This window comes from Streptomyces sp. NPDC037401 (assembly GCF_055602345.1).
Map to the genome: position 1 here is coordinate 119,938 of NZ_JBVJWO010000016.1, position 55,166 is coordinate 175,103.

Annotated in this window: 56 protein-coding genes and 7 pseudogenes (1 of these 63 running past the window's edge); 34 read left to right on the forward strand and 29 right to left on the reverse strand. The window is 69.4% G+C overall.

The features are described from left to right. Window positions 1-151 precede the first annotated feature (151 nt). Window positions 152-1,513, reverse strand: coding sequence for an NAD(P)-binding domain-containing protein (locus ACZ7H1_RS19365; protein WP_470788115.1), 1,362 nt, complete (start codon window positions 1,511-1,513; stop codon window positions 152-154). A 113-nt stretch (window positions 1,514-1,626) separates the two neighbouring features. On the opposite strand from ACZ7H1_RS19365, the gene ACZ7H1_RS19370 reads away from it, so the two are divergent. Beyond that, window positions 1,627-1,989 carry an ArsR/SmtB family transcription factor gene (locus tag ACZ7H1_RS19370; protein WP_393784781.1) on the forward strand — a complete coding sequence of 121 codons (363 nt, stop codon included), beginning with the start codon at window positions 1,627-1,629 and terminating at the stop codon, window positions 1,987-1,989. Continuing rightward, window positions 1,986-2,475: pseudogene (locus tag ACZ7H1_RS19375) on the forward strand (GNAT family N-acetyltransferase). The gene ACZ7H1_RS19370 and the pseudogene ACZ7H1_RS19375 overlap by 4 nt, the downstream one beginning before the upstream one ends. A 17-nt stretch (window positions 2,476-2,492) precedes the next feature. On the opposite strand, the gene ACZ7H1_RS19380 reads toward ACZ7H1_RS19375, so the two are convergent. The 4 genes from ACZ7H1_RS19380 to ACZ7H1_RS19395 all read right to left on the reverse strand — a co-directional run bounded on the left by ACZ7H1_RS19380 (window position 2,493) and on the right by ACZ7H1_RS19395 (window position 5,042). After that, the gene (locus ACZ7H1_RS19380; protein ID WP_393784783.1) at window positions 2,493-2,771 is read right to left on the reverse strand and encodes a type III secretion system chaperone family protein; all 279 of its coding nucleotides are present in this window, start codon (window positions 2,769-2,771) and stop codon (window positions 2,493-2,495) included. 72 nt (window positions 2,772-2,843) lie between these two features. Then, a complete protein-coding gene (locus ACZ7H1_RS19385; RefSeq protein WP_470788117.1) occupies window positions 2,844-3,899 on the reverse strand; it encodes an ArsO family NAD(P)H-dependent flavin-containing monooxygenase in 1,056 nt (351 codons plus the stop codon). Beyond that, a complete protein-coding gene (locus ACZ7H1_RS19390) occupies window positions 3,896-4,687 on the reverse strand; it encodes an aquaporin (protein ID WP_470788118.1) in 792 nt (263 codons plus the stop codon). The genes ACZ7H1_RS19385 and ACZ7H1_RS19390 overlap by 4 nt, the downstream gene beginning before the upstream one ends. A 40-nt stretch (window positions 4,688-4,727) precedes the next feature. Next, on the reverse strand, window positions 4,728-5,042 hold the full coding sequence (locus ACZ7H1_RS19395; RefSeq protein WP_393784786.1) for an ArsR/SmtB family transcription factor: 315 nt from the start codon (window positions 5,040-5,042) through the stop codon (window positions 4,728-4,730). A gap of 76 nt (window positions 5,043-5,118) precedes the next feature. Here ACZ7H1_RS19395 and ACZ7H1_RS19400 point away from each other — a divergent pair, with 76 nt between their 5' ends. Genes ACZ7H1_RS19400 through trxB form a run of 3 tightly spaced genes read left to right on the forward strand, consistent with a single transcriptional unit; the run spans window position 5,119 to window position 7,205 of the window. Beyond that, the gene (locus ACZ7H1_RS19400) at window positions 5,119-5,748 is read left to right on the forward strand and encodes an arsenate-mycothiol transferase ArsC (protein ID WP_470788121.1); all 630 of its coding nucleotides are present in this window, start codon (window positions 5,119-5,121) and stop codon (window positions 5,746-5,748) included. Between the two features lie 48 nt (window positions 5,749-5,796). Further along, window positions 5,797-6,216, forward strand: coding sequence for an arsenate reductase ArsC (locus tag ACZ7H1_RS19405; RefSeq protein ID WP_013000197.1), 420 nt, complete (start codon window positions 5,797-5,799; stop codon window positions 6,214-6,216). 5 nt (window positions 6,217-6,221) lie between these two features. Next, window positions 6,222-7,205: a thioredoxin-disulfide reductase gene (gene trxB / locus ACZ7H1_RS19410; protein WP_470788123.1), complete on the forward strand. Its 984-nt coding sequence runs from the start codon at window positions 6,222-6,224 to the stop codon at window positions 7,203-7,205. A gap of 37 nt (window positions 7,206-7,242) precedes the next feature. Here trxB and ACZ7H1_RS19415 read toward each other — a convergent pair. Beyond that, window positions 7,243-7,394, reverse strand: a pseudogene (locus tag ACZ7H1_RS19415) (amino acid permease); the annotation flags it as partial. Between the two features lie 8 nt (window positions 7,395-7,402). Next, on the reverse strand, window positions 7,403-7,879 hold the full coding sequence (locus tag ACZ7H1_RS19420; protein WP_443299801.1) for a cupin domain-containing protein: 477 nt from the start codon (window positions 7,877-7,879) through the stop codon (window positions 7,403-7,405). Between the two features lie 80 nt (window positions 7,880-7,959). Here ACZ7H1_RS19420 and ACZ7H1_RS19425 point away from each other — a divergent pair, with 80 nt between their 5' ends. The 11 genes and pseudogenes from ACZ7H1_RS19425 to whiG all read left to right on the forward strand — a co-directional run bounded on the left by ACZ7H1_RS19425 (window position 7,960) and on the right by whiG (window position 17,631). Continuing rightward, a complete protein-coding gene (locus ACZ7H1_RS19425) occupies window positions 7,960-8,112 on the forward strand; it encodes a hypothetical protein (protein ID WP_470788125.1) in 153 nt (50 codons plus the stop codon). A 392-nt stretch (window positions 8,113-8,504) separates the two neighbouring features. After that, window positions 8,505-8,861, forward strand: a complete 357-nt coding sequence (locus tag ACZ7H1_RS19430) for a hypothetical protein (protein ID WP_470788126.1) — start codon at window positions 8,505-8,507, stop codon at window positions 8,859-8,861. 378 nt (window positions 8,862-9,239) lie between these two features. Continuing rightward, window positions 9,240-9,611, forward strand: a complete 372-nt coding sequence (locus ACZ7H1_RS19435) for a DUF7144 family membrane protein (RefSeq protein ID WP_470788207.1) — start codon at window positions 9,240-9,242, stop codon at window positions 9,609-9,611. 123 nt (window positions 9,612-9,734) lie between these two features. Further along, a complete protein-coding gene (locus ACZ7H1_RS19440) occupies window positions 9,735-10,061 on the forward strand; it encodes a carboxymuconolactone decarboxylase family protein (RefSeq protein WP_470788127.1) in 327 nt (108 codons plus the stop codon). Between the two features lie 125 nt (window positions 10,062-10,186). Continuing rightward, window positions 10,187-11,617 (forward strand): DUF2252 domain-containing protein, encoded by a 1,431-nt coding sequence (locus ACZ7H1_RS19445; protein ID WP_470788129.1) that lies wholly within the window; start codon window positions 10,187-10,189, stop codon window positions 11,615-11,617. Between the two features lie 562 nt (window positions 11,618-12,179). Beyond that, complete coding sequence (locus tag ACZ7H1_RS19450; RefSeq protein ID WP_470788130.1) at window positions 12,180-12,359, forward strand: Rieske 2Fe-2S domain-containing protein; 180 nt, start codon at window positions 12,180-12,182, stop codon at window positions 12,357-12,359. 386 nt (window positions 12,360-12,745) lie between these two features. Next, a complete protein-coding gene (locus ACZ7H1_RS19455) occupies window positions 12,746-13,939 on the forward strand; it encodes a hypothetical protein (RefSeq protein ID WP_470788131.1) in 1,194 nt (397 codons plus the stop codon). Window positions 13,940-14,315: 376 nt separating this feature from the next. Next, a pseudogene (locus ACZ7H1_RS19460) lies at window positions 14,316-14,860 on the forward strand (IS5 family transposase); the annotation flags it as partial. A gap of 61 nt (window positions 14,861-14,921) precedes the next feature. Further along, entirely contained in the window at window positions 14,922-15,437 is a 516-nt protein-coding gene (locus tag ACZ7H1_RS19465) for a GNAT family N-acetyltransferase (protein WP_470788133.1), read from the forward strand. A 542-nt stretch (window positions 15,438-15,979) separates the two neighbouring features. Further along, complete coding sequence (locus ACZ7H1_RS19470; RefSeq protein WP_470788135.1) at window positions 15,980-16,531, forward strand: RNA polymerase sigma factor; 552 nt, start codon at window positions 15,980-15,982, stop codon at window positions 16,529-16,531. A 266-nt stretch (window positions 16,532-16,797) separates the two neighbouring features. Then, window positions 16,798-17,631: an RNA polymerase sigma factor WhiG gene (gene whiG / locus ACZ7H1_RS19475; RefSeq protein WP_470788208.1), complete on the forward strand. Its 834-nt coding sequence runs from the start codon at window positions 16,798-16,800 to the stop codon at window positions 17,629-17,631. 82 nt (window positions 17,632-17,713) lie between these two features. Here whiG and ACZ7H1_RS19480 read toward each other — a convergent pair whose 3' ends face one another. From ACZ7H1_RS19480 to ACZ7H1_RS19505, 6 genes and pseudogenes are all read right to left on the reverse strand, one after another. Further along, window positions 17,714-18,067: a hypothetical protein gene (locus ACZ7H1_RS19480; RefSeq protein WP_470788137.1), complete on the reverse strand. Its 354-nt coding sequence runs from the start codon at window positions 18,065-18,067 to the stop codon at window positions 17,714-17,716. Between the two features lie 727 nt (window positions 18,068-18,794). Next, complete coding sequence (locus ACZ7H1_RS19485) at window positions 18,795-19,010, reverse strand: hypothetical protein (RefSeq protein WP_470788139.1); 216 nt, start codon at window positions 19,008-19,010, stop codon at window positions 18,795-18,797. A 190-nt stretch (window positions 19,011-19,200) separates the two neighbouring features. After that, window positions 19,201-19,437 (reverse strand): annotated as a pseudogene (locus ACZ7H1_RS19490) (hypothetical protein); the annotation flags it as partial. Window positions 19,438-19,947: 510 nt separating this feature from the next. After that, window positions 19,948-20,163: pseudogene (locus ACZ7H1_RS19495) on the reverse strand (DUF6431 domain-containing protein); the annotation flags it as partial. 160 nt (window positions 20,164-20,323) lie between these two features. Next, on the reverse strand, window positions 20,324-21,103 hold the full coding sequence (locus ACZ7H1_RS19500; RefSeq protein ID WP_470788141.1) for an alpha/beta fold hydrolase: 780 nt from the start codon (window positions 21,101-21,103) through the stop codon (window positions 20,324-20,326). 734 nt (window positions 21,104-21,837) lie between these two features. After that, a pseudogene (locus ACZ7H1_RS19505) lies at window positions 21,838-22,050 on the reverse strand (CorA family divalent cation transporter); the annotation flags it as partial. A 389-nt stretch (window positions 22,051-22,439) separates the two neighbouring features. Here ACZ7H1_RS19505 and ACZ7H1_RS19510 point away from each other — a divergent pair. The 8 genes from ACZ7H1_RS19510 (at window position 22,440) to ACZ7H1_RS19545 (ending at window position 31,546) form a co-directional block, all read left to right on the forward strand. Next, the gene (locus ACZ7H1_RS19510; RefSeq protein WP_470788143.1) at window positions 22,440-23,837 is read left to right on the forward strand and encodes an alanine racemase; all 1,398 of its coding nucleotides are present in this window, start codon (window positions 22,440-22,442) and stop codon (window positions 23,835-23,837) included. A 47-nt stretch (window positions 23,838-23,884) separates the two neighbouring features. Then, on the forward strand, window positions 23,885-24,865 hold the full coding sequence (locus ACZ7H1_RS19515) for an ornithine cyclodeaminase (RefSeq protein WP_470788144.1): 981 nt from the start codon (window positions 23,885-23,887) through the stop codon (window positions 24,863-24,865). After that, the gene (locus ACZ7H1_RS19520) at window positions 24,862-26,295 is read left to right on the forward strand and encodes an MATE family efflux transporter (RefSeq protein WP_470788145.1); all 1,434 of its coding nucleotides are present in this window, start codon (window positions 24,862-24,864) and stop codon (window positions 26,293-26,295) included. Before ACZ7H1_RS19515 ends, ACZ7H1_RS19520 begins: the two co-directional genes overlap by 4 nt. Continuing rightward, complete coding sequence (gene hisC / locus ACZ7H1_RS19525) at window positions 26,292-27,434, forward strand: histidinol-phosphate transaminase (RefSeq protein ID WP_470788147.1); 1,143 nt, start codon at window positions 26,292-26,294, stop codon at window positions 27,432-27,434. The genes ACZ7H1_RS19520 and hisC overlap by 4 nt, the downstream gene beginning before the upstream one ends. Continuing rightward, entirely contained in the window at window positions 27,431-28,414 is a 984-nt protein-coding gene (locus ACZ7H1_RS19530; protein WP_470788148.1) for a PLP-dependent cysteine synthase family protein, read from the forward strand. Before hisC ends, ACZ7H1_RS19530 begins: the two co-directional genes overlap by 4 nt. 221 nt (window positions 28,415-28,635) lie before the next feature. Further along, window positions 28,636-29,622, forward strand: a complete 987-nt coding sequence (locus ACZ7H1_RS19535) for an ABC transporter substrate-binding protein (RefSeq protein WP_470788149.1) — start codon at window positions 28,636-28,638, stop codon at window positions 29,620-29,622. 80 nt (window positions 29,623-29,702) lie between these two features. After that, on the forward strand, window positions 29,703-30,731 hold the full coding sequence (locus ACZ7H1_RS19540; protein ID WP_470788209.1) for a FecCD family ABC transporter permease: 1,029 nt from the start codon (window positions 29,703-29,705) through the stop codon (window positions 30,729-30,731). Beyond that, window positions 30,731-31,546: an ABC transporter ATP-binding protein gene (locus ACZ7H1_RS19545; RefSeq protein WP_470788150.1), complete on the forward strand. Its 816-nt coding sequence runs from the start codon at window positions 30,731-30,733 to the stop codon at window positions 31,544-31,546. Before ACZ7H1_RS19540 ends, ACZ7H1_RS19545 begins: the two co-directional genes overlap by 1 nt. 720 nt (window positions 31,547-32,266) lie before the next feature. Here the strand turns inward: ACZ7H1_RS19545 and ACZ7H1_RS19550 are convergent. From ACZ7H1_RS19550 to ACZ7H1_RS19565, 4 genes are all read right to left on the reverse strand, one after another. Then, window positions 32,267-32,527: a hypothetical protein gene (locus tag ACZ7H1_RS19550; RefSeq protein WP_470788152.1), complete on the reverse strand. Its 261-nt coding sequence runs from the start codon at window positions 32,525-32,527 to the stop codon at window positions 32,267-32,269. After that, window positions 32,524-32,829: a DUF6247 family protein gene (locus ACZ7H1_RS19555; RefSeq protein WP_470788210.1), complete on the reverse strand. Its 306-nt coding sequence runs from the start codon at window positions 32,827-32,829 to the stop codon at window positions 32,524-32,526. Before ACZ7H1_RS19555 ends, ACZ7H1_RS19550 begins: the two co-directional genes overlap by 4 nt. Before the next feature lie 218 nt (window positions 32,830-33,047). After that, window positions 33,048-33,269 (reverse strand): hypothetical protein, encoded by a 222-nt coding sequence (locus ACZ7H1_RS19560; RefSeq protein WP_470788220.1) that lies wholly within the window; start codon window positions 33,267-33,269, stop codon window positions 33,048-33,050. A 303-nt stretch (window positions 33,270-33,572) separates the two neighbouring features. Beyond that, window positions 33,573-34,028 carry a DUF3592 domain-containing protein gene (locus ACZ7H1_RS19565; protein WP_470788153.1) on the reverse strand — a complete coding sequence of 152 codons (456 nt, stop codon included), beginning with the start codon at window positions 34,026-34,028 and terminating at the stop codon, window positions 33,573-33,575. A gap of 535 nt (window positions 34,029-34,563) precedes the next feature. Here ACZ7H1_RS19565 and ACZ7H1_RS19570 point away from each other — a divergent pair. Next, complete coding sequence (locus tag ACZ7H1_RS19570) at window positions 34,564-34,695, forward strand: hypothetical protein (protein WP_470788155.1); 132 nt, start codon at window positions 34,564-34,566, stop codon at window positions 34,693-34,695. On the opposite strand, the gene ACZ7H1_RS19575 is transcribed toward ACZ7H1_RS19570, so the two are convergent. The 3 genes and pseudogenes from ACZ7H1_RS19575 to ACZ7H1_RS19585 all read right to left on the reverse strand — a co-directional run. Further along, window positions 34,673-35,140 (reverse strand): hypothetical protein, encoded by a 468-nt coding sequence (locus ACZ7H1_RS19575; RefSeq protein ID WP_470788157.1) that lies wholly within the window; start codon window positions 35,138-35,140, stop codon window positions 34,673-34,675. The genes ACZ7H1_RS19570 and ACZ7H1_RS19575 overlap by 23 nt on opposite strands. 852 nt (window positions 35,141-35,992) lie before the next feature. After that, on the reverse strand, window positions 35,993-36,643 hold the full coding sequence (locus ACZ7H1_RS19580) for a hypothetical protein (RefSeq protein ID WP_470788158.1): 651 nt from the start codon (window positions 36,641-36,643) through the stop codon (window positions 35,993-35,995). Between the two features lie 600 nt (window positions 36,644-37,243). Next, a pseudogene (locus tag ACZ7H1_RS19585) lies at window positions 37,244-37,451 on the reverse strand (IS701 family transposase); the annotation flags it as partial. A gap of 186 nt (window positions 37,452-37,637) precedes the next feature. On the opposite strand from ACZ7H1_RS19585, the gene ACZ7H1_RS19590 reads away from it, so the two are divergent. Then, window positions 37,638-38,504 carry an NmrA family NAD(P)-binding protein gene (locus ACZ7H1_RS19590; RefSeq protein WP_470788211.1) on the forward strand — a complete coding sequence of 289 codons (867 nt, stop codon included), beginning with the start codon at window positions 37,638-37,640 and terminating at the stop codon, window positions 38,502-38,504. A gap of 461 nt (window positions 38,505-38,965) precedes the next feature. After that, window positions 38,966-39,502: a hypothetical protein gene (locus tag ACZ7H1_RS19595; protein WP_470788160.1), complete on the forward strand. Its 537-nt coding sequence runs from the start codon at window positions 38,966-38,968 to the stop codon at window positions 39,500-39,502. 138 nt (window positions 39,503-39,640) lie between these two features. On the opposite strand, the gene ACZ7H1_RS19600 is transcribed toward ACZ7H1_RS19595, so the two are convergent. From ACZ7H1_RS19600 to ACZ7H1_RS19615, 4 genes are read right to left on the reverse strand one after another with little or no spacing between them, the layout of a single operon-like run. Continuing rightward, window positions 39,641-40,966 (reverse strand): diacylglycerol/lipid kinase family protein, encoded by a 1,326-nt coding sequence (locus ACZ7H1_RS19600; RefSeq protein WP_470788212.1) that lies wholly within the window; start codon window positions 40,964-40,966, stop codon window positions 39,641-39,643. Between the two features lie 46 nt (window positions 40,967-41,012). After that, window positions 41,013-41,303 carry an SHOCT domain-containing protein gene (locus ACZ7H1_RS19605; protein WP_470788162.1) on the reverse strand — a complete coding sequence of 97 codons (291 nt, stop codon included), beginning with the start codon at window positions 41,301-41,303 and terminating at the stop codon, window positions 41,013-41,015. Window positions 41,304-41,361: 58 nt separating this feature from the next. Next, a complete protein-coding gene (locus ACZ7H1_RS19610) occupies window positions 41,362-41,787 on the reverse strand; it encodes a DUF6325 family protein (RefSeq protein WP_470788213.1) in 426 nt (141 codons plus the stop codon). 57 nt (window positions 41,788-41,844) lie between these two features. Continuing rightward, entirely contained in the window at window positions 41,845-42,210 is a 366-nt protein-coding gene (locus ACZ7H1_RS19615) for an amphi-Trp domain-containing protein (RefSeq protein ID WP_470788164.1), read from the reverse strand. Between the two features lie 259 nt (window positions 42,211-42,469). Here ACZ7H1_RS19615 and ACZ7H1_RS19620 point away from each other — a divergent pair, with 259 nt between their 5' ends. Continuing rightward, entirely contained in the window at window positions 42,470-42,922 is a 453-nt protein-coding gene (locus tag ACZ7H1_RS19620) for a DUF7144 family membrane protein (protein ID WP_470788165.1), read from the forward strand. Window positions 42,923-43,370: 448 nt separating this feature from the next. Next, window positions 43,371-44,462, forward strand: coding sequence for a carboxylate-amine ligase (locus ACZ7H1_RS19625; protein WP_470788167.1), 1,092 nt, complete (start codon window positions 43,371-43,373; stop codon window positions 44,460-44,462). Window positions 44,463-44,501: 39 nt separating this feature from the next. Here the strand turns inward: ACZ7H1_RS19625 and ACZ7H1_RS19630 are convergent, their stop codons facing one another. Beyond that, the gene (locus ACZ7H1_RS19630; RefSeq protein WP_470788168.1) at window positions 44,502-45,842 is read right to left on the reverse strand and encodes a DUF2252 domain-containing protein; all 1,341 of its coding nucleotides are present in this window, start codon (window positions 45,840-45,842) and stop codon (window positions 44,502-44,504) included. Between the two features lie 215 nt (window positions 45,843-46,057). Between ACZ7H1_RS19630 and ACZ7H1_RS19635 the strand changes: the two genes are divergently transcribed. Further along, window positions 46,058-47,671 carry an MFS transporter gene (locus ACZ7H1_RS19635; protein ID WP_470788169.1) on the forward strand — a complete coding sequence of 538 codons (1,614 nt, stop codon included), beginning with the start codon at window positions 46,058-46,060 and terminating at the stop codon, window positions 47,669-47,671. A 26-nt stretch (window positions 47,672-47,697) separates the two neighbouring features. Here the strand turns inward: ACZ7H1_RS19635 and ACZ7H1_RS19640 are convergent, their stop codons facing one another. The 3 genes from ACZ7H1_RS19640 to ACZ7H1_RS19650 form a co-directional block, all read right to left on the reverse strand. Further along, on the reverse strand, window positions 47,698-48,111 hold the full coding sequence (locus ACZ7H1_RS19640) for an SHOCT domain-containing protein (protein ID WP_470788170.1): 414 nt from the start codon (window positions 48,109-48,111) through the stop codon (window positions 47,698-47,700). Between the two features lie 121 nt (window positions 48,112-48,232). Next, window positions 48,233-49,069, reverse strand: a complete 837-nt coding sequence (locus tag ACZ7H1_RS19645; protein ID WP_470788171.1) for a class II glutamine amidotransferase — start codon at window positions 49,067-49,069, stop codon at window positions 48,233-48,235. 218 nt (window positions 49,070-49,287) lie between these two features. Next, window positions 49,288-49,509: a hypothetical protein gene (locus ACZ7H1_RS19650; protein WP_470788173.1), complete on the reverse strand. Its 222-nt coding sequence runs from the start codon at window positions 49,507-49,509 to the stop codon at window positions 49,288-49,290. 546 nt (window positions 49,510-50,055) lie between these two features. Between ACZ7H1_RS19650 and ACZ7H1_RS19655 the strand changes: the two genes are divergently transcribed. The 4 genes from ACZ7H1_RS19655 (at window position 50,056) to ACZ7H1_RS19670 (ending at window position 54,201) form a co-directional block, all read left to right on the forward strand. Continuing rightward, window positions 50,056-50,406: a three-helix bundle dimerization domain-containing protein gene (locus ACZ7H1_RS19655; RefSeq protein ID WP_470788174.1), complete on the forward strand. Its 351-nt coding sequence runs from the start codon at window positions 50,056-50,058 to the stop codon at window positions 50,404-50,406. Between the two features lie 516 nt (window positions 50,407-50,922). Continuing rightward, window positions 50,923-52,206: a cation:proton antiporter gene (locus ACZ7H1_RS19660; protein WP_470788176.1), complete on the forward strand. Its 1,284-nt coding sequence runs from the start codon at window positions 50,923-50,925 to the stop codon at window positions 52,204-52,206. 440 nt (window positions 52,207-52,646) lie between these two features. After that, a complete protein-coding gene (locus tag ACZ7H1_RS19665; RefSeq protein ID WP_470788178.1) occupies window positions 52,647-53,048 on the forward strand; it encodes a flavoprotein in 402 nt (133 codons plus the stop codon). A 538-nt stretch (window positions 53,049-53,586) separates the two neighbouring features. After that, on the forward strand, window positions 53,587-54,201 hold the full coding sequence (locus ACZ7H1_RS19670) for an HdeD family acid-resistance protein (protein WP_470788215.1): 615 nt from the start codon (window positions 53,587-53,589) through the stop codon (window positions 54,199-54,201). A 263-nt stretch (window positions 54,202-54,464) separates the two neighbouring features. On the opposite strand, the gene ACZ7H1_RS19675 is transcribed toward ACZ7H1_RS19670, so the two are convergent. After that, window positions 54,465-55,166 carry the 3' portion of an alpha/beta fold hydrolase gene (locus ACZ7H1_RS19675; protein WP_470788180.1) on the reverse strand. 144 nt of this gene lie beyond the right edge of the window, so only the last 702 of its 846 coding nucleotides appear in the window; the start codon falls outside the window, past its right edge — the gene reads right to left on this strand; the stop codon is at window positions 54,465-54,467.

Consider the following 55,166-nt stretch of genomic DNA (forward strand, 5'->3'; position numbering starts at 1 on the left):
ACAAACGATCGCAACCAACTATCCCCCCCTACACCCCCCCCCCCACCCACCCCTCCCCCCCCCCCCCCCCCCCCCCCCCCCCCCCCCCCCCCCCCCCCCCCCCCCCCCCCCCCCCCCCCCCCCCCGCCGGCCTGGGTGTTGGGCACGGTGGTCAGCAGCCGCCGGAGACGGTGGCGGGGGCGCCGATGGTGAGGGTGGCCGGGGCGGCGCAGCAGCCGCCGGTCTCTTCCGCGGCCTCGGGCTGGTCGAAGAGGCCCGCGCCGCCGCACACGCCGGTCTCGGGAAGGGTCAGCTCCACGCGCTCGGCGGCCTCGAGGTCACCGGCGAGGGCGGCGGCGATGGAGCGGACCTGCTCGTAGCCGGTCATGGCGAGGAAGGTCGGGGCGCGGCCGTAGGACTTCATGCCGGCGAGGTAGACGTCCTTCTCCGGGTGGGAGAGCTCGTTCGCGCCGTGCGGGTAGACCGTTCCGCAGGAGTGCTGGTTGGGGTCGATCAGCGGCGCGAGCTCGACCGGCGCCTGGAGGCGCTCGTCGAGGCCGAGGCGCAGCTCGTCCAGGAAGGTGAGGTCGGGGCGGAAGCCGGTGAGGACGATGACCTCGTCGACCGGATCCAGGCGGCGGCCGTCCTCGCCCACCAGGACCAGGCGGCCGTCTTCGGTCTTCTCGATGGCGTCGGTGCGGAAGCCGGTGACCGCGTCGGCATAGCCGCCGTCGACAGCAGCCTTGGCGGCGAGGCCGAGGGCGCCACGGGCGGGCAGCTGGTCGGCGGTACCGCCACCGAAGGTGGATCCGCTGATCCCGCGCCGGAGGATCCAGGTCGCGTGCGTCCCGGCGCCGTCCTCCGCCTTGGCAAGATCGGCGAGGTAGGCCAGAGCGGTGAAGGCGGAGGCGCCGGAGCCGATGACGGCGGTGCGCTTGCCGGCATAGCGGGTGCGGACGACGGCGTCCTTGAGGTCGGGGACGCGGTAGGTCATGTGGTCGACCGCGCTCTTCTCCCCGAGGGCGTGCAGGCCGCTGCCGCCGGCAGGGCTCGGGGTGGACCAGGTTCCGGAGGCGTCGATCACGGCGCGGGCGAAGATCCGCTCTTCGCGGCCGTCGGAGCTGGTGAGGTGAACGACGAACGGCTGGGTCTCGCGGTCGGCGTCCACGATGCGGTCGCGGCCGGTGCGCGAGACACCGGTGACGGTCGCGTCGTAGCGGACCTTGTCGCCGAGGGTGTCGGCCAGGGGCTGGAGGTAGAGATCGGCCCAGTCTCCGCCGGACGGGTAGGTGGCACCGTCCGGCTTCACCCAGCCGGTCGGCGCGAGGAGCTTCTCGGCTGCCGGGTCGACGACCTCGGACCAGGTGGAGAAGAGGCGTACGTGCCACCAGTCGCGCACGGCGGACGCGGCGGCCGGTCCGGCCTCCAGGACCAGGGGCTCGATGTCCCGCTCGATGAGGCGGGCAGCCGCGGCGAGTCCGATCGGGCCGGCGCCGATCACGACGACGGGCAGGGCTTCGGTGGATGCGTTCACGGCGGACTCCCAGTTGATTCGACGCCTGTCGATGTCTTGACACCCTCAGAGTGGCAGCTGGATCGATGTTCGTCAACATAGACATCCGTCGAAGTTTCTCGGATGATGGGGGCATGACTACGAAGGTGTTGCCGCTGCTGGAGCCGGAGGCCGTGGCGGCGTGCTGCCCGCCCCTGACGGAGCGCCCGCTGACTGCCGAGGAGGCCGAGCGGACGGCCGTCATGTTCAAGGCCCTGGGCGACCCGGTACGCCTGCGGCTGTTCTCCGCCGTCGCCTCCCACGAGGGCGGCGAGGCCTGCGTGTGCGACATCTCGGATGTCGGCGTCTCCCAGCCGACGGTCTCCCATCACCTGAAGAAGCTCAAGGACGCGGGCCTGCTCTCCTCCGAGCGGCGCGGCACCTGGGTGTACTACCGGGTGGAGCCCGCGGTGCTCGCCGCCATGGGGCAGCTCCTGACCCGCGCGGCCTCCGCATGAGCATCACCATCGCGCCACTGGACGCAGCGCACGCGGATGAGGTCCTGGCGATCTACCGGGCAGGGATCGACGAGGGCAACGCCACCTTCGAGACCACCGCCCCCACCTGGCAGGTGTTCGAGGCGGGCAAGCTGCCGGAGCACCGCTTCGTCGCCATCGCCGCCGACGGCAAGGTCCTGGGCTGGGTCGCGGCGAGCACGGGAACCGGTGCGCGTACGCGGGCGTGGTCGAGCACTCCGTCTACGTCCACCCTGCCGCCCGTGGCCAGGGTGTCGCCTCCGCCCTGCTGACGGCCCTCATCGGCTCGACGGAGGCCGCGGGGATCTGGACGATCCAGTCCGGCATCTTCCCCGAAAACCACGCCAGCCTCGCCCTCCACCAGCGGCCGGCTTCCGGATCATCGGCACCCGCGAACGCATCGGCCGCCACCACGGCGTCCGGCGCGACGTGGTGCTGCTGGAGCGCCGCAGCCCCGCCGTCACCTGACACTTCCCGACTGCCGGTCAGTACGAACGCGGGGACATGACGTGCTGCTCGCCGTCGGGCAGGTGCAGGATGCAGCGCGGCACGCCGGGCCCCGATGCCGTCCTGACCTCGGCCGGAGTCGGCGGGTCGGTGGGCAGCTCAATGGGGAGGACCATGGGCCGGTCGTGGTCAGCCGTCTCGTGGACGACCTCCTTGCCGTCCACGAGGACCCCCACAACGGGGTTGCGGCCGGTCTCGACAGTGACGCTCACCGAGTGCCCCGCGTGGTCGATGTGGAAGTGGTGGCGCATGTGCATCGGACGGCCTTTCGGCAGGCCCCCGGACAGCCTTGCCTTCCAGCGTAGGCGCGTCAGGGGTCACGCTGGGCGTCAGGACAGCAGGGATGCGATCTCGCGGGCGGCGTCGCGCGCGGGACGGCCGACGCCGATGAGGGTGGCCGAGGCGGGGCCCGTCCAGTCGCCGTAGCCGAGCAGGTGCAGCCGCGGGTCGTCGACGGCCCGGGTGCCGACGGTCGCGATGTGGCCGCGGGTGCCGCGCAGGCGCAGTGAGGCGAAGTGAGCGAGGGCGGGGCGGAAGCCGGTGCACCAGATGACCGCGTCCGCTTCCGCGAGGGTGCCGTCGGCCCACTCGGCACCCGTGCGGGTGAGCCGGGTGAACATCGGCTTCGCGTGCAAGAGTCCGGCGTCGCGGGCGGCACGTACGGGCGACACGGCCACGATGTCGCCGAGGGAGGCGACGCCGCCGGTGTCGGTGCTTCCGGCGTCCAGCGCTTGGCGGCGGGCGGTGGCCGCGTCGAAGAGGGCGCGGCCGTCGATGTGGTCGGCCAGGTAGCGGGGCGGACGCTGGGTGGCCCACGTCACTTCGGCCACGGAGGCGAGGTCGGCGGCGACCTGGGCGCCGGAGTTGCCGCCGCCGACCACGATCACCCGCCGGCCGGCGAACTCGACCGGGCTCTTGTACTGCACCGTGTGGAGCTGGCGTCCGGAGAACTCACGACGACCGGGGACGGCGGGAATGAACGGGCGGGTCCAGGTGCCTGTCGCGCTGATGACCGTGCGGGCCCGCCAGTCGCCCGCTTCGCTCTCCACCCGCAGATGAGTGCCGTCGCGGTGCACGGCGTCGACCCACACCCCGCGCTCGACCGGCAGCTCGTACCGCTTCTCGTAGTCGGCGAGGTACTCCACGACATGCTGCGCGTCCGGGTACGTCTCGCCGGGCTGGGCGGGCATCAGCCGCCCGGGCAGCGAGGAGTACTGCGCCGGGGAGAACAGACGGAGGGAGTCCCAGGTGTGCTGCCAGGCCCCGCCGGGTGCCGCCTGCGCGTCGAGGATGACGTGCTCGACGCCCAGACGGCGCAGGTGGTACCCGGCGGCGAGCCCTGCTTGGCCGCCGCCGATCACCACCACATCCTCACTGCGCGTCATGCCGCGGGCCGCTCCGTGTCGCTCTTGCCGCGCATGAAGATGACCGCCACGAGCGCCAGGCCCACGATCGCGCCGACCAGCTGCATGCCGATGAACCCGGCCACGGAGGCCGGGGCGATGCCCGCGAAGGTGTCGGTGAAGGCGCGGCCGATGGTGACGGCCGGGTTGGCGAAGGACGTGGACGAGGTGAACCAGTACGCCGCACCGATGTACGACGCGACCGCGACGGGGGCGAAGCGCAGGCGGTCGGTGCGGGCCAGTCCGAAGATCAGCAGGATCAGGCCGGCGGTCGCCACGACCTCGCCGAGCAGGAGGTTGCCGGCCGAGCGGTCGTGCTGCGACCACTTCACCAGCGGCTCGCCGAACATCGCGTCCGCCAGGATCGCGCCCCCGATGGCGCCGACGATCTGGGAGGGGACGTAGACGGCGAGCTCGCGGGCTGTGACTCCGGCGCCGCCGCGGCGGGCGGTCCACCACTCGGCCAGGGTGACGGCCGGGTTGAAGTGCGCGCCGGAGACCGGACCGAGAAGGGCGATCAGCACGCCGAGGCCGAAGACCGTGGCAGTGGAGTTGGCCAGCAGCTGCAGGGCCACGTCCTGAGTGAGGTCGGTGGCCTGGATGCCGGAGCCGACGACGATCGCGACCAGGGCCGCGGTGCCGACCAGCTCGGCGGCGGCGCGGGCGATCAGCGGGGTGCGGGGCGGGGTCGCGCCGGGTGCGGGCCGGGGCGCGTCGGCGGCTATGTCGCTCTCCGCTGCGGGGGCGGCGACGGGCTCGGTGGCGGTCAAGGCAGGGTCTCCTCGGGCAGGTGAGGCAAAGCGCGAAAAGCTACGGGCAGGACCGCTTGAGGTTCGCTTCGGCGGTGGCACGCGCGGTCTGGGCGAGGTCGGCGAACTGACCGGCGAGGGCTTCGATGACATCCGGGCGCAGGCGGTAGTAGATGTACCTCCCGCATGGCTCCGTCTCCACGACCCCCGCCTCTCGCAGCACCTTCAGGTGGTTGGACAGGTTCGTCTGCTTGGCACCCGTCTCCTCCACGAGGTGGGTGGTGCACAGCGTCTCGCGAGCGAGCAGGGTCACGATCTGGAGCCTGAGCGGGTCGGCCAGCACCCGGATCAGATCAGTGTCGACTGACGTCATCATGTGCTGATACTGTCACATCAGCTGGGGCTGACACCAGCCCGAGCTGACCTTATTGGCTCCTTTGAACGGGATCGCCATGCCCACGCCCTCCTCACCCCTCCTGCCGGACGAACGCCTGGCCGCAGGGGCTGCCCGTCTCGCCTCCCGCTACGCCGGCCACTTCGCGCCGGAAACCGTGCTGGGCCTGCTCGCCGACTCCTACACCCGGCTCGCCGAGCAGGCACGGATCCGCACGCACCTCGTCGTGCTGGCGGAACGGCTGACCGCCGACCGCCTGGGCGCCCTCGCCCACACACAAGGGCTGACGAGCGGCGCGACGCGGGTTCTGTTCGTGTGCAGCCAGAACGCCGGCCGCTCCCAGATGGCAGCAGCTCTCCTCGCACACCGGGCGGGCGAGCGCGTCACCGTCTCCTCCGCGGGTACCCACCCCGCCGACGAGGTCGAGCCGCACATCGCACAGGCCCTCACCGAGGCGGGCGCGGACCTCACTGACGCCTACCCCAAGCCTTTGACCTCGGAAGTCGTCGAGGCCGCCGACATCGTGATCACGATGGGGTGCGGCGACGCCTGCCCTGTCATGCCCGGCCGCCGCTACCTCGACTGGCCCGTGGCCGACCCCGACGGAGCGCCGATCGCCGTCGTACGCGACATCCGCGACGCCATCGACGCACACATCACCGAGCTCCTCACCCAGCTCGCTCCCTGAAGCCCCCGCAGATCCCCACCGCAGTCGACTCACTCCAAGGAAGAACAGATGTCCTCCGCTCCTGCCGCCTCCGTCCTGTTCGTCTGCATCCACAACGCGGGCCGCTCCCAGATGGCGGCCGGCTTCCTGCGCCACCTCGCCGGCGACCGCGTCGAGGTCCGCTCCGCCGGCTCCATGCCCGGCGAGCAGATCAACCCCTCCGCCGTCGCCGCCATGGCCGAGCTCGGCATCGACATCTCCGACCAGAAGCCGAAAGTCCTCACCCCGGAAGCCGCCCAGGCGTCCGACTACATCATCACCATGGGCTGCGGCGACGCATGCCCGTACTTCCCCGGCAAGACCTACCTCGACTGGCAGCTCGAGGACCCGGCCGGCCAGGGCGTCGAGGCCGTCCGCCCCATCCGCGACGAGATCAAGGGCCTCATCGAGGGCCTCATCGCCGAGATCGACGCCAAGAAGCAGGGCTGACACCGATGCCGCAGACCACCGCTGGTGACGGCATACGCGAGGTCATCATCATCGGCTCCGGCCCCGCCGGATACACCGCAGCCCTCTACACCGCCCGTGCGCAGCTGAAGCCGCTACTGTTCGGCAGCTCGATCTTCGTCGGCGGCTCGCTGACGACGACCACGGAGGTCGAGAACTTCCCGGGCTTCCCGGACGGCGTCGACGGCCCGGACCTCATGTCCAACATGCGGGCCCAGGCAGAGAAGTTCGGCGCCGAGATGATCGACGACGACATCGTCTCCGTCGACCTCACCGGCACGATCAAGGAAGTCACCGACTCCGAAGGCACCGTCCACCGCGCGAAGACGGTGATCATCGCAACCGGATCCGGCTACCGCAAGCTCGGCCTGCCGAAAGAGGACGAGCTCTCCGGCCGGGGGGTGTCCTGGTGCGCGACCTGCGACGGGTTCTTCTTCCGCGACCGTGACATCGTCGTGGTCGGAGGAGGCGACACCGCCATGGAGGAAGCCACCTTCCTCACCCGCTTCGCCAAGTCCGTCACCGTCGTCCACCGCCGTTCCACACTGCGCGCATCCAAGGTCATGCAGAACCGGGCCTTCACCGACGACAAGATCTCTTTCGCCTTCGACAGCGAAATCGCCGAGATCAAGGAGACGAACGGCATGCTCTCCGGTGTCGTCCTACGCGACACCTTCACCGGCAAGACCCGCAACCTCGACGTGACCGGACTGTTCATCGCGATCGGGCACGACCCGCGCACCGAGCTGTTCACCGGCCAGCTCGACCTCGACGACGAGGGCTACGTCAACGTCGACTCCCCGTCCACACGGACGAACGTCCCCGGTGTCTTCGCCGCCGGCGACGTCGTCGACCACACCTACCGCCAGGCGATCACCGCAGCCGGCACCGGCTGTGCGGCAGCGCTGGACGCCGAGCGGTACCTTGCCGCCCTGCGCACAGAGGACGAGCCGATAGCCGCAGCCGTCTGACCTGAGCTGGTGGGGCCCACTCCGGCGAGTGGGCCCCGACCGGCATGATCCGCTCCGGCCGACTCTCGGCCGGAGTCAACGTCCAAGCGGAGGCGTTGGCGATGGTGCAGTAGGCGAGCACCCCGAAGGAGGAAGGCCGATCGTCCCGCGCACGTCGGCACTCGCGCCAAGTACGGCCACGACGGTGCCCTCACTGGTCAGGCGTGCTCGTCCGAAGGCTGCTGGACAGGCTGGACCGACCAGCTCGGCGGCTCGTCATCGCCCGAGTCCTCATCGCGCTCCGCGTCGGCGGCTGTCCCATGGATCTTGCCCGACGCGTGGTGGACCGGCGCGTACACGGCGTAGAGCTGCAGGGTCTCCTCACCGATGTTGGTGACGTTGTGCCACGTGCCGGCGGGCACGAAGATCGCCCAGCCATCCTCGACCTCCCGGTCGAAGTCGAGTCGATCCTTCGTGCGGCCCATTTGTACGCGGCCCCGGCCCGCATCGAGCCGTAGGAACTGGTCAGTCTCCGGGTGCGCCTCCAAGCCGATGTCCTCACCCACCGGGATCGACATGAGGGTCAGCTGAAGGTACTTCCCAGACCAGGCGACCGCGCGATAGTTCGAGTTCTCGAGCGTCGCCTTCTCAAGGTCGAAACTCTGAGGTTCCGGCCCGACGTCCTTGGTGGTCATGCTTCTCCCCTGGTCGACGAAGGCGGCACGCGGTACACGGTCATGGTCTTGCGCCCGCCCACGTCAACACTCTCAGAGCCATGGGCTCTTCCGGCCGCAAGCGCGCGAGCCGCTACCGCACGAACGGCCGCGATGCGTTGCCGCATTCCGCCGTGCGCCCGGTCGTGCAGTCGAACACCACGGCCAACAGGAAGCCGGCGAACAGAACAACGGCGGACCATCAGGGCCTCTGACGCACCGCGCCAAACCGCCCGAGGCACCTGCTGACACACGCGGCGGCCCGCCACCGCCCTCGCCATCTCGGCCCGGCACCTGCGGTGAGCGCGTTGCTCGTGCAACCCAGCAGTCCGGCCTCCGCCCGCCCGTCCCACGGACGGACGAAAATCACGGGTTGCCCCGCCTCGCCGAGGCGCCAGGCAGGGGCGTGCCCCATCCGTGCCCTTCAGGGCGGCGAACAGCGGTCAACAGAGGTCCGGACAGACGCCCGACGCAGGCCTTGCAGCCGACCGTATCCCCAGGTCAGAAGCCATATCGACACCCGCAGCGTCATTGATTCCTGGTCTCGGGCGCGGTCCTGCTCGGCCCTGCGCTGGAACACCTGAACTGGCGGATCATCACGTACGCGGTGCTCAGCCTGACGGTCGTCGGAATGCTTCCCGTGGCCCTCGCACTGATCGGCACCGGCATGCGACCGCCCACCGTGGCCTACGTCGGCTGGTTCGGACCCCGCGGCCCGGCCTCCTTGGTCTTCGGACTCCTCCTGGTGGAGAAACACGTACCCGGGATCGAACTCCTGGGCCAGGTAATCGCCGTCACCATCGGACTCAGCATCCTGCTCCACGCCATGTCGGCCGCGTACTTCGTCAACCGCTACGGAAACTGGTACGACAGCACGAAGACCGCCACCCCCGACCTGCGCGAGGCACAAGGCGCGACTGAGGGCTTCGGGCAGCAGCACAGCGGCCCTCGACGCCTTCGCTGACGTGGCAGAACCTGACGGAGTGCGGCTCCAAGGGCGCGGAGGGCGACGTGCCGGGGCTGGCCACGAAGGGGCACCGACGAATCCGGTGCGCTTCCGCATGCGATGCGACCTGGGCGCGCCTGGTCGGCGCTACGCCCGCGCCCCATCGCCCTTGCCGAACCGGGTCACGAGGTCAGGTCCGCTCACGGCCCTCGAGACACGTCGCGCAGTCCCTGAGGTGCGCGGCACGCGCGACGGGTCGAGAGTGGAAGTGTCTCGATCAGCCGAACAGGAAGCAGGTGTGCGCAAAGCAGTACAACAGAGGAGGAGCCGGTAGTGACGAGCCACGTGAGCGGGCCGCGCTCAGGTACCGCAGGGCAGAGTTCCGCGAAATCCGGTATGGGCAGCGGTTGGGTCGTCTTCGCCCGGGTCCTGATGGTCATCGGCGGCCTGATGACGCTCTTCTCGGGCATCGCCGCGGTCGCGAAGGACGACGTGTTCGCCGTCACCCGGAACTACGTGTTCGAGTTCGATCTCACTGGATGGGGCTGGATTCATCTGATCGTGGGCGCTCTCATCACTCTCGCCGGTTTCGCCCTGTTCAAGGGCGCCACCCGGGCCCGGGTAGTCGGCGTAGGGCTGGCCGGCCTGGGCATGCTCGGGAACTTCCTCTGGATCCCGTACGCGCCGTTCTGGGTCATTGTTCTGATCACGATCAATGCCTTCGCGATCTGGGCACTGTCCACCGCTCCAAGCCCGTCGGAAAGCTGATCTCAGACGGCCGACAGTCCCGAGGACAGGAGCGGCAAAGCCTTTGCTCTCCACCGAAGCTGATCAGCCCGTCCGTTCCAACCCCCATGAAGGTCCCACAACACCCCCAGGAGGACATGCAACATGCCCACTGCATCCGACACCCCTGTCCTGGACACCCTCGCCGCCATGACCGTCGACTCGGTAGAACGATGCGGCCTGGCCCCGGACATGCTGATCCTCACGCGCATCGCGGCCCTCGCCGCCTCGGATGCCCCGCCGATCTCCTATGCGGCCCACATCGAGCCCGGCCTCAGGACCGGCATGACCGCCGAGCAACTGCAAGACGTCCTGGTCGCCATCGCGCCCATCGTGGGCACTGCCCGCGTCATGACGGCAGCAGGCAACATCGCCGCGGCACTCGGCATCGCCATTGCCGTCGCCGATGCAGAGATCGAGGGCGAGGGCTGAGAGCGCACGCCACCCGGCATCGTCGGTCGGCCCGTCCGGCATCGGACGAGACCAAGAGGCCCCTACTGACCCCTGGCCGCTGCCGGACATCACGATGGCCGCAGGGCCAGGCAGGAGGGTCTTCGATGCCCCAGAAGTCGACCACGGCGATGCGTGCCGCACCCCACGCCACACCCGCGGAGCGCGCGGCCCTCGGCAAGGAGGCCCGGCGCCGCTCACCGCGATCGAGCCACGCCGCGTACGAGCCGCCTCCTGACAGACCGGACCCGCTGACGATCCTGGAGGCGCAGTCCGCGACACGAGTGCCCGAGCTCGTTCCCATCCGCTACGGCCGCATGACGGAATCCCCGTTCCGCTTCTACCGGGGTGCCGCCGCGATCATGGCCTCCGACCTGGCCGCCACCCCGCGCTCGGGATTCACGGCCCAGCTGTGCGGGGACGCCCACATGCTCAACTTCCGTCTCCTCGGCTCGCCGGAACGACGTCTGATGTTCGACATCAACGACTTCGACGAGACGTTGCCGGGCCCCTGGGAGTGGGACGTCAAGCGGCTGTCGGCGAGTTTCGTCATCGCTGCCCGGGCGAACGGCTTCGACGACGCCGAGCGCGACCGCATCGTCCGGCGCACGGTCCGTTCGTACCGCGAGGCGATGATCAGCTTCGCGGCCATGCGCACCATCGACGTCTGGTACGCGAAGATCGACGAGGACCGCCTCGAGTCCCTGGCCACGGAGCGGCTCCGCAAGCGCGGCCGGAGGAACCTGGCCCGCGCCATGGAGAAGGCCCGCAGCCGCGACAGCCTGCAGGCCTTCGACAAGCTCACCGAAACGGTCGACGGCCGGCCAGTGATCGCGGCGGATCCCCCGCTGCTCGTCCCGGTGGCCGACCTGATGCCCGACGTGGAGCGCCATGCCCTCGAGCGCCAGTTCCGCGGCCTGATCGAACGGTACGGCCACACCCTGGCGTCCGACCGGCGCACGCTCCTGTCGGACTACCGCCTGGCGGATGTCGCCCGCAAGGTGGTCGGCGTCGGCAGCGTCGGTACCCGCTGCTGGATCTTCCTGCTCCTCGGCCGGGACGACCAGGACCCGCTCTTCCTCCAGGCCAAGGAGGCCGACACCTCCGTGCTCGCCGCACACGTCGGCGCGAGCACGTACCGCAACCAGGGCGAACGGGTGGTCGCCGGCCAGCGGCTGATGCAGGCCACCAGCGACATCTTCCTCGGCTGGGAGCGAGTGAACGGCATCGACGGCAAGAAACGCGACTTCTACGTCCGCCAACTGCGCGACTGGAAGGGCATCGCCCTCCCCGAGACGATGAACCCGAGACGCATGCGCGCGTTCGGCGAACTGTGCGGGGTCACGCTGGCCCGCGCGCACGCCCGGTCCGGCGACCGGATCGCGATCGCCGCGTACCTGGGCAGCGGCGACTCCTTCGACCGGGCACTCGCCACGTTCGCGGAAGCCTATGCCGACCAGAACGAACGCGACCACCAGGCCCTCGTCGACGCCGTAGCCGCAGGCCGGCTGCCCGCGGAGGAACTGCCGACGACCTGACCCCGGGAAGAGGCCCGGGGGACTTCCCGAGTTGCTACGTTCCGGGGAAACACGCCAGGCTGTCACATCACGGACTTACACGAACTTTCAGACACGCCCGCGTTGACGGCTTGACGGTAACAGCGGGACCTGCTGAAGCGGCGGATCGGCGAAGGTCTCGTGTCCCAGGGTGGGCTCGGGGTGCACGGCTACTGCCCGCCCCGCCCGTCGACGGCGCGCTAGCTCAAGACTCCCAGCCGTTGGCCGCGGGGGAACCTCCGCCGGTAGCACCCCAGCGGCACGTTGCGCGGTCCTCGGCTCAGGGCCACACAGGCCCGGGCCGTGCGGCGGTCGCACGGCGTGGAGATCGGAGGTGGCGTGAGCTACCGATGTGGCATCGGTATGGCGAGGCGATCGGTGTCGTGGTGTTCGTGAACCGCGATCAGGTGGGGCCGGTCATCATTACCGCATCGCGCAGACGCGCCGACTCGGCGTGCCGTGCGCCTTCCGTATCCCGACGGATGGTTCGCTCTCGCTGCTGTTGCCGAGCTCAAGCCCGGGCACTGTCCTGACCCGCCGGCTGATGGACGACGATGTGGTGCTCCACCGCACTGCCAGCGGGAAGGTACGCGCAGTCCGGCCGTTCTGCCCCCACCTGGGAGCCCATCTGGGGCACGGAGGTGCGGTGGTCGGTGAAAACGCATGCGCAGACGCCGCCTCCGCACAACAACAGGCACAGCGCGCCCAGGCACCTTGGCGATAGGACGACCACAGCCTCGGGTCCAGCTGGCGAGCGCCGGGGACATGCCCGGCGCTTCCCGGAAGGCGGCCAGACAGGTGATGAGCCCGTCGCCGGCGCGTCGCCTCGTACTCCGGTCAACGCCTCGGTCGCGGCCGCCGGAGCAGGTGGCCGCCGTCGTCCGGGATGGCCGAGGGTCGCGACCCTGAAGCCGGTAGCTTGATGCAGCTCTGTACCCGCGACGTGCGAGCGTCACCGCCGACACGACTGCTTCCGGCGCTGCCTGCTAATCGATAAGCTTGCGCGTCGACCCGGCATTCGATCCACGGCGACGCGGACGGAAGCACCGCTTCCGCCGCTCGGGCCGCGGACCATACTGGTCGGGCCCTGATCGCCCACTGAACGGTTCCATGGCCAAGAACAGCACCTCATCGACCACCGTCCCCGATACCGCCTGGCTCGGGTGTGGGCGTCACCTCGGGCCCGAGCCCGAGCGGGACGTCCGGCGCAACCTGCTCGCCCTCAAGGCGGCCCGGGTGATCGACGACTTCCTGGACCTCGACCCCGTCGAGGCGGCGCGTTCCACCGAGCTGTACCCCCGGGACGAGTCCGCCGACCCCGGCCCGTCCGCCCGCCGCCTCTTCGAGGCCCGCTGGCGCGTGGCCGACGGCGTCACGGTGCGCGCGCAACTGACCACGTACGAGCCCGAGTCCCGCCGCATGAAGAGCGAGGGTGTCACCTGGGTCCTCGCCGCCGAGGCCGAGCGGGCGTGGGAAACGAGCTGGCCCTCACCAGCCACCGTGTTCTGGCCCGACAGCGACCAGGTCGCATGGGACCACGAGACGGCGACGGACGTGCGCCTGCGGACGCCGAACCACCTGCCGAAGGACGACGACGAGTTGCGCCGACTGCTGCGGGCCTGCACCCGGCAGAGCTGGTTCATCCATGTCGTGGTGCACGAGGCGATGACGCCGGACGCCCTGGGACGCCGACCGATCACGGCGTTCCTGCCACCGAGCCTGCGGCACCGGGTGGTCGAACACCGGGCCACGCCGGAGCAGGCGCTGATCGCCGACTTCGTGATGAAGCGTGAGGTGGGTGTGGGGATGCCGCGCGGCGGCGCCGTCATCCTGCCTCCGACACCGCAGGCCCTCGATTACGACGCGGAGCACTTCACGATACGCAATGTCTTCCTGGACGGCACGGAACCCACCGAACTCCTGGACAAAATAGAGGAGTTCGCCTCACTGCCCCAGCCACTGCCGACCGACGCCGAACAGGTCCTGACACGGCTACGCCAAGGCTGGCATCTGCTCACCCCCGCCGAGGAACTGGTCCACGCACGGGCCATGGTCACCAGGTACGCCAAGGCACTCGAAGGCATGACAGCATCCTGCGACCTGTACCGGGAGGCCGCCGAGTCGGCGCTCGACGCCCTCGCCGAGGCGACCGGCGGCGACGGCGCCCCCCGGACGGCATCGCCGACGACGGCCAAGGAGGACTCCTCGCCATGGAAGACCCTCGCGAAGGCACTCGCCCGCTTCCGGGGCCCGAACCCCCAAGCGCCGGATAGGGAGGTCCAGCAGCGTCCGCACGGCCAGTGAGATGTACGGGACAACGGACCGATCACACTCCGACCTCCCCACGGGAAGGCCAAGTCGGCCGCAGTCGCCGTCCGACACGAGTGACGCCGACACTCCGCTCCGCCTCCGCCAACAGCAACCGGTCCTGCCCCGGCACCACCGGGGCGAGGCCGGCCAGCGGTGAGCGGCTGCCCGCGCGGGGGTGACGCTGCCTCCTAAATCGGGCGGTAGCAGGACCGTCGCACGGCCCCCGGCCGCGCGGATGAGGGGCGCCTGCGCGTAACGCGTGCGGGCAGTCAACGGCCTGGACCGACCCCGACGGCTCTGCCCGGGCATGGTTCCGGGCGAGCCGATCTCGATCCACGGCTTGCCCCAGAAACTCAACCGGCACGGCATCCGCGCTCACCAGCACGCGGCCGGAGCCCGTAAAAAGGGGCTCCGCCAGGCGAGCCGGACGACCATGCCATCGGCCGGTCCCGCGGCGGGCTGACCACGAAGATTCATCTCGCAGCTGACGCGCACTGCCGGCCCCTCGCCTTCGTTCTCACCGCCGGACAGGGCGGTGATGCGCCCGCCTTCACGCACGTGATGGCCCGCCTGCGCGTCCCTCGCCGACGTGGGCGGCCCCGCACCCGGCCGGACGTAGTCCTGGCCGACAAGGCGTACTCCTCACGTGCCATCCGCGACCACCTGCGCAAGCGCGGCATCCGGGCAGTGATTCCCATCCCAGCGGACCAGCGGGGCCACCGCCTGCGCCGAGGCAGCCGGGGAGGCAGGCCCCCGGCCTTCGACCGCGAGACCTACAAGCAGCGCAACACCGTCGAACGGTGCATCAACCGCCTGAAGCAGTGGCGCGGCATCGCCACCCGCTACGAGAAGACCGCCACCATTTACCTCGCCGGACTCCACATCGCGGGCATCTTCCTCTGGTCCGCGAGATGAGGCCATCTCTCTGACAGCCCCCGCACACACGCCAGGTCGGCCGGAGGGGCACACTGCGTAGGTGCTGATCAGACGAGAAACCCCCGCCGACCTGGCCGCTGTCCGTGCGGTGACCATCGCCTCCTCCTACAAACCGCACGAGGAGGAACCGGTGGAGGTGATTCTGCGGGACTCATTGCAAAAGGGTGAAAACTGGATTCCAGCGCTCTCGCTGGTGGCCGAGGGCGAAGACGGCGCGATCATCGGCCATGCTCTGTGCACCTGGGGCCGAATCGGTACCGTCCGAGTCCCCAACCTCAGCCTGCTCGGTGTTCACTGCGACCATCGCCGCCGCGGCTTCGGAACGGCCCTGGTCCACGCCACTCTCGCCGCGGCCGACGCCCTCGACGCCTCGATGGTCGTTGTCCTCGGTGACCCTGACTTCTACGGGCGGTTCGGCTTCCGACCGAGCACCGACTTCGGCATCGTCGGCGAGGAACCAGCCTGGGAGCACATGTTCCAAATCCGCACCCTGGCCGCCTACGATCCGTCCGTACAAGGCGAATTCATCTACCCCGAACCCTTCGGCAGCATCTGACGCCGACGCGGCAGCGAAGTGGAATCCAGCCTGGCTCGGTGATCCAAACGACCCGCCCTAGGCCCGACGCGACTGGCCGAGTACCTCGCCGCCCGAGCCGAGGACGAGACCAGCAGGGAGGACGGGACTCTTCAGGATCCGTGATCGCGCGCGTTCGACTGTCGGGGGACCTCATGAATATCGGACAAGCGTGCGGAATGACGCTCCATCGGGTGACTCCTCGTCCTTCCCGTACTCCGCCTACGCGTTTTTGAAGCCGCTTCCCTCTTACAGGATGTCCGGGGCTTCCCGGCGCGACCGAGACGGAAGAGGAGAACACGACAGTGCTCACAGTCTGGGGGTGGGCGTGCCTGGCGACCGGCGTCAGCGCCGCAGCCGGGATCGCAGCACGTGCTTGTGCCTATTGGCTTCGCGAGGCAGTGCGACGTGAAACTCTTAAGGTCGTGCTGGATCAGCTTTCCACTAGCGGAGGTTCTGTTGAGGTCACCGACCATGACGGTGCCTCGTGGGCCGTGCGGCTTCCCGACAGCGAGCAGGATTGAATGTCCGGACATTTTTCCGAGGAGGAGTTCGATGCGGTGTACCGAGAGTGGTATCCGCGGCTGCTCGCTAGAGCCTCCATGGTGTGTGGCGCCCAGCGTGCTTTGGCATCCGACGCCGTACAAGAAGCATTCATTCAGTGCTGGCGCCGCATGAACGCACCAGAGGCTGCCCCGGTGCGGAATTGGGGGCCTTGGCTCGCCAGGACAGTGGTGCGCGAGGCGATCGAACTGTGCCGTCGCCACTCGGGCACCACTGCCCTCAACAACGCCGAGTGGTCGGCGCGTGGGCCGGACCTGGCCGAGCTTATGGACGTGAAGGAAGGCTTCCTCCAGGTGTGCGCAGGGATCGCAAGTCTCCCCGCTCGTCAGTCCGACGTGATGGCGCTCTACTACTTGGCCGGCCTGTCCACTGCTGAGATCGCCGCCATGCTGCGGATCGAGCCCTCAACCGTGCGGAAGCATCGGAGCGAGGCATGTAAGAAGCTCGAACCGCTCGCGGTGAAATTGAAACAGCAGGGACTACTCGACGGAGAGGGAGGAGAACAGCAGTGACGAAGAGCCGGCAGGAGCGAGCTGATTCTTCCCCGCCGACAGAGGATGCCCGGATCCGGGCCATGCTGCACTCGACCGAGGCGGCGCTGACACAGGCTGTGTCACCAGCGGAAACGGAAGCATCCCTGACTGCGTTGAAGAACCGGCTCCGGCATGAGGCGGCAACTCCTGTGGCTCTTGCAAGTCGCAGGGCTGCTCGGGAAGCGGTCAGCTCGTCCGCTCAGACCTACGAACGGCAGACGGCTCGGAGCACGGTGCTAAGCACCATCGCACTCGACGGGCAGTCGCCTGCTTCGCCGGCTGCACGCGGCGGTGTTCGACCTCCCGCTGCCGGCTCGCTTGACGAACTGTGGCGGTCATACAAGGCGACGGGCGACGAGCGGCTGCGCGAACAGCTGCTCCTGCACTACTCGCCGCTCGTCAAGTACGTCGCGGGCCGGGTGAGCGTGGGACTGCCGGCCGATGTGGAGCAGGCGGACTTCGTGTCGTCGGGGGTTTTCGGGCTGATCGACGCGATCGAGAAATACGACATCGAACGGTCGATCAAGTTCGAGACGTACGCGATCACCCGTATCCGAGGCGCGATGATCGACGAACTGCGCGCGCTGGACTGGGTCCCGCGCTCCGTACGGCAGAAGGCCAGGGCCGTCGAGCGAGCCTACGCAACGCTGGAGGCGCGGCTGCGGCGCACCCCATCCGAGAGCGAGGTGGCGGCCGAGATGGGCATCGCGCTGGATGAACTGAAAGCGGTTTTCGGCCAGTTGTCGCTGGCGAACGTCGTGGCACTGGAGGAGTTGCTGCACGTCAGCGGTGAGGGCAGCGACCGGCTGAGCCTCACGGACACGTTGGAGGACACCGCCGCTGACGACCCGGTGGAGGTGGCCGAGGACCGGGAGCTGCGGCGGTTCCTGGCTCGGGCGATCAGCACGCTGCCCGAGCGGGAGAAGACCGTCATCACTCTCTACTACTACGAGGGGCTCACGCTGGCCGAGATTGGGAACGTGCTGGGTGTGACCGAGAGCCGGGTGAACCAAATCCACACGAAGTCGGTGCTCCAACTGCGGGCAAGGCTCGCGGGCTTCGGTGCTGAGAAGCATTGACGTCGTCGCGCAACTCAGCTGGCTCCTCAGACGCGTACCTGGTCGGCGAGGCGGAGGGGACCTTTGCGCCGCAGATGTTTCCTCACAGCGGGCGGTCCTCCAGCACATGTATGCATCCGGTCTCCTTCTGGTCGATTCCCATGGCGAGGCCGCGCGCGCTCGCGCCCTGGCCGATGCAGACCTTCGCGAAGGTCCGCCTGCACCGGAACCGGAGACCGTCGATACGAAACGCTACGGTCTGCCTGACTCGCTGGACGACCTCGCCGACGCGAGTGACCCCATCGAGCGTCTGGCAGTGGCCGGGTACGTGGTCAACTCCGCCGCCGATCTGCTCTGCGACCACCACCACGCGTGAATCGGCGGCGGGAAGTGGCTGCCCCGGCGCCTGATCGAAGCCGACCCCAAACACGGAGCCGCCCTCCTCGAAGGGCACCACCGGCACCACCACTTGTGCGGCTCAGGCGACCCCGCAGCACTGATCAGCGCAGCCTCGAAGGTGCTCGACCTCGTCGGCGGCCCCCTCCGCGAGGGATACCACAGGACCTGGCACGGCACCATCGACTCGGTTGCCGCGGCACGCTGATACAGACTGCCCTACGCGGCCCGGCTGCGTCACGGTGACGGCAATGCGCCGCTGGTCCCCGCCCCTGCTCCTTGCCGCGGTGGTGGCGAATCACGAGCACCCAGCGGCCCCCGGCCTGCTCGGCCGACGACCGGGGAGGTACTGCCCTTGTCCCGCCTGCCCGAGCCGTTCTCCGCCCCCGAGGGCGGCCGAGCTCCCGCCCCTGCCCGCCCCGCGCCGGGCGCCCGCGAGGCATCCGGCGAAGGCCAGTACGCCCATCCGGAGCCCTCGGAGGGTCGAGGGTCCGGCACGGCCCGGCCGCAGAGGGCTACGCCGTCGAGGCCCGCAGCCAAGCCCAATCCCAAGTTGCCGGGTGGGCCAGCAGCCGGGGCCCGTGGGGGGCGTCCGCGTGCTGCGGTGCCTCCGGCCACTGCGGTCCGGCGTGGCAGGCCAAAGGGGGGGTGCCCCGCGCTGTGCGGGGCACCCCGGGAGGAGGGGGCTCCCTTGACCCGGGCCGCCCCCTTCGGGGTGCGGACTGCGGGACGGCCCCGCCAGGCGTGCCCGGCGGGGCCGTTCCCCGTGCTCATGTGCCGTCAACGGGTCAGTCGGTGAACTCCGGCTTGAGCCAGAGGCCGCTGAGCCCGCCGTCGGCGTCCACTCCGATCACGGTTCCCTCCGCGAACGCGAGGGCCTCGTGGGTTGGGACGCCGGCCGTCACCTGCAGCCAGCCGGTACGGCCGTCGAAAGTGACCCCGTGCTCCCGGCCGTCCACGCGGACGGCCATCCCGGGAAGGGCATCGAGCCCGGTGACCGCCACGCCACCCGCCTGGTGGGGCGGGGGTGTCACGGTGCCCGGCCGCCAGCCCTCACGGGGCGCCTATCCCGAGGCGAACAGGACCCTGCCCGTGGGCAGGTGGACGGTGAGGTCCCCGTGGCCGACCGAGATTTCGGTGCGGTCCCGTCCGCCCTGCACCCGCGCGAGCGGGTTGCCCTCCTCGAAGAAGAGGGACAGCTCGTCCTCTGTGGGGGGCGTCGAGCTGCCCCCAGGCCTTCACGTCCGCGGGCCCCATCTGGTACGGGGCGCCCGTGCCGCTCAGCGCGACGTCGTAGACGACGGCGGTGGCGGCAGTGCCCTGCTCCACGTCATTGGCGCCCTGCTGGAGGCCGGAGCGGGAGGCCTTGAGAAGCATGCCCGGTCCGGCGGTGGCGGCGCTGTCGGCCTGCCCGTAACCGAGCGGGGCAGGCCGCGGCTGGTGAGGTGGATGAGTTCGACGGCGTCGTCGGAGAACAGCGTGTCCTGCCGTCCGGCGATCGTGAGGTGGTGCTTGATGTAGCTGGCGGTCTCCTCCTTGCTCATGGTGGGCATCTGGTAGCTGATCGAGATCCGCTGGTCCAGGGCCGCCAGGACGCCGTGTTTCATCCGTTTGCGCAGGGTGGGCTGGCCGATGAGCAACACCGCGAACGGCGTCGTGGAGTCCCAAGTCGTAGTTGGTGAGCATGCGGATCGCGTCCAGCTCCTGGTGGTCGAGCAGGTGCGACTCATCTATCACCACGGCCGGCGTCCTGCCGCGTCGGGCATCACCGGATCGTCCGCGAGCGCGACCAGAGGGGGTGAAGTACCGGCGCACGGCCTCGGACCTGCGACGGAAACAGCGGATCCAGCCGCGGACCGTCCCCTCAGCCAGGCCCAGGAGAGCCGCGATCTGGCGGTGTCCCATCCCAAGGGCTGCTATCTCCAGCCCGGCGCCGATCACCTCGGCCGTATCCATCCGCCGAGGCCAGACCACCTCCGGCACCAGGACGTGCGTGATCTGACAACCGGTGCAGCGCGAACGGCGAGGACGTACGAACAGCCACAATCCGAGATCACCACGGACCTCCCGCGGCCGCCCATGACCCCACGGCGCGAGTACGGCCCCACATGGCGGACACGTCAGTTCGCCAGCCCGCAGCCGGCGTTCCACCAGCATGCCGTCCGAGTCCACGATCAGCACCAGTACCTCCGCCTGACCTCCAGCAAATCAGCCGGAATCTCTCCAGACGGGCCAGCAATCATGTTCGGATCCCCCGGTCAGAGTCCTTGTCCCAAGACAGCCTGATGCCGCTCTGGGACCAACCTTCTGGCGCGACTCAGCGGAAGGGAACACTCTCCAGAAACGGACGGACGACAGGAAGAATGAGGTTGCTCCTGGCAAAGGTGTGAAAGTGCCCACAGCCGGTGAGCTCGGCCAGACGGGCACCACGAATCTGCGCGGCAGTGCGCCGGATAGCCGGAAGTTGAGGGTCGAGATCGCCAGCAAGCAGCAGCAACGGCGGCAGGCTGGTGGATGATGCCAGCGTGTCCAAGACGCCGTCGCGGGTATCGAGTGCCATGGTCAGCGCGGCGAGGGCATGGGGGTCGGCTTCCTGCATCGTCGTACGCATCCATGCCGGCAGCGTGCCGAGCCGCTCCATCTGGCGGATGAACGGTGCCGTGCCCTGCTCACGCAGGAGTCGCACCTCGGCCTCGACCTCGGCCCGGTCCACCGCCGCCCGGTCCGCGTGGGCGCCACCGACGACCAGTCCGGCGACTCGTTCCGGATGGCCGGCGAGCAGGTTCAAGGCGACGATGCCGCCCATACTTGACCCCCACAGGGCCGCCTGGTCGATGGCGAGTGCGTCGAGTACAGCCAGGACGTCGTCCACCTGCCGGGCGATTCGGTAACTGTCCACATCGTGGGGTGCGTCGCTTGCGCCATGCCCCCTGGCATCGATGACAACGAGCCGGTTCCGGTCAGCCAAGGCCTCGACATGACCGGCGGACCACCAAGTGGACCGGTCACCGAAGAATCCGTGCAGCAGAACGAGAGGCGGTCCATCTCCTGCTGTTTCGAAGGCGATGCGCAGTCCGTCTTGGCTGGTGACATGCATGCCGACGAGCTTGGAGGACGTAGGGTCCGCTTCGCGATGAGATGGGGGGCGCCCCCTGGGGCCAACCCAAGGAGTAGCCCGCCACAGTTCGGTTCCTCGTGTCCACCATGTCGTCGCACACGAAGTGCACCCAACGCATCCGACCTGTCACACGAAAGTCGCCACCGTGACTGTCGCCAAGCCAGGCGTTCCTGCTCATACAGCACGTCGCTCAACAGCGACGCAGCGCAGGCTCCCCCCAGTCCAAGGCCGCCCGCGCTCTTCAGGCGCAGGTATGTGAACCGTCATGCCACAGTCCTGGCGTGTAGAGCCTGTTGAAGGCCTCGCGGGGCGGAGTTCAGAGGCCGGCCGAGTGAATGACGCAAATCGGGCACGCCACTGCTGTGCCTTACATGCAGAGGGAGCGCCATGTGCAGGTCTCCGACGCACCGCCGACGTTCCGCCGCGGAGGCGAAGGCCATCGGGTGAGTTCTCACAGGTCAAGGGGCATGCGCCAAAGGTTTCGGCGGCTGAGCATGCCCCAACTCAACACCGACACGCCAGGAAAGTGTTGAGGGCGATCTCGTTCAGCACTTCTGCCGGGCCGCTCTCTCGACAAGGTCGATCATCCGGTCGATGAACAGGATCAACCTCCAGGCGTGCAAGTTCGAAACGATGACAACTCCGGCGCGCACGGATTCTCCGAGATCCTCTACGCCTACGCCTCAACCCTTTCAGCCCGCCCACCGTGCCGTTCACGCCGGTGACGCCGCACCCGTGGCGCCCCAGTCCCGCCGCTTGAAGACCAGATACAGGCCGACGCAGACCGCTGCCATCAGTGCCACGGCGAAGGGATAGCCCAGGACCCGCCCGAGCTCGGACATCGTCTCGAGGTTCATTCCGCAGATCGTGCCCACCAGGGTGGGGGCTGAGAGGATCGCTGCGCAGGCGGAGATCTTCTTGAACTCCCGCCCTCACGGCACCGACCGGCGGAGATCGGCCAGAGAGGCGCTCTGACCTGCAACGATTCGCCTCTCCGGCCCTTCGCCGCGCTACCGATCGATATGGCCGATCCTCCCCAGCGGAGCCTGCCCCTGAAGGAGGATCGCCGCCGGTCGGCACCGTGACCCGGGCGTCACGACAGGCCACGCGACGCAGCGGCAGGGGGCAGGAACAGGTGCCCGCTGCCTGCTTGGCGGTGCTCGCGGTGGGGCGCTCGGAGCTCGCGCCACAACTTGACGGATTCGCCGGATCGGACACCCGATCTGCGGTAATTGCACCTCTTCACCCCCTTGAGGCGGGGCGTTCCTCGGCGCCGTTGTTGAAAATGAGTGTCATAGTCGTATAGAAGTACGGGGTGCTCATCTCACGACAGGTGCTGGAGCGCCCGATGGCCGGAGTCCGGCCCTTCGCGCTCACCGCACTCAGGCATCCCACGGTCTCCACGCTCCTGGCGGATCACCGCATCCTGCTGGCCGACCTTTTGGACGGCCTGGGGTCACCGCTGCACATCGTGTTGCCCGAGATCTTCGAAGAGAACGTCGTCGGACTCCGTCAGGCGTTCGCCGAGGCGGGCGCCACCGCCGACATCCTGTTCGCCAAGAAGGCGAACAAGGCCGACTGTTACGTCACGTCGGCTGCCGCCCTCGGCGTCGGGATCGACGTCGCCAGTACCCCCGAACTGGTCAAGGCCCTGGCCGGCGGAGTGCCCGGACACCGGATCGGGATATCCGGCCCGGAGAAGGACGACACGCTGCACGCTCTCGCCGTTCAGCACGGCTGCCTGGTCGCCGTCGACTCGATCAGTGAACTCCGTCGGCTTGCGGCAACCGCGCGGCTCGCGCGGCGGCAGGCCACTGTGCTGCTGCGGTCCCGGACGGCCGGCCAACCGGGAAGCCGCTTCGGGCTGTCCGCCGCCGAGCGCGAGGCCGCTGTCGGTCTGTGCGCGGAACTCGCCGACCAGATCAGCCTCCGGGGATTCTCCTTCCACCTGAACGGCTACTCCGCGGCGGAACGCGCGACGGCGGCGAACGAGATGATCGAGCACTGCCTCGACGCCAGGCGGCGCGGCTCGCTCTGCGCGGAACTGGTCGACATCGGCGGCGGGTTGCCGGTTCGCTATGTCGAGCCGCGGCTTTGGGACGAGTTCCTTGAGCAGAACGAGCCGGCGCACTACCACGCGGCCAAGGACTTCAAGGACTTCTATCCGTACGGCGGGCAGCCCGCCGCCCAGGCAGTGCGCGCGATCATGGCGCACCCGGTCGACGGTGGCGAGAGCCTGTCGGCGAAGGCGGGACGCAACGGCATCCGGTTCGTCGTCGAGCCCGGCCGGGCGCTGTTGGACCAGGCCGGATTCACCATGTACCGCGTCCAGCAGGTCGACGACCGACGGGACACCGACGGGTACGCGATCGTCACCGTCGCGGGCAGCAGTTTCAGTCTCTCCGAACAGTGGTTCAACAGTGACTATCTCCCCGACCCGCTGCTGATGTCCGCCGAGCCCACCGCCGACGAGATGTTCCCGGCCTGCGTCGCAGGCTCGACCTGCCTGGAAAGCGACCTGGTGACCTGGCGGAAGATCGGCTTCCCGCGGCCCGTACGGCGCGGTGACCACCTGGCCTACCTCAACACCGCCGGCTACCAGATGGACTCCAACGAGTCACCGTTCCATGACGCCGCACTGCCGTTGAAGGCCGTTCTCCGGCTCGGTGACGGCGGGTCCCCGCCGCGCTGGCGACTGGACGGATTCCGATGAGACCTCGAACCAATCCGATGCGACCGCCAACGAAGGAGAGACCTCGCATGTCACAAGACTACGCCCCACCCGGGCAGTTGTGGCTGTTGCCGCAGTCCCAGCAAGAAGGACTGGACCTCGACCGCCGACAGGTGATCGCGGTCGTCGAGCAGGCCTACCGCGCACTGCGCGAAGGCGGCTCCAACAACCCGGTCAAGACGATCATCGACGATCCCGACCACCGCTCGCTGAGCTATTCGATGGTGGCCAGGGACGCGGGTAGCGGCACCGTCTGCTTCAAGGCCGTCTACGAGTTCGACCCGCGCCGCAACCGGGACGGTTACCGGTTCCACTCGTTCGTCTTCCTCGTCGACGACACCACCGGTGCACCCATCGCGCTGATGGACGTGGTGAAGCTCGGACCCCTGCGCTCCTCGGCCACCACCGCGCTGTTCGCCCGCGCGGCCTGCCCCGACGCACGCAGCGCCCTGGTCGTCGGCACCGGTGTCCAGGGGCAGGCGGCACTGCCGATGCTGCTCGCGGCCTTGCCGAAGTTGGAGCGGTTGCAGGTGTGCGGCACCTACCCCGATGGTCTGCGCGCGGTCCAGGACAGCGTCGACGGCCGCGAGGTCGAGATCGTCAAGGATCTCCGGGAGGCCGCCGGCGAGGCGGACATCGTGATCGGCGCCGCCGGCCTGTCCGTCACGGAGGAGGTCAGGCGTGACTGGATGAAGCCGGGCTCGGTCGCGGTACTCCTCGGGTATGGCGTGCACGCCGACGTGTGCCATGGCGCGGACTACCGGATCGCCACCGATACCGCCCAGATGCATGCCACCTGCGACGACCTGCGGGGCGAGGACGGCAACCTGCCGTCCGTGGATGCCCAACTGCCGGACATCCTGCTCGGCCGGGCACCTGCACGCCGCCATCCGGACGACGTGGTCTTCGCCTACAACAGCGGTATGGCGGTCACTGACGCCGCGCTGGGCCGGTACATGGCCGATCTCGCGCTGGCGGGCGGGCGCGGGGAAAAGGTCAACTTCTGGTGAGTACCGATACGACCGGCACGACCGGCATGACAGAGACCGGCGCCGGCTGGTGGGTCAAGAACTCGCGGACGCTGCTCAAGCTCGCGTTCCCCTTGATCCTGACCAACTTCGCCTATGTCGCGCTGACCACGGTGGACATCGTGATGCTGGGCAGGCTCGGCGCGGTCGAGATCGCCGCCGCCGGTCTGGCCATCGCGCTGTTCAACCAGCTGCGCACCACCGGGACAGGACTGGTCACCGGAGTCAGCAACCTGGTCGCCGAGGCGCGGGTGCGGGGCGACCGGGAACGCGTCGGCGCGCTGCTGTTCGCGGGGTTCTTCTGGGCGACCGTGTGCGGTGTGGTGTTCTGCGCGGCACTCCTGCTGATCGGTCCGCTGCTGGTCCTGCTGGGTCAGGACCCGACGGTGGTCGACAAGGCAGGCGAGTTCCTGATGGTCATGGCGCCGGGCATGCTGCCCTGCCTGTGGTTCCAGAACCTGCGGCACTTCACCACCGGCCTCAAGCGGCCCGGCCCGCTGCTGGCCATCACGCTGGCCTCGATCGGCGTGACCATCGGCCTGAACTACGTATTGATCCACGGAAAGTTCGGTCTGCCCGCATTCGGATTCGTGGGTGTCGCGATCTCCACCGTCACGGTGTTCCTGCTGTCCTTCCTGGCGTTCGTCGCCGTGATCCTGCGCGACAGCGTCCTGCGCCCGTACCTCACCTCGCCCGATGCGCGGCGCTGGTCGGGGGACGCGGTCCGGTCCGTCTGGCGCCTGGGCCTGCCGATCTCGGGTACCTACGCCTCGGAGGCCGGGTTCTTCAGTGTGCTGACCCTGGTCATCGGCTCCCTGGGCGTCGATGCCCTGGCCGCGCAGACGGTGCTGAACCAGATCGTCTACATCGTCTTCATGATCTCCGCCGGGCTGTCGCACGCGGCGTCGATCCACATCAGCGAGGCCGACGGCGCGGGCGACTATGTGACAGCACGCAGAATGGGGCTCCTCGGCACGGGCTGGGGCGTCATCGCGACGCTGGTGGTCGCCGTCGTGTACCTGGTGATCCCGAACGCGATCGTGTCCTTGTTCATCTCGGCCGAGCATGCCGGCAACTCGGACATCATCGCGCTGGCCGTGACCGGACTGCTGATCGCCGCCCTCATGCAGGTGTTCGACGCCACGCAGAACATCGGCAACGGCATCCTGCGCGGAATCGGCGACACCGCGGGGCCCTTCCGGATCTCCCTTGTCGGGTACTGGCTGATCGGGCTGCCCGCGGGCTACCTGCTCGGGGTGACCGCCGACTGGGGCGTCGAGGGTGTCTGGATCGGCCAGACCATCGGCCTCGCGGCCACGGCCGCCATCCTGCTGGTCGCCTTTCTGCGCCGCGTCGACCGGCTCCAGCGAGCGACGGCCGGCGCACCCGTTCCGGAACCGGAGTCGTCATGAACCACGCCCTCGCACCAGCCACTTCGGCCTCCTTGATACGCAGGGAGGTGGCGGGCCTGCCCCTCTACGATCCCGGCGCCGACCCGGACGAGGTGGCCGCCCTCAGTGGCTCCCGCCGCGTGATCAAACTCTCCAACAACGAGAGCCCGTTCGGCATCTCTCCGGCGGTCGCCGCAGCCGTCCGCCTGGGCCTCGCCGACGGCGTCTCCCGCTACCCCGACCCCACCGGCAAACGGCTCGCTGAGGCCATCGGGAAGAGCCTGGACGTGCCTGCCGAGCGCGTCGTGCTCGGCAACGGCTCCGAGAACATCCTGGAGCTGCTGTGCCAGGCGGTACTCGATCCCGGTGATCTGGTGGTCACCCAGGCACCCGGGTTCAGCCTGCACGAGATCTTCCCCCGCATCATGGGTGCCCGGGTCGAAAAGGTCCCGGTCACCCCCGAGTTCGGGTTCGACGCGGACGCCTGGCGTGACGCGCTGGCCGCAGGCCCCAAACTCGTCTTCCTCGCCAACCCGTGCAACCCCACCGGCGCAATGCTCAGCGCCGGCCACCTCGAGCAAGTCGTGGCCGCCACCCCGGAATCGGCCCTGCTGGTGCTCGACGAGGCATACGGCGAGTTCGCCCGGCCCAACCCCGAGTACCCCGACGGAGTCGAGGCCCTGCGCGGCCGGGACCGGCCGTGGATCGTGCTGCGCACCTTCTCCAAGGCCTACGGCCTGGCGGGCGTCCGGGTGGGGTACGGCATCGCCTCCGACTCCACCCTGATCCAGGCACTGGACCGGGTCCGTACTCCGTACAACGTCAACCAGCCGGCCCAGGACGCCGCCATCGCCGCGCTGGGCGACCACGCGCACCTGGCGAACACGGTCCGCCGGACCGCTGCGGAGATCGCCAGGGTCACCGACCGGCTGCGCGGCGCGGGCCTGCGCGTGGTCCCGTCCTCGACCAACTTCCTCTTCATCGACACCGGCTGCCGCTCCGACTGGGTCGCCCAGGAGCTGCACCGCGCCGGAATCATCGTCAAGGCGTGGCGCGAGCCGGGATACGAGAACTACATCCGAGCCTCACTGTCGACCCCCGGAGACAACGACGTCTTCGTGCGGTGTCTGACGGAGATCTGCACGAAGGACAAGCCGTGATCAAAAGAAAGATATCTGACCTGATAGGGCGAACTCCCCTGCTCGACCTGTCAGTTGCGGACGGTTCGGCAACCGTCCTGCTGAAGATGGAGCAGTACAACCCCACCGGCACCGCCAAGATCCGCATGGCCAGGAACATGGTGGACGAGGCGGAGGCGGCGGGGCTGCTCACCCCTGGCGGGTGGCTGGTCGAGTCCACCTCCGGCAACACCGGGCTCGGCCTGGCGCTCATAGCCGCCGAACGCGGATACAAGTTCACCGCCGTGGTGGACAACCACTCCAGCACGGACAAGCTGCGCGGCATGGTCGCCTACGGCGCCGACATCCTCAACGTCGCCGGGGACGAGGAAGGCCTCGCCACCGCCGAACGCGACACCGTGGCCGAGCGACTCGCGGCCGAGCAGGGCGCGTACTGGACTGCGCAACACCGCAATCAGGGAAACCCCAACGGCTACCGGCCGCTCGCCCGCGAACTGCACGACGACCTGGGCGACGACATCCAGTACCTGTACGGGGCCGTCGGCACCGGTGGTTCGCTCTGCGGCACCGGCCGCGTCCTGCGCGAACGCATCCCGGACCTGAAGATCATCGGCGTCGAGCCGGTGGGGTCCGTCGTCTTCGGCGGCAAGGGCGCGCCTTACCACCAGTCCGGCACCGGTACGCCCGAAGGCTCGGAGATCGGCGGCGTCGTCGACTACGAACTGATCGACAAGGGGGTCAAGGCCAGTGACTCGGAAGCCTTCGAGACCTGCCGCTACCTGGCCAGGAACTTCGGCATCCTGATCGGCGGTTCGGCGGGCGGCGTGGTCTACAAGGCCTTGGAGCAGGCACAGAGCGCGGGCCCCGGGACCACCATCGTCGTGCTGGTCTGCGACGGCGGCGACAAGTACATGGACACCGTGTTCAACGACGACTGGATGGCGGCCAACGGCTTGTTCGACGCTCAGGTCGTCCACCGGCTGGCCGCGATGCTGCGGTAGCGCCCGTCCCGATCGAATAGTCAGAACACCTGGCGAATCCGCTCGGTTTCACCGATGTGCCGTCCGCGGCGTTCCGCGGCCGCGAAACGCCGTCCCTCCGCCTGTGGAGTGTTCCCGGCAGTCGGTCCCCCCGAGCCGCCAGGACCCTTCAGCCCACGTCTACGAACTGGTACCTGTTAATGAAGACAAAAACGATTACCGTAATAGTTACGGCCCTGACGGTGCTCGCGGTTGCGGGGTGCACGGCCGACACCGCTGCCGATGCCGGCGAGCGGGCACAGACGACGGGGACGCGCGCGACGACGACCTACCCGTTCACCATCAAGAACTGCCGCACCGATGTCACCTACAAGGCCGCGCCGAAGAAGGTCGTCACCCTCAACCAGACCGCCGCCGAGATCCTCATCCACCTGGGCGCGGGTGACCGGATCGTCGGATCGGGCTACGAGATCGAGAAGACGCCGGACGCGATCGCCCAGCAGTACAAGAAGATTCCGCTCCTGTCCGCGCACGGGCAGGAGATCAAACACGAGAAGCTGCTGGAAGCGCAGCCGGACTTCGTCTACGGCTCCTTCGCGAGCATGTTCACCGCCGAGCAGTCCGGCGACCGGAAGCAGCTCCACGACCTGGGCGTGCCGACCTACCTGACCGAGTTCGACTGCTCGTCCCACGAGAGCGTGGCAGGCGCGAACTTCGAGATGTTGTACGAGGAGTACCGCCGGCTGGGCAAGATCATGGACATGCCCGCCGCCGGAGAGAAACTGGCGACCGAACAGCAGGCCGTAGTGCAGAAGGCCCTGGGCGCCGTCAAGAAGCGCGACACTCCGCTGAAGGTGATGTGGTTCTACTCCACCTACGAGGGCACTCCGTGGGCAGCGGGCCCCGGTGGTCTGCCGCAGCACATCTCGGACCTCGTCGGTGTCCAGAACATCTTCGCCGACGCGAAGACCAAGTGGGCCGAGGTGAGCTGGGACGAGGTCGCCGCCCGGAATCCCGACGTCATCATCCTGGCCGACCTGACCCGAGGCGAACCCAACGACTCCGCCAAGGAAAAGATCGACCTGCTCAAGAAGGACCCCCTGACCAGCAAGCTCAGCGCGGTGAAGGGTGACCGGTTCATCTCCGTCCCCGGCTCCCACATGGATCCCAGCTACGGCAGCGCGTCCGTGGTTCCCGCGCTGGTCGACGGCCTGAACAAGCTCGGGTGAACTGTTTCACCATGACGACGAGTTCACACACTACTGCCGCGCCCACCGGGAATCCGGTCACCAGCCGTGAAACGGTTCCGGTGGGTCCGCGGCGCGCCTCGACGGTAGCGCTCTTCTTCGTGGCCGTGGCCGGGCTGCTGGTGTCGGTCGTCGCGGCGTCGCTTTTCGGGAGCGCGAACATCCGGCCCCTCGATGTCGTCTCCACGATCCTGCGGCACGTCGGTCTGGGCGGTATCGCCCCCACCCCGCCCTTGCCGGGGCTGCTGGACGCCCTGATCTGGGAGTCGCGCTTCCCGAGGGTGTTGCTGGCCGCCGCCGTCGGCATGGCCCTGGCGGTCTCGGGCACGGTCCTGCAAGCGGTCACCAGGAATCCCCTGGCCGACCCCTACCTGTTGGGAGTCTCCTCCGGCGCCTCCACCGGCGCGGTCGCCGTGCTCCTGCTGGGCATCGGCGGAAGCATCTCCCTCTCGACCGGAGCTTTCATCGGCGGCCTGGTCTCCTTCGGCCTGCTGCTGCTCCTGCTCGGCGGGGGTCGCGTCGCCAGCCCTTCCCGCGTGGTGCTCACCGGCGTACTCGTGTCCCAGTTCTTCGCCGCGGTCACCTCGGTCATCCTCATGGTCAGCGGGGACGCGAACTCCACCCGCGGCTTCACCTACTGGCTGCTCGGCACCCTCGGCGGCGCCCGGTGGGAGGGGGTGGCCGTCACCGTCGTGATCATCCTGATCGGAGTGGTCGCCATCCAGTTCTTCGCGCCCGCCCTCGACGCCTTCACGTTCGGATGGGACTCCGCCGCCGCCCTGGGGATCAACGTCACCGCGGCCCGCACCTGGCTGATGGTGCTGACCTCGGTCATCACAGCGGCCGCCGTGGCGGCCTCCGGCGCGATCGGCTTCATCGGGCTGCTCATCCCGCATGCCGTCCGCATCCTGGCAGGCCCGATGCACCGCTCCCTGCTGCCTCTGTCCGCGATCGTCGGCGCCATCTTCCTGATCTGGGTGGACGTGTTCGCACGGACAGCGTTCTCACCCCACGAGCTGCCCGCCGGCGTCATCACCGCGCTTCTCGGCGCGCCCGCCTTCGCGCTGGTCCTGAAGCGTCTGGAGTCCTGATGGGCCGCATCACCACCACCCGACTCTCCTGGTCGGTCAAAGGCCACCTGCTTCTGGACAACATCGAGATGGCGGCCCGCGACGGAAAGACCGTCGGCCTCCTCGGCCCCAACGGCTCGGGCAAGTCGACACTGCTACGCCTGCTCGCCGGACTGCGCCGTCCCGACACCGGCACCATCCGCTACGACGACACCAGCCTGGACGACCTCAGTCGGCGGGTGCTGGCCCGACGGCTCGCCGTAGTCGAGCAGGACGTGTCCGCCCACAACCACGTCAACGTCCGCCAGGTCGTGGAACTCGGACGCACACCGTTCCGCGGCCGCTTCGACGCCCTGACCGAGCACGATCGTCGGATCGTCGACGCGGCACTGGAACGGACCGACATCACCGACAAACAGCACCGCAGCTGGCACACCCTCTCCGGAGGCGAGAAACAGCGCACCCAACTCGCCCGAGCCCTCGCCCAGGAGCCCCAGGAGATCCTGCTCGACGAACCCACCAACCACCTCGACATCCGCCATCAGCTCGAACTCCTCGACCTGCTGACGACACTGGACGCCACCTGCGTCGTCGCCCTGCACGACCTCAACCTCGCCGCCCGGTATTGCGACCACATCGTCCTCCTCGACCACGGACAGGTGGCCGCCGCGGGCGCCCCGGAGGCCGTGCTGACACCGGACCTGATCCAGTCGGTCTACGGCGTCAACGTGCTCGTCGACCGCGAACACACCACCGGCACCCTCCGCATCACCTACCTGGCATCCACCGCAACACGAACGACTGCCACGAAAGCGATGCAACTCGATCCACCGTAGGGCTCATCAGCTGCCGACCACAACGACCTCGACGCTGTCGTCGGCGAATTCAGGGCGGCTGTCGGCATGCACGCCATATTCATGTGCACGCCGACTCGCGCCCTTCCGGGGCATCCAACCGACCACATACCGCGTCACGTCCTTGCGATGCCGCCCCTTCTGCTCGCGCCCGCGGGTCGCGCCGATGGCCAGCCTTCCGATACCGGCAAGGACGGGACGACGACAAGGCGGGCAGGTTCTGTCCAGCAAACGGGGGTGAACAAGCGCGAGGCCGGGCCGCAAGGCGTGCTTCTCTGCCCGGTCTGCAAGCACCCCGTCGACACGGTGATCAGGCGGGCATGAAGTCTCCGGCGGGGCTTGGGGGTTGGGGATTGGGGATTCGGAGTAGCCTTTCCTGTAAGGACGGTGACGTGAAGGACCGGTGATTCCGCACCTGTCCGCACCCGTGCGGACACCACGCAGGCAGATGGGTGCCTGGTTCGGTGCACGAGAGCCGCAACCACCGGCGCGCTGCCTGCACGTCGTCGTCGCCACGTGGGCCGCGCGGTGCGGGCGCCACGAGCTTGCAGCGAATTGCGCGAACCGGGCTCCCACGGGCCGGATATGGGTTGATACGCGTTGCCGCCCGAGTGGCCACCGGTGGATGCGGCCGTGACCACGAGGCAAAACGCCCCACCCCGGCAGCTGCGATGCCAGGGTCGGGGCGTTGTCACCGGGTGGCTATCCGAGCCAGATGATGTTCAGGACGGTCAGGCGGTGCAGGGGCATGTTCACCCAGTAGGTGAGGGACAGCCGGCCGACGGAGGCGTAGCGCACGTCCTCGCCTTCGGGGTCGTCGGCGTTCCACTGCCGGAAGCCCCACGGGTCGGCCGCGGCGGCGTCCAGGACGTCCCACACGGTGTCCTCGGCGTGTTCGGGCAGGGTGTCGAGGACCTTCGCGGCCGGCGCGGAGAAGCGGACCGCGTACGGCTGTCCGGTCACCGGCGCCTTCCCCGCAGCTCCGCCATGTCGATGGTCTCGCTGTCGTCGTAGCCGGAGGCGACGAACGCGTCGACCACCGGGGCGTGGGCGAGGCGGCCCTGCCAGTCCTGGACGACCTCGTATAGCCCGGCGAGGGAGAACGTCCGGCGGGACTCCTCCAGCGCGGCCGTCCACTCCCGCTCGAAGGCCGGCACCCAGTGCTCCGCGCGCCGGTCAGCGCGGAGCTGGGCAAGGAGTTCGGCCGGGGCGCCGGGTGCGGGCGCGTACGACGGGACGGGCGTGTGCTCGGGCTGGGCGCTCACGGGCTCCTCCAGGCGGGTCTCACCGCCACGGTAGCCGCCGCCGTGGCGGCCGAGGAGGATTTCGGCGGGCATTCGCCCTCTTCGGGCAGCGGGTAGCAGGCCCTCATCTCGTCGGCGGCCTCCTGCTCCTGGCGGTCGTAGTCGTCGGCGGTCCGGCGGTTCGCTTTGTACTCGGCTTCGGTCTGCGGATTCGGGAACGGGTGATGTGACGGCCGGGCTCACCGTTGCCCGGCGTGGGCGCAGCCGGAGGAAGCGTCACCGGATCCCAGGCCGTGGACGGTACGGCTGGTCGCAGGGGCCGCGAGCTGCTTCCCCTGGAAGGCGAAGCGTCCGTACGGCCACCCGGCCGGGTCGTTGTTCAGCCGCTCGGAGGGCTCCCGGCAGGCGGCCCGCTCGGCGGACCGGAGGAAGGGCCGCTTCGTCCCACAGCGGCAGCGCATTGGAGGTGATGTAGACCGTGTGCGTCACATGGTGTACGTGACGGTCACCGCGGCCCCGGTGACGCCCTCTTCGGCGAGCAGGGCCTCCGTGCGGCCCACCAGGGTCGTGGCCTGTACCGCGCGGCCGAAGAGTTCTCAGCGCGTGGAGTACACGCTGGTCAGCCCGGTGGCATCGGCAAGGTCTGCCAGTACCGTGCACCGGCGTGCACCGGCGTGCCTCACCACCCCCGAACCGTCAGCGGATACACGGAGCTTGGGGGACGCGGACCGACACATTGGTGTGTGACTTCTATTGCTGGCGCCTCAGTACCTCGTCGAAGCGGCCAGGCTGAAGGCCGTCGTCGCGATGAAGAGTCCGATGCAGGTGATGAACACCATCACTGCGCCGATCAGGATCGGGCCGCTCCCGATCCCGGATGCTGCTCCGGCCGGCAGCGCCCGCTCGGGGCATTGCGGCAGATACCGCACCGGAAGAACGTCCCCGACCACATGCGGCACGCCCGAAACCACCTCGGCCCGCACATCCCGCCCGTCGGGCGTCTGGAACCCCAGGATCAAACGGCGCTGGCTCTGCCCGTGCCCCTGCGACGAGTGGTGCACCACGAACGTCTCCAGGCAACTGGCCTCCGCAACGAGACCCTCCCGCAGGATCTTCCTGCGCTCCACGACCTTGCGGGCCGTGTAGATGAGCACCGCGATTCCCACGGCCACAAACAGTATCCCGACCGCCCCGAAGGCCCACCCGATCGCCGTATCCACAGCAGCATCCCTCATCCCTCATTGGTGGCCCGGAATCACGCTTCTGCGCGCTGGGCCGACGCCACCTGTGAGGATAGACAGCGGGGGCCGGCGGTACCCGGCCGGGAGCAAGGCGGCGACCCGGCCCGTTCACCGCGCTCACCTTGCCAATTGCCTGTCGGGCAGGCCCTGTTGTCATGGGCCGGAGACGCATCGGCCGGAGCAGGCGAGAGATTCGAGGATCTCCTGAGCTGTCTTGGTCCCGGTAAACGGCTTGGGGTCTTCGTTCCGGTTTCCGGACCGCCATCGTTCGCAGCGCAGTCCAGGTCACCAAGTGATCAACCTGAGATCGGCCAGATCAGGAGCCCTGTCCCGGCACCGCAAGGAGACCTGTCTGCCACGCAGCCAGGGCGTCCAGCCATGGTGAAGCAACGCCTGGCGGATGGCTGCAGCGACCCGACCTGGTGCGATCACCACGCCGTGCTCAACCCATGTCGCCATTCGCTGCTCGTTCCCGTAGCCGCCCACCACGACGTGTCCTGCTTCCGCTGTGGTCGTGATCACGGAGATCAACGAGCAGCTCCCGGCAGTGGACGGGATGGCCTCTGACCTGCAGGAACAGGACCGACTGGACCAGCAGACCCGGCGGCTGCGCGCCACCGCTCTCAACGCTCCTGGCGCCACTTGACCATGTAAGCGGGTGCTTCCGCGTCGTACTGGTCCTCTGCGGGGGTCTTCCACTCGGCCACCAGCCGATGCGCACCGGCGGGTGCCTCCCGCCAGGGCCCGAGCAACGCCTGCAGCTCGTCGTAGCGCCTGTCGACTCCACCGTGGACAGGAAAGCCCGTCGTCGCGGTGCCCTCGGCGAGACGCCTGTGCCAGTCGGCCACTATCGCGGACTGCTCTCGCTCCAGGGAGAGCAACGCTTCATCGATGGGCCACACCAGGTACTCGTCGTCGTAGGGATCGTCGGCATGCCAGTGGTCGTGATTCGCACTGAACGCACTGAAGTAGTGCGCTGTCCCCTGGACATCGGCAATCCCCCGCCTGGGGCCGTCGTACCAGTCGTGCTCCACATGGACCCGCTCGAATCCCGCGCGTACCAGCATCAGCCTCTCGGATTTCTCTGTCATCCGGGCAGGGTAGGGAACTCCGGTTCGAGCCGCACGGAAAATAGCCGATGAGACAAATTTCGCCTCGCTGTTTCAGTTGGGGCTACCGGGCGGCTGAGCCATCCCTCGTGCGGACCCATACGGTCCGCCGCAAGAGGTGCCACGCCCGCCCCGCACACGCACGTCATGTTGGGTCCCGGTACCGAGAGGTCCGCAGCAGCCGTGGATCAAATCCCCGGGGAGCCGGCCAGCTGCAGGCTCGGGGCGTCCTCCGGGGGCACGATGACAGAGTCCCGGGGGCCGGTGGGCACCATCTCGGTCATGCCGGGCGGCATGAGAAGAGCCCGGCTCACGAGTGCGGACACCGCCTGGGTGCCTGGGGCCACGAGGGGGCCCCAGGGCTCGGCGTCGATGGCGTAGGTGCCTCGCGGGATTGCCGAAGGCGCGAGCCGCGTCTTGCATGCCGGTCCCCGTCATGCAGCGAGGTATCCGGGACGCCCCGACGCTCCTGCAGGTCCGAGGTGAGTTCGGCACCGCACTTCGCGCAGTAGAACACCGCCATGCCAACGGTTGCATCTCACCAACGCGCGGATGTCCGGCCGCCACGTGGGCCCGCAGGAAGGCCCCGCCACGGCTCGCCGGGCTTCCCAGACCTCTCCCCGCGGCCGCTCGCGGAGCCTGCCGATCCCGCCCTTCGCCGTGGACTTGATGGCGGTCACCACGATCGCCATCGCGGAGTCGCGGTCGGTGACTGCGGTGGAGCCGCGCCGCGTCATCACCCGGGACGCGTGCACGCCGAGCAGCCGGGCGGGCTCGGCCGGGGGCAGCTGCCCAGCGGTGTCCCAGTCCTGTCCGCGCCGCAGGCCCGGGGCCTCAGGCGGCGAACAGGTTGGTGCGGCCGGGCAACTGCTGCCCCGGGCGCAGGAACCGCCGGCTGCCCTGTTCGTCGCGCACCGCGAGGAACCCGGCGTCCGTCAGCCGCTGTGCGATCTTCCCGCGGCGGATCGCGCCCACCTTGAACGCCACGGTGAAGATCAGCGCGACCGCCCCGCCGGAAGCGACCGCTTCGACCGGCGACCTGTCGATGAGCAGGAGGACGGTCAGGACCGCGCAGGCGAGGTAGCCCTTCACCTTCTGGCTCCGGTCGACGACGTACAGGGCCATGACGTCGAAGGTGATGAGGTCCTTCAGCACGGCCACGGCACCGACCGCTTCGGGGAGCGGCTTCAGCGAACCCTGCTCCAGCCCCGGCACTGTCCCGCCGTTGCCCGCCTGCGGATGGGCGCTGATGGTGGCCGCCTCGCGGACGCGCGCATCGGGCTGCGGGTCCCGGTACATCCGGACCTGGACGAGCGAGTTCTTGAACCCGGTCCTGTACGCCATGCCGTACGTGTAGCCGTACTGCTCCGCCACCTGCGCCAGGGCGGCCGCCTTCGGCGTGGTGCCCTGGGGGGCGATCTCGACGATGTCCTGCTGACGGGCGATCTGCTGGAGCATCCCCGCTATGTGACGTTCTACGGACATCCTGTTCCCCGCCCCCTGGGCCCCCGCGCCTGGGGCCGACCGGCGCACAGCCTAGGGCGTGCGCCGCCGATCGGAACACGTGCGGTCGCCCGGCCATGGACCGGGAGACCTCGCGTCCGGCGTGGGTCAGGCCTCCAGCAGGGTTGCAGGCCATGACGATGCGCTGGACCTGGTTCGTGCCCTCGGCTCCAGCCTGGAGCTTGCCGTTCTCTTGGCGGCGGGTGAGCAACGGAGCAACGATGAGGGTCGGGACGATAGGGGCTATTGCAGCGATCGGGACGCAGGACGGCCCGGTGGTCGTGCAGGGCACTCGGGAGGGGGTGGACCGCAGGCGGCAGCGCGCACGGCGGTTCGTGAACGCAGAGACTCCCCCGGCCGCCAGCGAGTTCCCACCGCTACGGCAGCGGCCGGCAGGCCCGTCCCTGCCGGCCTGCACGTCGCTGGGCAAGGGCCGCTGCGCGGCGTGACCGCGCGCCGACGACAAGATCGCCAGACCATCGGCCGGCGCCCGTACGTCCCACCCGGCCGCCTGAACCCGCAGCCCACCCGCCGCTTGGCACTCGTCGCCTCGGCGAGGTGGAAGCCAGTCGCCCCGACGCCGTCCCTCACAGCGTGGCGCTCCCAACCACCAGCGGGACTGGCGACCGTGGAACGAGGCCCTGGCAGGCCGTACGGGGTCGCGTCCCCGGTGTACTCGGCCGGCGTCCAGCAGTGCTTGCGCGGCAGGTCCGCCAAGAGTCCGAGCACGAACTCCCGCGCCCGCCTCCGCGGTTCCACCCGGGCAAAACGCGCCGTCGATACGGCCCATCAGAACCTCGGGCATGTCCTGCAAACGGGCAGGATCCACGATGGTCACCGGGCGCCGTACCCGTTGCAGGACGGCCCCGACCAGCAAGATCACGACTGCTGGAGTACTCGTCGGCGCTCTTCCGCAACCCGGTGTCACCCTTCGGATACTTTGGGCTGCGCAGGTCGATCCCCGGGAGTGAGCAAGATGGCAACGGTGCTGGTGACGGGCGCGGCGGGGAACGTCGGTTCGAAGGTCGTCGCGGAGCTGGGTGAGCGCGGCATTCCGGTCCGCGCCTTCGTCCGCGACCCGGATCGCGCGGCTGCCGAGCTCGGCGGCGAGACCGAGCTGGCGCACGGCGACTTCGCCGAACCGGCGTCTGTCCGGCGGGCTCTCGACGGTATCGAGCGGATGTTCCTCGTTTGCGCAAACGACCCCAGGCAGGTCGAATACGGGACGAACGCAATCGACGCGGCAGCGGCCGCGGGTGTCCGGCAGGTGGTCATGCTGTCCACGATCGGGGCAGAGGCCGGTTCGCCGACGGTCTTCTTCGATCAGCACGGCCGCATCGAGCAGCACCTGCGCGGCTCGGGCATCCCGACGGTGGTGCTGCGCTCAAGCCACATGATGTCGAACATCCTCGGTTCTGCCGCGACCATCCGGCAGGCCGGCCGTTTCTTCCTCCCCGCCGGTGACGCGCGAATCGCGATGGTCGATCCGCGTGACGTCGCCAGCGCCGCTGCCGCGGTGCTGGTCACGGCCGACCACGACGGCAGCACCCACGTCCTCACCGGCCCGGAGGCGATCACCTACACCGAGGTCGCACGGCGTCTGTCGAGTGCCCTGGGCCGCCCGATCGAGTACGTGGACGTACCGGACGAGGCGGCGGCCGCCGGGATGGCCCAGGGAGGTCTGCCACAGTGGCTCGCGGAGCAGGTGGTGGCCGTCTTCGGGTCGCTGCGCGGCGGATTGAACGCCTTCACCACCAGCTCGGTGCGGGAACTGACGGGCCGTGAGCCACGCGCCTTCGAGGAGTTCGCCCGCTGGGCGGCCCCGTCGCTGGTCGGCGAATGACACGTCGTCAGCGCCGACAGGCCGCCGCGGGCCCACCTGAGTGCTGTGCGGCTGCGCTGGTGCGCAGCCGGGCGACGCTCGCACCCGGGCCAGGAAACCCGAACTCGCCCAGCTCTCCGCAGAAACGGGACTGACGGTCACCGTCCGTCACCTGTCGCCGGCACCACCGGCGACCACCACCCGCCGGCCTCGCACCTCTCCAGACTCGGGTCTCGCCCAGACCGGCGACTCCGAAAACAAGATCAAATTCCCCTGAACCCACGGGCCTCGCCGGGTGTGATGGTCTACGGGGTCGGGGCGGTACTCAGTGCGGCCGCGCCGGGGCTGGGCGTGCTGATCCTCGGGAACTCGATTCTGGAGGGTGCGGGCACGGTGCTGCTGATTCCGCCGGTCTACATCCTGACCATGCTGCTGTTACGGACAGGGCGTCGAGGGCGCGTGCGTTCGGCGCGATCACGGCGATGGGCGGGATCGGGGCGGCCGCCGGTCCGCTGATCGGCGGGCTGATCACGAGTGCGATCAGCTGGCGGGCCGCGTTCGTGTTCCAGGCGCTGGTGATCGTGGTGCTCAGCCGCAAGATCGACGATCCGCTGCCGCCCGACCGCGCCAGGCCCTTCGACACCGTCGGGGCGGTGCTGTCGGCGGCGGGTCCGGTTCTGCTGGTGACGGGCATTCTGGCCGTCGACGACAACGGCTGGCCGGCGCTCGGCCTGCTGCCGGCCGGCGGGGCGGTGCTGGTCGGCTTCTTCGCATGGGTACGGCTCCGCGAGCGCGCCGGTCGGGAGGTGCTGCTGGCGACGGAACTGTTCCGTAACCGCACCTCGAACCCGGGCCTGGTCACCCAGAACACGCAGTGGCTGATGCTGATGGGCGTCTCGTTCACCGTCGCCGCCTGCCTGCAGGTGGTGCGCGGCTTTCGTGAGACCTTCGCCAGCACGGCCTCAGAGGCGCTCAAGGCCGGAATCGCCGCAGCCGCGCTGCTGGCGGTGATGGCCTGACGTCATCGTTGGCGCGGGCGGGGCACTGTGGGTACGGCCATACGGATGGCGGCCCCGGGACCGTCGCTATCGCCGTTGAGGACGACCGCGGAGCAATCCCCGGCACACACAGTGAAACCGGCGGGGGCGCCGGCGCCGTCAGGAAGGGGCACGCGTCCCGGAAGGCCCGGGGCGGCCGCCGACGGCCACCCTGCCCATCGTCAGCGCCAGCCTGCGCACCCCGGACCAGTCCATCGGCACCCCGGCCCTGACGCCGGGCCGGTGCCGGGGCACCAGGACCCGCAGAACCCCCGGTTCCACGCGGCAGTGCACCGGTGCGGGCATGGTCAGCGACTCGCCGTCCACTCCGACCCGCACGAGCGGACCGTCCGAGTCGACGACGACCTCCCGGGTCGTCAGCGACGTCAAGCCGCCGGACCCCTCGTGGCGCAGGATGCCGGCCGCCTGGGCGGCGTTGTTCACCTTCACGCTCAGGACGCCGAGGGTTCCGGTGTCCAGCCGGATGCGCCGCCCCAGCCCCGCCGCGTCACCGCGGCCGTAGGGATTGTTGCTCACCAGCACGGCCTGCGGTTCCTCGACGGTCGTGCCTTCGGCGCGCACGCTCAGTCTCGGTCCGCCGCGGCGCGCGAGCAGGTCGGGCAGCAGCGCCAGAATCGTACGGATCTTGTCGTCGCGGTACGCCGGGCTCTGTACCACTTCGGCGTACGCGCCGAAGGACGCGTTGTTCACGAAGGGACGCCCTTCGATCCGGCCGAGGTCCACCCGCACCTCCACCCCGTCGGTCAGTGCGTCCAGGCAAGCCGCCGGGTCGCCCCGGTCCAGTCCGAGGTCCAGTGCAAAGTGATTGCGGGTGCCCGCACTGATGACCAGGAACAGTACGTCCCGCTCCGCCGCCACGCCCGCGACCAGTGCCTGGGTGCCGTCGCCGCCCGCCACGCCCACGAGGTCGGCGCCCCGGTCCACCGCCCGGCGGGCGAGCTCGGCGACGTCCTGGGGGTGGTCGGAGTCCAGCATCACCACCTCGGCGCCCAGCGCCTCGGCCTTCTCCCGGAGGCCGAAGGCGCCGACCTTCCCGCCGCCGGAGCGCGGATTCATGATGATGAACGGCCGCTTCGGCGGCACGGCCTGATGCACGGGCATCCGGGTCCGGCCCTCCTCGGCGAGCGCGGATCGCCCCGCCGCCACTGCCAGGGCCCACAGGAGCAGCGTGCAGAGCACCACCCAGAGCAGTCCGACGTGCGCGTACCAGACGATCACGGCCGCGGGTACCGCCACGCACATCAGCGCCGCCAGCCACCTGACGGGGCCGCGATGAGCCAGTACCAGCCACACGGCGGCAGCCGTCACGGCCACTCCGGCCAGTGCCACGAGCACCAGGACGACGCTGCGGAAGCCGGCGAACACCAGCATGACGATCAGCGCCGCCGCGCCGGACAGCAGTGCCATACGCGCCTTGGCATGCATGCTCACGTGGTTGGCCTCCGCTTCACCGCAGGTCGGAGCCGCACTTTCAGGAGTTGAGGATGCGGTCCTTCTGCACCGCCAGTTCCGCTTCGGTGAGCACACCCTGCTCCTTGAGGGCGGCGAGCTCCTTCAGCTGGGCGATCTTGTCGTCCATGCTGGGCGCGGCGGAGGGCGGCGGGGCGGCCGGCTCCGGCTGGGTCTGCTGCTGGGCCGCCGCCGCAGCGTCGTTCTGCTGGGACCAGCGGCCGGCCTGACGGCGTGAGACACGATTCGAGACGGCCGTGGCCGTCCCGGCGATGGCGGCGGTTCGCACGACGCCGCGCAGTAGTCCGGGCATGGTTTCCTGCCTCAGTTTCGGTGCTTCTCTTCGTGGTCTGTGTGTGCCGTGGTGTCTTTCAGGCCGCGGCGTCGTCGAGCGCGTCCAGCACCTCGATCAGGTCCTGCGGCGACACCCGGCCGCTCGCGACCATCCGCGCGTCGGCACGGCGCAGGGCGGCGGCCAAAGGCGCTGCCCACAGGTTCTCGTAGAGGAGAACGGCCGCGGAATCCCCCGGCGCGAGCAGCGAGCCGGCTTCGGCGAGGTCGTCCTCGCCGAGCAGACCCGAGGAGACTCCTTCGAAGAAGCTGAGGTCGAGGTTGCCGTCTCCCGTCACGTCCGCGAGGGTCAAACCCCTCACCGACCCGTCTTCCTGCTTGGTCAGGAAGGTCAGGTCGAGGATGCGGATGATGCCGCGGTCCACGAGGTCGACGAGCAGCGGCATCCCTTCACCGGTCAGGCGGCTGCCCGGAAATTCGACGACGAGGTAGTCGATGGGGCCCATCTCGTCGAGCCCGTTGTCTCTGGTCACGTCAGTCCTCTCGTGGTGCGAATCCGTCACTCATGCGCGTTTCGCGGCGGAACGCCGCGGCTTGGCCGCCGTCACGGCCTTCCTGGTCCGCGCGGGGCGCGCCGGGGCGCTGGGGGCCGGTTCCGGTTCCTTCGCGGCCTTCTGCGCGGGGCGGGCAACCTTGCGGGGCCGGCCGGTGGTCCACTTCAGCTCGATCTCCAGCTCGATCTCATCGCCGTCCACCTCGATCTCCACTTCGCTGTGGAGCTCGTCGGGGACGCGCAGGCTGAGCACGCCCGAACCCAGCTGCACCTCCGTCTTCCCACCTTCTCGGAGCGCCTGGGCGAGCGCCGCGAGCTGGTCGGCGGCCGCGACGCGCGACAACGAGCGCTTCTGCTCGAACTTGAGGTCCGTCATGGCTTTCTCCAGGGCATGGGGACGCATCTGACCGAACGGACCAGACACAACCCATGCTCCCCGCCGGGCCGTGATCCCGCACGGCCGGCCGTGCCGTCGGGTGGCCTCCCCCGCGCACACGCAGCCGGACACAATTCACCCGAATGGACGCGCCCAGGTGACGTCCGGCCGGGCCCGGCCGGACGCTGGACCAGACAGCCCGACTGCAAGGGGCCAAACAGCCCGACTGCAACGCCCGGGCTGGCGAAGGGAGCTCCTCGTGACGCAGACATCCCCCACCCCTCCTGCCGGTGCGCCCCGCGACAACAGGGCGTACGACGACCGATACGGCTGGGCAGCGGGGGGCACCATGTTCGCCGGTGTCCTGCTCCTGGTCGATGGCATCCTCGCCGTGATCAAGGGCATCGCCGGCATCGCCGAGGACGACGTCTACGCGCGCCTGGGCAAATACGTCTTCGAGTTCGACGTGACTGCCTGGGGCTGGATCCACCTGATCCTCGGCGTCATCCTCATCGTCGTGGGCATCGGACTCCTCAAGGGCGCCGCCATGTGGGCGCGGGTCCTCGGCGTGGCAGTGGCAGGGTTCAGCATCATCGTGAACTTCATGTGGCTGCCCTACACACCGGTGTGGGCCATCATCTCGATCGCCATCGCCATCTTCGTGATCTGGGCCCTGTGCTCGAACGACAGCCGTTCTCGCGCCACCGCCTGACCGATCGGGGCCGGGACGAGGCCACCACCGGGCTCCCGGCATGCATCCGGACCTCCGTACCCCGGTTCCGGAAGGCGATCCGGGCGGCAGACGGGCTCGTCCACGTGCACGAAGTGGACAGGTCGCTCTGGTCCGCCCGGATCCGGCCTTGCTCGTCGTCGACATCCGCCGCTACGGCACCATGAGCGATGCGGACCGGAGCCGACAGGCGCGTGCCCTCGTCCCGTCCGGAGCTCACGACGGGCTGCTACCCCGACTTCGACCCCACCGGCTTCCCGACCATCGTCGCGGCGAGCAAATGGTCTGCGCACTGATCCACGACGATCCGGAAGCGAGCTGCCGCCGAGCGTGACCCGCCAACCACCCGTAGGGGTCAAGTCTGCTGCCCAATGCACTAATCAGGCGGCGGGGCCGGGGGAGCACCGCACGTCCGGGGTACCCACCCTGCATGATCACCGTTGGCGTCGAAGAGGAGTACCTGCTGGTCGACCCCGTGACTCTCCTACCCGCTCCGCTCGTGCAGGACGTGCGCGCCACGGCCCGCCTCACACCGATCGCAGACGCGGACGAGGTCCAGGACGAGCTGCTGCAGGCGCAGATCGAGGTCGCCACTCCCGTGTGCACGGCGCTCGAGGAGGTCGGGGGCCATCTGCTGCGGCTGCGTCACGCGGTCGCCTCCGCGGCCCAGGCGAACGGCTGCCGGATCGCAATCTCCGGCACCGCCCCGGTCCGGGACGTCCTGCCCGTGCCCGTCACCAGCAACGCCAGGTACCTGAAGATGCGCGGGGACGCCCGGCTGCTGGTCGAAGAACAGCTGATCTGCGGCATGCACGTCCACGTGGGACTTCCCGACCGGGAGACCGGCGTGGCCGTGCTCAACAGGATCCGCGTCTGGCTACCGACGCTGCTGGCCATGGCCGCGAACGGGCCCCTGTGGGACGGACGCGACACCGGTTACGCGAGCTGGCGCACGATCATCTTCGGCCGCTGGCCGGTCAGCGGCCCGCCGCCGTACTTCGCGGGGGCGGAGGACTACGAGGCCCGGGCCGATGCGCTGCTCAGTTCGGGGGTGATCCCCGACCGGGGACAGCTGTACTGGCAGGCCCGGCTTTCCGAGCGCTTCCCGACCATTGAGATCCGCTGCTGCGACGTACAGCTGGAGGCCGACGATGCGGTGATGCTCGCCGGCGTCGTCCGCGGGCTCGCCGAGACCGCGATCGCCGAGGAGAAGACCGGGATCGCTCCCCCGCTGTGCCGCCAGGAGGCCCTCCAAGCCGCGACATGGTATGCGGCCCGACACGGCCTGAGCGGCACGCTGGTGGATCCGGGCGGTCGGCTGCGCAGCAGCGGGGACGTGGTGGGCATGCTGTTGCAGCACATCGGTCCCGCCCTCGAGGAGAACGGCGACCACCGTGAGGTGACCTCGCTCGTCCACCGCCTCCTGCGGGAAGGCACGGCGGCGGACCGGCAGCGCCGGGCCCTGGCCGAGGCAGGACTGCCGGCGGTCGCTGCCCTGATCGCTGCCGGGGGCACTGCCTGAGCGCCTCTCCGGCCCCGTTGGGCACGCCGCTCCCTCGCGCTAGACACCGGGGGTGGCGGTGATGACGCCATCGGCGATCGCCGCGGTGAGCAGGGCATGGTCCTGCACGGACTGGTCTGCGTAGAGCAGCGCGAAGTCGGCGATGGCGCGGTCGAACGCGTCCGACCCGCCCAGGTAGCCGGCGATGGCGATGCGGTCTCCGGAGCGGGCGTGGGCATGGGCGAGGACCGTGCCGCAGAGTTCGGCGTACCGGCGCAGCAGGCGCGGGGACATCGTCTCCACGACGGCCGAGCCCTTCATGTCGCGCAGCTGCCGCCCGTAGAAGTGGCGTCCGTTCGGTCCGGTCGTCCAGCCGAGGAAGATGTCCGATGCGGCCTGCAGGAGTCGCTGTCCTGCCACGACGCGGTGGCCGTGGTGGTCGGGGCCGGCAGCCGGGAGGTGGCCTTCCAGCACCGAGGGTCCGGCCTCCTTGAGCTGGAGGAAGAGCGGGTCGTACTCGTCGCGGCCAGCCAGCAGCACGATGAAGCAGCGGGTGCCGACGCTCCCGACGCCGACGGTCTTGCGCGCCGCGTCGACGAACTGGTGGCGATCGAGCAGCAGGCGCCGCTCTTCGGGGAGCGTGTTGCGGTACTCGCTGAAGATCTTGCCGACCGCCCGCATCTGGGGTTCTTCGATGCGTTCGAGCAGGGGCGGGTCGTGGAGGATGCGCCGACGGCCGTTGCGGATCTCGGTGAGCTTGGAGACCGCCTGGATGCTGGTGTGCCGACGGGCCCGTGCCAGGTTCCCCTCGACCCGGCCGTGCAGTTTGGTCCCGCGGATCAGGGCCAGCAGTTCGGCCGTGTCCGCCCGCTCGTACCAGACCGCGAGCTCGCCCTGTGCGGCGAGTCGCCGCATGGACAGCCGGTAGGAGGCGGCTGCCGCGAGGGCGGCGCGCCGCGCGTGGTCGTCGCTGTGGCCGTTCTCCCGGGCGGCGACGGCAGTGCTGGCGGCGAGCCTCTTGACGTCCCATTCGAAGGGCCCGGGGAACGTCTCGTCGAAGTCATTGAGGTCGAACAGGAGTGCCCGTTCCGGTGAGGCGAAGACGCCGAAGTTCAGCAGGTGCGCGTCTCCGCACAGTTGGACGGTCAGACCGGTGTCCGGTCCGGCGGCCAGGTCCGCGGCCATCACCGCGGCCGAGCCGCGCAGGAACGCGAACGGTGAGGACGCCATCCTCCCGTAGCGGATCGGCAGCAGCTCCGCCAGGCGGTCGGCAGCCTCCTGCCGCAGCACTCCGACGGGATCGGGCCGGTCCGCCGCCGCGATCCACCGGCCGTGCGCGGCACGGCCGACCCTCTTGCGGGCCGCCCGGCCGCGCCGGGCCCGCTCCGCTGGACTGGTCATGTGCAGCTGCCTTTCGCCTCGCCCCCGGTCCCCAGTCTGGGCCCGACGGGCCCGGCACGCGCGTCCGTCGGCCTCCGCCCCAGCGGAGGCACGGGTCGGCACGGGCGGCGCCCCAACGTGCGGACTGCGGGGCACACCGCACGGCCACCGCCATCCGACTGACCCTCCAGCGAGTCCGCGCGCGCTGCGCCGCCGGCACTGGGACCGTACCTGCCATGGCACCTGCGGCAGGCGATTCCGGAGCGACCGCACGCGCGGGGGTCGTCCTGCTGACACTCACGTCCGGGCAGTTCCTGATGGCGCTCGACAGCTCTGTCATGAACGTGTCCATCGCGACGGTGGCCGACGACGTCGGCACGACCGTGACCGGGATCCAGGGTGCGATCACGGCGTACACCCTCGTGATGGCGATGTTCATGATCCCCGGCGGCAAGGTCGGCGCGCTCATCGGCCACAAGCGAGCGTTCCTCATCGGCTGCACGATCTACGGCTGCGGGTCCCTGACGACTGCGCTGGCCCCGAACCTGCCGGTGCTCCTGCTGGGCTGGTCATTCCTGGAGGGCATCGGGGCCGCGCTGATCCTGCCCGCCATCGTCGCCCTGGTCGCCGGCAACTTCGCGACGGAACGCCGGCCGGCCGCCTACGGGATGGTCGCCGCCGCGGGTGCCGTGGCGATCGCTGTCGGACCGATCATCGGCGGCGTCGCCACCACGTACTTCTCCTGGCGCTGGGTCTTCGCCGGCGAGGTCGTGATCGTGCTCGGCATCCTCGTGCTCGCCCGCCGGACGGCGGACGCACGGACCGAGGGAAGCCCGCGCCTCGACCTGGTCGGTGCCGCGCTGTCCGCCCTCGGGCTCGGGGCGTTCGTCTACGGCGTGCTCCGCTCGGGCGCATGGGGCTGGTTCCAGCCGAAGCCCGACGCACCCGCCTGGCTGGGAATCTCCCTGGTGGTATGGCTGATGCTGGCCGGCCTGCTGCTGATCTGGCTCTTCCTGCGCTGGGAAGCCCGCCTGGTGGAGCGCAACCGAGAACCAATGGTCGACCCGGCCCTGTTGCAGAACCGTCAGCTCACGGGCGGCTTGACGATGTTCTTCTTCCAGTACCTGGTCCAGATGGGCGTGTTCTTCCTCGTCCCGCTCTACCTCTCGGTCGCGCTGGGCCTGTCCACGCTCCAGACCGGGGCGCGCATCCTGCCGCTCTCGCTAACCCTGCTGGCCACCGCGATCCTGATCCCGCGCTTCCTGCCCGACGTCTCACCGCGGCGGGTCGTGCGGCTCGGTGTCCTCGCGCTGCTCGTGGGAGCGGTGACCTTGCTGGCCGCGCTCGACGCGGACGCGGGCCCCGAGGCCGTCACCGTCCCGCTGCTGCTGATCGGGCTCGGCATGGGAGCCCTCGCCTCGCAGCTCGGAGCGGTCACCGTGTCCGCGGTGCCGGACCGGCAGAGTGCCGAAGTCGGCGGTGTCCAGAACGCCGTCACGAACCTCGGCGCGTCGGTCGGAACAGCTCTGGCCGGTTCGATCATGATCGCGGCGCTCGGGGCCTCGTTCCTCACCAGCGTCGAGCAGAACCAGGCCATCCCGGCCGAGGTCAAGAGCCAGGCAACCGTAAAGCTCGAAAGCGGCGTGCCCTTCATGTCGGACGCCCAGCTCAAGGCCGCCCTCGACGAAGCGGGTACGAGTCCCGAGCTGTCCTCGGCCGCGCTCGACGCGAACGCCGCCGCGCGTCTCGCCGGCCTGCGCGCCGCACTCGCCATCCTCGCCCTCGCCGCTCTGGTCGCGCTGTTCTTCACCCAGCGGATCCCGAATACCCAGGCGCACTCGAAGACATGACGGGCCGGCAGGCGCCCTTCAGGAGGTCACACCGAGAGGGCTTTGGCCTTGGCCTGTTCGTACTCGGCTGCCGTGATGTCGCCGCGGTTCTTGAGTTCGGCGAGCCGGGCCAGTTCCTCGGCGGCGCTCGTGGGTGCGGCGCTCTCGCGTATGTAGGAGCGGAACGCCTGCTCGTTCGCCTGGGCCCGCCGCAGCTCGCGTTCGCCCATCCCGCGCCCGCGGGCGATGAGGTATACGAACACGCCGAGGAAGGGAAGGACGATCACGAATACGGTCCATCCCGCCTTGCCCCAGCCGTTCAACTCGTCGTCGCGGAAGATGTCGCCGATGACGCGGAAGAGGAGCATGAACCAGAGGACCCAGAGGAAGATCATCATCATGGTCCAGAACATGTTCAGCAGCGGGTAGTCCACTGCCAGGTTCATTACCGAGTCGTTCATGGCCGGTCTCCTGCCGGTTGTGACGGGGCGCGGCTACCTGTTCGGGACCGCGAAGCAGGCGAGACGCCCGCCGTCGTCTGCGGCCTCTGGAACAGCCCGCATGTGGGAATGCGACGATGTGTCATGCCGGTTCCGGGGTGAAGGGACGCAACTCGTCGGCCCCGGCGTGTACGAGGCCGTAGCTGCTCTCGGGTACCTCGTTCCAGGCACCGGGCAGATCACCGAGGGGTTCGGACACCACCAGTCGGGTCTCGTCGGACACCTCTTGAAGGAACGCCATGTCGGGGTGCAGTTTGCGCAGTGCGTCCACGCGGGTGCTGTAGAAGAGCGACCGTGAGGCGCCCTCACTGGAGTAGCGGAAGGCCCACACACTCGCCCCGTCACTGACGGCGACCGTCATCTGCATCGGGTACTCGACGCCGTGCTCGCGGCCGACGCGCTCCACCACCCCCACCATCCTGGCGACGGCGCCCGGCGGGTCCTCCTCCAAGCCGAAGGTGAGCGCCAGGTAGAACATCGTCTCCGAGTCCGTCGTCCCCTCGATCTCGGAGTACAGCAAGGGGTCGACGAGCAGGGTGAGGTCGCGCCGCATCGCGTGGAAGCCGGTGACGGAGCCGTTGTGCATCCACATCCAGCGGCCGTTCCTGAAGGGGTGACAGTTCGTCTGCTGCACCGCCGTGCCCGTCGACGCCCGGATGTGGGCGAAGAACAACGGGGAGGTGACGTGGTCCGCGAGTTCCCGCAGGTTGCGGTTGTTCCAGGCGGGGCCGATGTCCCGCAGGAGCGCGGGGGTGCCATTGCTGCCCTCCGGGTACCACCCGACGCCGAAACCATCGCCATTCGTCGTCTCCACGCCCAGTTTGGAGTGCAGGCTCTGATCGATCAGCGAGTGGGCCGGTTTGTAAAGGATGGTGTCCAGTAGCAGGGGTGTTCCCGAGTAGGCGAGCCATCGGCACATGAGCGATCACCTTTGTTCCTACCTGCAGCTGCGAGAATACTGCTGCGTCCCGCTTGCCCCCCGGCTTCCCGAGTCTTCAAATGAGTTCGCCGGTTACCGCGCGACAGCGCTCCGCTGCCCTGCCGGATCTTCCTTGAGCCCGCTGAGGATGGAGCACCACCTCCAGGTCTACCGGCGAGGCCTTGCCCGCTGATCGGGTGACCCTCATCCGGTCAATCTCATTTTCGCCTCCGCTGCGTTGCATCGCCATGCGGGCGCGGATCGTCCGCTTGGAGCGGTATGCCCGCCTCGGGCTCGACGTGGTCGCCCGGCACGCGGACGCCCGAGCCCGGCCGACGGTGCCGACGAGCTCGGCGGGTCCTGGTGGGGGCATCGTCGGCCGCGTTGACGACGGTGCCGGCCGCGGTCGTGCGCAAGACGGTGAAGCTGATGCGGTCCATGTCGAGGCCCCTCGGGTGCAGCGGTGTCGGCGGCTGGGCGGATCAGGACCTGGTAGGTGGTGAGGAGGGCGTAGACCTCCTGGTCGAGGCCGGGCGGGCTACGCGAGCGCAGCACCCGCCCGCCGAGCATCGTGGCCTTGATCGAGAAGTAGGCCGTGTCGCTCTGCCACCGCGGGTGGTAGAGGGCGATCAACTCGGTGGCCGGGTAGCGTGCGGCGTACAGGAGACTGGTCAGCAGGTGCCACTGTTCGCGACGTACGGTGCCGTCGGCCAGGGTGACGGTGATCTCGGCGATGAGACCGCCGTCCACAACCTGCATCAACTCACCCAATAGCCAAGCGCGTACACACCCCCGGCTGCCTCGATCATGCGCGTGATGACAGACCCCTCCCGCAACGGGACTCCCTGTGAGAGTACGGAGTGCCCGTGGGGGAGCGATCTTGCCCAAGCGGTCACACAATGAGCGCGAGGGACCCTATCGCGGCTGTGGCGGGATGTACGGTTCCGCGGTGTCTGGAGGTCGTGTGACATGGGATCAGTGCTGCCATGACGATCGAAGGGCAGGCTCCTCGAACCGATGTATTCCATCCCGTCGAGAGCCTGAGTGACCATCCCAGGTCGGTGGACCGCGCCGATCCCGCAGGACCGCCGAACCTCCCGCCGCCCGGCCCACAGGACGAACTCGAATCCATCCGGAACATGGTGGCGCGGCTGAGGGCTGCCTACCCGTCGGTCGACGCAGTCGTCGTCGAGGCGACCGTCAGGGGCGCATACGAGTCGTTCCGCCAGGCCAGGGTCAGGGCCTACATACCGATCCTGGTCGAACGCCGGTCCCGGACGGCGCTCAGTGCCGCCTGCCGCACTGCTCCCGGTCAGGAGGGGTCCAGAGGCACCTGATGCCTCGGCGTCTGCGGAGACCGGGCAGCACATCAGCAGCAAGCTTCCCTCCCCGGGTGCAGGCTGCGCCCGGGATCCGTGCGGTCTCGGCCTACCGGCGCGAGTGGCTGCCCAAGTACCGTGGTCGCCGAAGGGAACCAGCACGAGAACACGCATCCTCGGCTCGCTCCCGCTCATCCCTTCGTACCGGTGGTGGGGAGCGTCCGTCTGCCCGCCGCGTGGCTCCTTTCATCTTCCGTCGATCCCATGACGTGGGCCGGCAGCCGGTCTCCGGGCGTACGGCCATGCGCTGGGCCGCAGCACCTGCCGACCCCGTCCAGCTACGTGTGGCCGCCGCTCATTGAGCCGTCCGGGCCGGGTGGGCGCGATCGGAGCACGGTTCCCGCAGGGCAGGGCCGGCAACACCGTAGGGTCAGGCTTCGGGCCCCGCGTGAGGTGATGGCAGCGGGACACCTGACACGCTGCCCGTGGCGCAGCCGCCCCGGCCACGACGGATGCCCAGTGTGAGGAGTACCGATGAGGGAATGGGCCATCGTGATCGCTGGGGGTGTAGTCGTCGGCTACGGGGCGCTCTCGCGGCGCTTGTCGACCACGGTGCTCTCGGGACCCTTGGTGTTCATGCTGTTCGGGCTGGCGATCGGCCCGCTGGGCCTGGACCTGCTGGACCGTGAGAAGGATCCCGAGATCACGCGGACGCTGCTGGAGAGCGCACTGGTGCTCCTGCTGTTCGCGGACGCGGCAAAGATCAGGGCCCGGGACCTGCGCCGGGAGGAGTTCCTGCCGCTGCGGCTGCTTGCGCTGGGCCTGCCGGCCACAATGGCTCTGGGATGGCTGGCGGCCTTGCCACTACTGCCCGGCCTGAGCCTGTGGGAGCTGGCCCTGGTCGGCATCATCCTGGCACCGACGGATGCCGCGCTCGGCCAGCAGGCCGTCTCCAACGAACAGGTACCAGCCCTGGTCCGCGGCGGCCTGTCTGTCGAATCCGGTCTCAACGACGGTCTGGCGCTTCCCTTCTTCGTGCTGGCACTGGCTGCCGCCGGTGAGGGCCACGGCCATCCGGGCATCGCCGAGACGTTCCTGCGCGCGCTGCTGCTGAGCGGCGCGATCGGACTCGCCGCCGGCTGGACCGGGGCAAGCCTGCTGCGCTGGTCGCTCGCCCAGGGCTGGAGCAGCCCCGACTGGCGCCAGTTCCTGGTGTTCGCCGTTCCCGTGATCACATACGCGCTGTGTGTCACGACCGAAGGCAGCGGCTTCATCGGTGCCTGGACCGCCGGCCTCGCCTTCGGCATCCAGCTACGTCGGACGCCCGCCGACCAAGGCATCCGTACCCAGGACTCGGAACCAGCGCAGAACACGAGATTCGCCGAACAACTCGGCCTCCTGCTCGCCTCGCTGAGCTTCCTCGTCTTCGGCGCGGTCATCCTGGGACCGACACTCCAGCACCTGACGTGGCGCACGGTCGTCTACGCACTGCTCAGCCTGACCATCCTGCGGATGCTGCCAGTCGCTCTCGCGCTGGCCGGCACCGGGCTGCGCGCCGCCTCCGTGGCCTACATCGGTTGGTTCGGCCCACGTGGGCTCGCTTCCCTGGTGTTCGGCCTGCTCGCTCTCGAGGAGCACCTGCCCGGAGAGGCTTTGCTGAGCGAGGTCATCGGTGTGACCGTAGGCCTGAGCATCCTCCTGCACGGGGCCTCAGCTCCGTTTTTGGGAAACCGCTACGGCGAATGGTTTACCAAGACCCTCCGCGTGGACCCGAGCCTGCGGGAGAACGCACTCGCCCACAAGGGCGCGCCACGATGAAGTGAGGTGGCCCGAGGTTTCCGGACAACAGCCCAGCGCGCCTTCGGTGCGCGCTGGTGGTACGTCGGTGAGCTCTGGTGGTGGCCGCAGGGGGTTCTCGGCGTCCAGCTCCTCGTCGACCTTCCGCTCCGCCCGCGCGTTGTTCGTCAGCACGAGCTGGATGAACAGGTCCACCAGCGAGTCGGTGATCTCCATCTGCCGCACATGGCACAGCGTGGCCAGCAGCTCAGGCGCCGCGGAGGCTTCACCCGCTCCGGGCCAGGTACTCCTTCGACGCCCGCGCCCGCCACGCGTCCACCAGCTTCTCCGACACATCCGCGAACAAGTCCGCGGGGACCGGCCGCCGGCCGACACCGCATCCTGGCCGTCCGCTCCCTCGCCCGTCTCGTCCCGGCTCCGCCGCTCCGCCCGCCCGCCCCCTTCATGTCCCCCTCCTCTGCGTGATCCTCACGCCCTCCGCATACCGGTGGGCAACCGAGGACGCTGCCGGCGAGATCGACGCACTGGAAACGCTCACCGGCCACCCCGTCCGCCGCCAGTACGAACTGCCCTCCCAGGCAGACCTCCTGCCGGCGGCGGACGCGCTTCTCGCCGCCCCGCTGACGTCCAACACCCTCGCGAAATGGGCGTCCGCCATCAGTGACACCCTCGCCCTCGGACTCATCACGGAGGGCATCGGCATGCAACTGCCGTTCGTCGATCTCCCCCACCTCGACGCGGGCCCGGGCCGCACACCCTGCCATCGCCCGACGGGTCGGCTTCCTGCGCGAAGCCACCCCTGGGTGCCAGGCGGGAAGAAGGCCGGTGCCCTCAGCTGGACTCGGCTTGCGCCCGGCCGGTGAGGAGAAACGACGTGTCCGGTTCTTCTTCGAAGCGGCACGTCGCGGCCGCGGCCGCCCCGCCCCCGGCTCCCGCTCAGCCGCCGTCCGACGACATGAGCCGTCGGATCGCTCGGCTCAAGGGGCCCAGGGCATCGAAGGAGCAGGGACTCCTGACGTCCCAGCGCCTCGGGGGCATGGCTCGTCGTCCGGCGGCCTAAGCCATGACATGGCGAGGTCACCACCGACCTCTCGCCTGCATCCGCAACTCCGTCCCGGTTCCGGAACGCGGTCCGCCATCCGTGGCTGCAGCACCGTGAACGACGCCGACGACCCGCAGTCAAGTTGCCCCTGAACAGCCAAGGGCGCTCCAGGGGCGGGGGGCCGGGTGGGTCGGCAACCTGAGCATCGCGGCCTCCCTCGTTCGTGCCGGGTGTCGAGGACCCGCCTGGAGCGGCGAGCCATGTCCTACCGGCCTAACATGGGCCTGACAGGTGCACAAGGCGTATCCGATGGCTCCGGAGGGTCTCTACAGAGCCCTTCGGCTGGCCCGGGAGGCATGATGACCGTATCCCCCGACGCGGCACCGCATCGCAGGCAGAGCGATCCCGAGGATGTCCTCGAACAGCTCGGAGGCTCGTGGCGCTGGGCACTCGGCCTCGCCCTCGGGACACTGATCCCGGGCATCCTGGTGCTCGCCTGGCCCGACGAGACGCTGCACATCCTCGCTGTGATCATCGGTCTCCAGCTTCTGGTGGCCGGTGTCTTCCGTTTCGTGACGGCCTTCTCGCACAGAGGCGACGGGGGTGGCAGCAGACTGGCGGGGATCCTGATCGCAATGCTGGCGTTCCTGGCGGGCGTCCTGGTTCTACGGCATCCGATGCAGACGATCGGCGCGCTGTCCCTGATCGTCGGAGTGTTCTGGCTGCTGACCGGAGTACTCTCCGCCTACATCGCAATCGCCGACCGCGCTCTCGTGCACCGAGGCCTGCTCTTCGCCCTGGGCGCCCTCGGCGCCGTCGCCGGAATCGTGGTGCTCTGCTTCCCGGTGGACTCCGCGGTCGCCCTGACACGGCTGCTGGGACTGTGGCTCGTCCTGCTCGGCGTATTCGAAGTGGTGATGGCCTTCGCACTGCGCTCCGCCACCCGACAGATCACGCCCACGCCTCCCGGGTAAGTGCCGAGGGCCCTCTGCGCCGGGGCGGCAGCTTCTCCCGGATGATCACACGGTTCGGGGTAGCCACCGGTCATGAACCCATGTCCAGTACCACGCACCCGGCCACGGCCCCGGCCCTAAGCGGCACTGCCGCCGTCAGCGTCAGACCTTCCGGGTGGCGAGACCGGCGTGTTCTGCACTCCGGGAAATGACCGTGATTTCCGCCTTCTTGACGGATCTGGGGGCCGCTCTTCGCAAGGAAGCGGATGCGGCGCACCAGACGGCTATGCGGCGAGTGCCGCCAGCATCTGTTCGGGGGCGGTCAGGATCGAGAAGTGGCCTTGGCCGGGATGGATGTGAAGGCGTGCGCCCGGTATCGCCGCGGCAAAGCGGCGGGCGTGCGGGAGCGGGACGGTGGTGTCGGCGTCCCCCTGGTGGATCGACGTGGGCACCGTGATCGACTCGAGGTCGAAACCCCAGGGCCGGGTCAGCACGCGCAGATCCTGCCCGACTCCCCCGCTGCCGCGCTCGAACGCTCGCAGGTAGTTGGCCAGGAAGGCCGCACGCGCGTCCGACTGGGCGAGGGCACTGCGATCGCCGGCGGGCATCTCGCTGGTCGCCAGGCGAAGGAACAGCCTTGGCGCCCGGCGCGCCAGCGTGGCCAGGCGGCCGAGAAACCAGCCACCGAAGGCCGGAGCGCGCCGGGCCATCTGCAGGGATGCGCGCTGACCGGCTGCCATCCCCAGGGTGGGCCAGGCGGGCGGGCCAAGGGGCGCGATGAGCAGCAGGCTGCGGACGCGGTCAGGCAGCTCGGACGCGCATGCGGCCGCGAACGCTCCGCCGCCCGAGACGCCGAGCAGCGCCACCGAGCCGACGCCCAGCGCGTCCAAGACCTCGGTGGCTTCCGCAGCCCAGTCCACGACCCTCGGCAGGCGATGGGCGTCGGTGCCGCCGATGCCGGGGCGATCGGGGGCGATGAGGCGCAG

Bases quoted from the DNA above. Each gene is read 5' to 3' on its own strand.
- ACZ7H1_RS19600 (WP_470788212.1), bottom strand. From the start codon at position 40,966: ATGCATGCCAAGGCGCGTATGGCACTGCTGTCCGGCGCGGCGGCGCTG.
- ACZ7H1_RS19590 (WP_470788211.1), top strand. From the start codon at position 37,638: ATGGCAACGGTGCTGGTGACGGGCGCGGCGGGGAACGTCGGTTCGAAG.
- ACZ7H1_RS19650 (WP_470788173.1), bottom strand. From the start codon at position 49,509: ATGGACCGCATCAGCTTCACCGTCTTGCGCACGACCGCGGCCGGCACC.
- ACZ7H1_RS19660 (WP_470788176.1), top strand. From the start codon at position 50,923: ATGAGGGAATGGGCCATCGTGATCGCTGGGGGTGTAGTCGTCGGCTAC.
- ACZ7H1_RS19400 (WP_470788121.1), top strand. From the start codon at position 5,119: ATGCCCACGCCCTCCTCACCCCTCCTGCCGGACGAACGCCTGGCCGCA.
- ACZ7H1_RS19445 (WP_470788129.1), top strand. From the start codon at position 10,187: ATGCCCCAGAAGTCGACCACGGCGATGCGTGCCGCACCCCACGCCACA.
- ACZ7H1_RS19630 (WP_470788168.1), bottom strand. From the start codon at position 45,842: ATGACCAGTCCAGCGGAGCGGGCCCGGCGCGGCCGGGCGGCCCGCAAG.
- ACZ7H1_RS19435 (WP_470788207.1), top strand. From the start codon at position 9,240: ATGGGCAGCGGTTGGGTCGTCTTCGCCCGGGTCCTGATGGTCATCGGC.
- ACZ7H1_RS19625 (WP_470788167.1), top strand. From the start codon at position 43,371: ATGATCACCGTTGGCGTCGAAGAGGAGTACCTGCTGGTCGACCCCGTG.
- ACZ7H1_RS19370 (WP_393784781.1), top strand. From the start codon at position 1,627: ATGACTACGAAGGTGTTGCCGCTGCTGGAGCCGGAGGCCGTGGCGGCG.
- ACZ7H1_RS19450 (WP_470788130.1), top strand. From the start codon at position 12,180: ATGGACGACGATGTGGTGCTCCACCGCACTGCCAGCGGGAAGGTACGC.
- ACZ7H1_RS19395 (WP_393784786.1), bottom strand. From the start codon at position 5,042: ATGATGACGTCAGTCGACACTGATCTGATCCGGGTGCTGGCCGACCCG.
- ACZ7H1_RS19380 (WP_393784783.1), bottom strand. From the start codon at position 2,771: ATGCACATGCGCCACCACTTCCACATCGACCACGCGGGGCACTCGGTG.
- ACZ7H1_RS19615 (WP_470788164.1), bottom strand. From the start codon at position 42,210: ATGACGGACCTCAAGTTCGAGCAGAAGCGCTCGTTGTCGCGCGTCGCG.
- hisC (WP_470788147.1), top strand. From the start codon at position 26,292: ATGAACCACGCCCTCGCACCAGCCACTTCGGCCTCCTTGATACGCAGG.
- ACZ7H1_RS19580 (WP_470788158.1), bottom strand. From the start codon at position 36,643: ATGTCCGTAGAACGTCACATAGCGGGGATGCTCCAGCAGATCGCCCGT.
- ACZ7H1_RS19635 (WP_470788169.1), top strand. From the start codon at position 46,058: ATGGCACCTGCGGCAGGCGATTCCGGAGCGACCGCACGCGCGGGGGTC.
- ACZ7H1_RS19385 (WP_470788117.1), bottom strand. From the start codon at position 3,899: ATGACGCGCAGTGAGGATGTGGTGGTGATCGGCGGCGGCCAAGCAGGG.
- ACZ7H1_RS19425 (WP_470788125.1), top strand. From the start codon at position 7,960: ATGGGCTCTTCCGGCCGCAAGCGCGCGAGCCGCTACCGCACGAACGGC.
- ACZ7H1_RS19500 (WP_470788141.1), bottom strand. From the start codon at position 21,103: ATGCATGTCACCAGCCAAGACGGACTGCGCATCGCCTTCGAAACAGCA.
- ACZ7H1_RS19640 (WP_470788170.1), bottom strand. From the start codon at position 48,111: ATGAACGACTCGGTAATGAACCTGGCAGTGGACTACCCGCTGCTGAAC.
- ACZ7H1_RS19440 (WP_470788127.1), top strand. From the start codon at position 9,735: ATGCCCACTGCATCCGACACCCCTGTCCTGGACACCCTCGCCGCCATG.
- ACZ7H1_RS19545 (WP_470788150.1), top strand. From the start codon at position 30,731: ATGGGCCGCATCACCACCACCCGACTCTCCTGGTCGGTCAAAGGCCAC.
- ACZ7H1_RS19655 (WP_470788174.1), top strand. From the start codon at position 50,056: ATGACGATCGAAGGGCAGGCTCCTCGAACCGATGTATTCCATCCCGTC.
- ACZ7H1_RS19575 (WP_470788157.1), bottom strand. From the start codon at position 35,140: ATGACAGAGAAATCCGAGAGGCTGATGCTGGTACGCGCGGGATTCGAG.
- ACZ7H1_RS19420 (WP_443299801.1), bottom strand. From the start codon at position 7,879: ATGACCACCAAGGACGTCGGGCCGGAACCTCAGAGTTTCGACCTTGAG.
- trxB (WP_470788123.1), top strand. From the start codon at position 6,222: ATGCCGCAGACCACCGCTGGTGACGGCATACGCGAGGTCATCATCATC.
- ACZ7H1_RS19560 (WP_470788220.1), bottom strand. From the start codon at position 33,269: ATGCGCTGCCGCTGTGGGACGAAGCGGCCCTTCCTCCGGTCCGCCGAG.
- ACZ7H1_RS19670 (WP_470788215.1), top strand. From the start codon at position 53,587: ATGACCGTATCCCCCGACGCGGCACCGCATCGCAGGCAGAGCGATCCC.
- ACZ7H1_RS19405 (WP_013000197.1), top strand. From the start codon at position 5,797: ATGTCCTCCGCTCCTGCCGCCTCCGTCCTGTTCGTCTGCATCCACAAC.
- ACZ7H1_RS19605 (WP_470788162.1), bottom strand. From the start codon at position 41,303: ATGCCCGGACTACTGCGCGGCGTCGTGCGAACCGCCGCCATCGCCGGG.
- ACZ7H1_RS19645 (WP_470788171.1), bottom strand. From the start codon at position 49,069: ATGTGCCGATGGCTCGCCTACTCGGGAACACCCCTGCTACTGGACACC.
- ACZ7H1_RS19515 (WP_470788144.1), top strand. From the start codon at position 23,885: ATGTCACAAGACTACGCCCCACCCGGGCAGTTGTGGCTGTTGCCGCAG.
- ACZ7H1_RS19470 (WP_470788135.1), top strand. From the start codon at position 15,980: ATGTCCGGACATTTTTCCGAGGAGGAGTTCGATGCGGTGTACCGAGAG.
- ACZ7H1_RS19610 (WP_470788213.1), bottom strand. From the start codon at position 41,787: ATGGGCCCCATCGACTACCTCGTCGTCGAATTTCCGGGCAGCCGCCTG.
- ACZ7H1_RS19455 (WP_470788131.1), top strand. From the start codon at position 12,746: ATGGCCAAGAACAGCACCTCATCGACCACCGTCCCCGATACCGCCTGG.
- ACZ7H1_RS19595 (WP_470788160.1), top strand. From the start codon at position 38,966: ATGGGCGGGATCGGGGCGGCCGCCGGTCCGCTGATCGGCGGGCTGATC.